The sequence below is a fragment of the Bradyrhizobium sp. genome, assembly GCF_016213215.1.
In the GTDB taxonomy this organism is placed as follows: Bacteria; Pseudomonadota; Alphaproteobacteria; order Rhizobiales; family Xanthobacteraceae; genus Bradyrhizobium.
Genome location: NZ_JACRAW010000107.1, coordinates 1 through 56,806 on the forward strand (window position 1 = coordinate 1; position 56,806 = coordinate 56,806).

Annotated in this window: 53 protein-coding genes and 1 pseudogene (1 of these 54 cut by a window edge); 26 read left to right on the forward strand and 28 right to left on the reverse strand. The window is 63.8% G+C overall.

Annotated elements, in window-relative coordinates:
- Positions 1 to 805, forward strand: a pseudogene (locus HY852_RS17985) (acetyl-CoA acetyltransferase); the annotation flags it as partial.
- Between the two features lie 34 nt (positions 806 to 839).
- On the opposite strand, the gene HY852_RS17990 reads toward HY852_RS17985, so the two are convergent.
- The 4 genes from HY852_RS17990 to ltnD all read right to left on the reverse strand — a co-directional run bounded on the left by HY852_RS17990 (position 840) and on the right by ltnD (position 5,887).
- Positions 840 to 2,531 (reverse strand): methyl-accepting chemotaxis protein, encoded by a 1,692-nt coding sequence (locus HY852_RS17990; protein WP_291606133.1) that lies wholly within the window; start codon positions 2,529 to 2,531, stop codon positions 840 to 842.
- A 144-nt stretch (positions 2,532 to 2,675) separates the two neighbouring features.
- Entirely contained in the window at positions 2,676 to 3,950 is a 1,275-nt protein-coding gene (gene otnK, locus HY852_RS17995) for a 3-oxo-tetronate kinase (RefSeq protein ID WP_291606134.1), read from the reverse strand.
- Positions 3,947 to 4,729 carry a 2-oxo-tetronate isomerase gene (gene otnI / locus HY852_RS18000; protein WP_291606135.1) on the reverse strand — a complete coding sequence of 261 codons (783 nt, stop codon included), beginning with the start codon at positions 4,727 to 4,729 and terminating at the stop codon, positions 3,947 to 3,949. The genes otnK and otnI overlap by 4 nt, the downstream gene beginning before the upstream one ends.
- Before the next feature lie 120 nt (positions 4,730 to 4,849).
- The gene (gene ltnD / locus HY852_RS18005; RefSeq protein ID WP_291606136.1) at positions 4,850 to 5,887 is read right to left on the reverse strand and encodes an L-threonate dehydrogenase; all 1,038 of its coding nucleotides are present in this window, start codon (positions 5,885 to 5,887) and stop codon (positions 4,850 to 4,852) included.
- 6 nt (positions 5,888 to 5,893) lie between these two features.
- On the opposite strand from ltnD, the gene HY852_RS18010 reads away from it, so the two are divergent.
- Positions 5,894 to 6,559 (forward strand): aldolase, encoded by a 666-nt coding sequence (locus HY852_RS18010; RefSeq protein WP_291606137.1) that lies wholly within the window; start codon positions 5,894 to 5,896, stop codon positions 6,557 to 6,559.
- 1,171 nt (positions 6,560 to 7,730) lie between these two features.
- On the opposite strand, the gene HY852_RS18015 is transcribed toward HY852_RS18010, so the two are convergent.
- The 6 genes from HY852_RS18015 to HY852_RS18040 form a co-directional block, all read right to left on the reverse strand.
- On the reverse strand, positions 7,731 to 8,435 hold the full coding sequence (locus HY852_RS18015; RefSeq protein ID WP_291606138.1) for an ABC transporter ATP-binding protein: 705 nt from the start codon (positions 8,433 to 8,435) through the stop codon (positions 7,731 to 7,733).
- Positions 8,419 to 9,150 carry an ABC transporter ATP-binding protein gene (locus HY852_RS18020; protein WP_291606139.1) on the reverse strand — a complete coding sequence of 244 codons (732 nt, stop codon included), beginning with the start codon at positions 9,148 to 9,150 and terminating at the stop codon, positions 8,419 to 8,421. The genes HY852_RS18015 and HY852_RS18020 overlap by 17 nt, the downstream gene beginning before the upstream one ends.
- On the reverse strand, positions 9,147 to 10,124 hold the full coding sequence (locus HY852_RS18025; protein WP_291606140.1) for a branched-chain amino acid ABC transporter permease: 978 nt from the start codon (positions 10,122 to 10,124) through the stop codon (positions 9,147 to 9,149). The genes HY852_RS18020 and HY852_RS18025 overlap by 4 nt, the downstream gene beginning before the upstream one ends.
- On the reverse strand, positions 10,124 to 11,002 hold the full coding sequence (locus HY852_RS18030) for a branched-chain amino acid ABC transporter permease (protein ID WP_291606141.1): 879 nt from the start codon (positions 11,000 to 11,002) through the stop codon (positions 10,124 to 10,126). The genes HY852_RS18025 and HY852_RS18030 overlap by 1 nt, the downstream gene beginning before the upstream one ends.
- A gap of 150 nt (positions 11,003 to 11,152) precedes the next feature.
- The gene (locus HY852_RS18035; protein ID WP_291606142.1) at positions 11,153 to 12,397 is read right to left on the reverse strand and encodes an ABC transporter substrate-binding protein; all 1,245 of its coding nucleotides are present in this window, start codon (positions 12,395 to 12,397) and stop codon (positions 11,153 to 11,155) included.
- 82 nt (positions 12,398 to 12,479) lie between these two features.
- A complete protein-coding gene (locus HY852_RS18040) occupies positions 12,480 to 13,295 on the reverse strand; it encodes a putative hydro-lyase (protein WP_291606143.1) in 816 nt (271 codons plus the stop codon).
- A 119-nt stretch (positions 13,296 to 13,414) separates the two neighbouring features.
- Between HY852_RS18040 and HY852_RS18045 the strand changes: the two genes are divergently transcribed.
- From HY852_RS18045 to HY852_RS18075, 7 genes are all read left to right on the forward strand, one after another.
- Complete coding sequence (locus HY852_RS18045) at positions 13,415 to 14,332, forward strand: LysR family transcriptional regulator (RefSeq protein ID WP_291606144.1); 918 nt, start codon at positions 13,415 to 13,417, stop codon at positions 14,330 to 14,332.
- A 128-nt stretch (positions 14,333 to 14,460) separates the two neighbouring features.
- Entirely contained in the window at positions 14,461 to 15,711 is a 1,251-nt protein-coding gene (locus HY852_RS18050; RefSeq protein WP_291606145.1) for a Zn-dependent hydrolase, read from the forward strand.
- A gap of 17 nt (positions 15,712 to 15,728) precedes the next feature.
- A complete protein-coding gene (locus HY852_RS18055) occupies positions 15,729 to 16,640 on the forward strand; it encodes an NAD(P)-dependent oxidoreductase (protein ID WP_291606146.1) in 912 nt (303 codons plus the stop codon).
- Between the two features lie 185 nt (positions 16,641 to 16,825).
- Positions 16,826 to 17,269 carry a hypothetical protein gene (locus HY852_RS18060; RefSeq protein ID WP_291606147.1) on the forward strand — a complete coding sequence of 148 codons (444 nt, stop codon included), beginning with the start codon at positions 16,826 to 16,828 and terminating at the stop codon, positions 17,267 to 17,269.
- 159 nt (positions 17,270 to 17,428) lie between these two features.
- Positions 17,429 to 17,686, forward strand: a complete 258-nt coding sequence (locus tag HY852_RS18065) for a hypothetical protein (RefSeq protein ID WP_291606148.1) — start codon at positions 17,429 to 17,431, stop codon at positions 17,684 to 17,686.
- A 245-nt stretch (positions 17,687 to 17,931) separates the two neighbouring features.
- Positions 17,932 to 18,213, forward strand: coding sequence for a PilZ domain-containing protein (locus HY852_RS18070; protein ID WP_291606149.1), 282 nt, complete (start codon positions 17,932 to 17,934; stop codon positions 18,211 to 18,213).
- 449 nt (positions 18,214 to 18,662) lie between these two features.
- The gene (locus HY852_RS18075) at positions 18,663 to 19,622 is read left to right on the forward strand and encodes an endonuclease/exonuclease/phosphatase family protein (protein ID WP_291606150.1); all 960 of its coding nucleotides are present in this window, start codon (positions 18,663 to 18,665) and stop codon (positions 19,620 to 19,622) included.
- A 235-nt stretch (positions 19,623 to 19,857) separates the two neighbouring features.
- On the opposite strand, the gene HY852_RS18080 is transcribed toward HY852_RS18075, so the two are convergent.
- Positions 19,858 to 20,937 (reverse strand): tartrate dehydrogenase, encoded by a 1,080-nt coding sequence (locus HY852_RS18080; RefSeq protein WP_291606151.1) that lies wholly within the window; start codon positions 20,935 to 20,937, stop codon positions 19,858 to 19,860.
- Between the two features lie 171 nt (positions 20,938 to 21,108).
- On the opposite strand from HY852_RS18080, the gene HY852_RS18085 reads away from it, so the two are divergent.
- From HY852_RS18085 to HY852_RS18095, 3 genes are all read left to right on the forward strand, one after another.
- Positions 21,109 to 21,885, forward strand: coding sequence for an SDR family oxidoreductase (locus HY852_RS18085; RefSeq protein WP_291606152.1), 777 nt, complete (start codon positions 21,109 to 21,111; stop codon positions 21,883 to 21,885).
- Between the two features lie 133 nt (positions 21,886 to 22,018).
- Positions 22,019 to 23,455, forward strand: a complete 1,437-nt coding sequence (locus HY852_RS18090; RefSeq protein ID WP_291606153.1) for an amidase — start codon at positions 22,019 to 22,021, stop codon at positions 23,453 to 23,455.
- A gap of 199 nt (positions 23,456 to 23,654) precedes the next feature.
- Positions 23,655 to 25,358, forward strand: coding sequence for an IlvD/Edd family dehydratase (locus tag HY852_RS18095; RefSeq protein WP_291606154.1), 1,704 nt, complete (start codon positions 23,655 to 23,657; stop codon positions 25,356 to 25,358).
- A gap of 12 nt (positions 25,359 to 25,370) precedes the next feature.
- On the opposite strand, the gene HY852_RS18100 is transcribed toward HY852_RS18095, so the two are convergent.
- On the reverse strand, positions 25,371 to 26,015 hold the full coding sequence (locus tag HY852_RS18100) for a TetR/AcrR family transcriptional regulator (RefSeq protein ID WP_291606255.1): 645 nt from the start codon (positions 26,013 to 26,015) through the stop codon (positions 25,371 to 25,373).
- A gap of 162 nt (positions 26,016 to 26,177) precedes the next feature.
- Between HY852_RS18100 and HY852_RS18105 the strand changes: the two genes are divergently transcribed.
- From HY852_RS18105 to HY852_RS18130, 6 genes are all read left to right on the forward strand, one after another.
- Positions 26,178 to 26,387: a ferredoxin gene (locus HY852_RS18105; RefSeq protein WP_291606155.1), complete on the forward strand. Its 210-nt coding sequence runs from the start codon at positions 26,178 to 26,180 to the stop codon at positions 26,385 to 26,387.
- Between the two features lie 85 nt (positions 26,388 to 26,472).
- A complete protein-coding gene (locus HY852_RS18110; RefSeq protein ID WP_291606156.1) occupies positions 26,473 to 27,684 on the forward strand; it encodes a cytochrome P450 in 1,212 nt (403 codons plus the stop codon).
- A 194-nt stretch (positions 27,685 to 27,878) separates the two neighbouring features.
- Positions 27,879 to 29,099: a bifunctional alpha/beta hydrolase/OsmC family protein gene (locus HY852_RS18115; protein WP_291606157.1), complete on the forward strand. Its 1,221-nt coding sequence runs from the start codon at positions 27,879 to 27,881 to the stop codon at positions 29,097 to 29,099.
- A 244-nt stretch (positions 29,100 to 29,343) separates the two neighbouring features.
- Positions 29,344 to 29,808, forward strand: a complete 465-nt coding sequence (paaI, locus tag HY852_RS18120) for a hydroxyphenylacetyl-CoA thioesterase PaaI (protein WP_291606256.1) — start codon at positions 29,344 to 29,346, stop codon at positions 29,806 to 29,808.
- Between the two features lie 19 nt (positions 29,809 to 29,827).
- Positions 29,828 to 31,159, forward strand: coding sequence for a phenylacetate--CoA ligase PaaK (gene paaK / locus HY852_RS18125; RefSeq protein ID WP_291606158.1), 1,332 nt, complete (start codon positions 29,828 to 29,830; stop codon positions 31,157 to 31,159).
- 1 nt (position 31,160) lies between these two features.
- Complete coding sequence (locus HY852_RS18130; protein ID WP_367116371.1) at positions 31,161 to 31,628, forward strand: GIY-YIG nuclease family protein; 468 nt, start codon at positions 31,161 to 31,163, stop codon at positions 31,626 to 31,628.
- 7 nt (positions 31,629 to 31,635) lie between these two features.
- Here the strand turns inward: HY852_RS18130 and paaE are convergent, their stop codons facing one another.
- From paaE to HY852_RS18170, 8 genes are all read right to left on the reverse strand, one after another.
- Positions 31,636 to 32,715, reverse strand: coding sequence for a 1,2-phenylacetyl-CoA epoxidase subunit PaaE (gene paaE / locus HY852_RS18135; RefSeq protein WP_291606159.1), 1,080 nt, complete (start codon positions 32,713 to 32,715; stop codon positions 31,636 to 31,638).
- A 112-nt stretch (positions 32,716 to 32,827) separates the two neighbouring features.
- On the reverse strand, positions 32,828 to 33,331 hold the full coding sequence (gene paaD / locus HY852_RS18140; protein WP_291606160.1) for a 1,2-phenylacetyl-CoA epoxidase subunit PaaD: 504 nt from the start codon (positions 33,329 to 33,331) through the stop codon (positions 32,828 to 32,830).
- Positions 33,325 to 34,101 carry a 1,2-phenylacetyl-CoA epoxidase subunit PaaC gene (paaC, locus tag HY852_RS18145; RefSeq protein ID WP_291606161.1) on the reverse strand — a complete coding sequence of 259 codons (777 nt, stop codon included), beginning with the start codon at positions 34,099 to 34,101 and terminating at the stop codon, positions 33,325 to 33,327. The genes paaD and paaC overlap by 7 nt, the downstream gene beginning before the upstream one ends.
- Before the next feature lie 133 nt (positions 34,102 to 34,234).
- Positions 34,235 to 34,522, reverse strand: coding sequence for a 1,2-phenylacetyl-CoA epoxidase subunit PaaB (paaB, locus tag HY852_RS18150; protein WP_291606162.1), 288 nt, complete (start codon positions 34,520 to 34,522; stop codon positions 34,235 to 34,237).
- 9 nt (positions 34,523 to 34,531) lie between these two features.
- Positions 34,532 to 35,524 carry a 1,2-phenylacetyl-CoA epoxidase subunit PaaA gene (gene paaA / locus HY852_RS18155; protein WP_291606163.1) on the reverse strand — a complete coding sequence of 331 codons (993 nt, stop codon included), beginning with the start codon at positions 35,522 to 35,524 and terminating at the stop codon, positions 34,532 to 34,534.
- 78 nt (positions 35,525 to 35,602) lie between these two features.
- A complete protein-coding gene (gene paaX / locus HY852_RS18160; RefSeq protein ID WP_291606164.1) occupies positions 35,603 to 36,469 on the reverse strand; it encodes a phenylacetic acid degradation operon negative regulatory protein PaaX in 867 nt (288 codons plus the stop codon).
- Positions 36,470 to 36,536: 67 nt separating this feature from the next.
- Entirely contained in the window at positions 36,537 to 37,820 is a 1,284-nt protein-coding gene (locus HY852_RS18165; protein ID WP_291606165.1) for a DUF445 domain-containing protein, read from the reverse strand.
- 172 nt (positions 37,821 to 37,992) lie between these two features.
- A complete protein-coding gene (locus HY852_RS18170) occupies positions 37,993 to 38,469 on the reverse strand; it encodes a phasin (RefSeq protein WP_291606166.1) in 477 nt (158 codons plus the stop codon).
- Between the two features lie 265 nt (positions 38,470 to 38,734).
- On the opposite strand from HY852_RS18170, the gene HY852_RS18175 reads away from it, so the two are divergent.
- Positions 38,735 to 39,652: an alpha/beta hydrolase gene (locus HY852_RS18175; RefSeq protein WP_291606167.1), complete on the forward strand. Its 918-nt coding sequence runs from the start codon at positions 38,735 to 38,737 to the stop codon at positions 39,650 to 39,652.
- Positions 39,653 to 39,694: 42 nt separating this feature from the next.
- Here HY852_RS18175 and HY852_RS18180 read toward each other — a convergent pair whose 3' ends face one another.
- The 3 genes from HY852_RS18180 to HY852_RS18190 all read right to left on the reverse strand — a co-directional run bounded on the left by HY852_RS18180 (position 39,695) and on the right by HY852_RS18190 (position 41,804).
- On the reverse strand, positions 39,695 to 40,690 hold the full coding sequence (locus HY852_RS18180; protein WP_291606168.1) for an alpha/beta fold hydrolase: 996 nt from the start codon (positions 40,688 to 40,690) through the stop codon (positions 39,695 to 39,697).
- A 68-nt stretch (positions 40,691 to 40,758) separates the two neighbouring features.
- Positions 40,759 to 41,559 carry an alpha/beta hydrolase gene (locus HY852_RS18185; RefSeq protein WP_291606169.1) on the reverse strand — a complete coding sequence of 267 codons (801 nt, stop codon included), beginning with the start codon at positions 41,557 to 41,559 and terminating at the stop codon, positions 40,759 to 40,761.
- Entirely contained in the window at positions 41,559 to 41,804 is a 246-nt protein-coding gene (locus HY852_RS18190) for a DUF6489 family protein (protein WP_291606170.1), read from the reverse strand. The genes HY852_RS18185 and HY852_RS18190 overlap by 1 nt, the downstream gene beginning before the upstream one ends.
- A gap of 360 nt (positions 41,805 to 42,164) precedes the next feature.
- Between HY852_RS18190 and HY852_RS18195 the strand changes: the two genes are divergently transcribed.
- The 7 genes from HY852_RS18195 to HY852_RS18225 all read left to right on the forward strand — a co-directional run bounded on the left by HY852_RS18195 (position 42,165) and on the right by HY852_RS18225 (position 50,434).
- A complete protein-coding gene (locus tag HY852_RS18195) occupies positions 42,165 to 43,763 on the forward strand; it encodes an ABC transporter substrate-binding protein (RefSeq protein ID WP_291606171.1) in 1,599 nt (532 codons plus the stop codon).
- Positions 43,764 to 43,862: 99 nt separating this feature from the next.
- A complete protein-coding gene (locus HY852_RS18200) occupies positions 43,863 to 44,843 on the forward strand; it encodes an ABC transporter permease (protein WP_291606172.1) in 981 nt (326 codons plus the stop codon).
- Positions 44,844 to 44,845: 2 nt separating this feature from the next.
- Positions 44,846 to 45,817, forward strand: a complete 972-nt coding sequence (locus HY852_RS18205; protein WP_291606173.1) for an ABC transporter permease — start codon at positions 44,846 to 44,848, stop codon at positions 45,815 to 45,817.
- A gap of 22 nt (positions 45,818 to 45,839) precedes the next feature.
- Positions 45,840 to 46,826, forward strand: a complete 987-nt coding sequence (locus HY852_RS18210; RefSeq protein ID WP_291606174.1) for an ABC transporter ATP-binding protein — start codon at positions 45,840 to 45,842, stop codon at positions 46,824 to 46,826.
- Complete coding sequence (locus HY852_RS18215; RefSeq protein ID WP_291606175.1) at positions 46,823 to 47,815, forward strand: ABC transporter ATP-binding protein; 993 nt, start codon at positions 46,823 to 46,825, stop codon at positions 47,813 to 47,815. The genes HY852_RS18210 and HY852_RS18215 overlap by 4 nt, the downstream gene beginning before the upstream one ends.
- 78 nt (positions 47,816 to 47,893) lie before the next feature.
- A complete protein-coding gene (locus HY852_RS18220; protein ID WP_291606176.1) occupies positions 47,894 to 49,696 on the forward strand; it encodes a gamma-glutamyltransferase family protein in 1,803 nt (600 codons plus the stop codon).
- Positions 49,697 to 49,723: 27 nt separating this feature from the next.
- Positions 49,724 to 50,434 (forward strand): DUF1028 domain-containing protein, encoded by a 711-nt coding sequence (locus HY852_RS18225; protein ID WP_291606177.1) that lies wholly within the window; start codon positions 49,724 to 49,726, stop codon positions 50,432 to 50,434.
- A 55-nt stretch (positions 50,435 to 50,489) separates the two neighbouring features.
- On the opposite strand, the gene HY852_RS18230 is transcribed toward HY852_RS18225, so the two are convergent.
- The 5 genes from HY852_RS18230 to HY852_RS18250 form a co-directional block, all read right to left on the reverse strand.
- Positions 50,490 to 51,233, reverse strand: a complete 744-nt coding sequence (locus HY852_RS18230; RefSeq protein WP_291606178.1) for a hypothetical protein — start codon at positions 51,231 to 51,233, stop codon at positions 50,490 to 50,492.
- A gap of 179 nt (positions 51,234 to 51,412) precedes the next feature.
- Positions 51,413 to 54,508 (reverse strand): multidrug efflux RND transporter permease subunit, encoded by a 3,096-nt coding sequence (locus HY852_RS18235; protein ID WP_291606179.1) that lies wholly within the window; start codon positions 54,506 to 54,508, stop codon positions 51,413 to 51,415.
- Between the two features lie 72 nt (positions 54,509 to 54,580).
- Positions 54,581 to 55,771 carry an efflux RND transporter periplasmic adaptor subunit gene (locus HY852_RS18240; protein WP_291606258.1) on the reverse strand — a complete coding sequence of 397 codons (1,191 nt, stop codon included), beginning with the start codon at positions 55,769 to 55,771 and terminating at the stop codon, positions 54,581 to 54,583.
- A 2-nt stretch (positions 55,772 to 55,773) separates the two neighbouring features.
- Entirely contained in the window at positions 55,774 to 56,460 is a 687-nt protein-coding gene (locus HY852_RS18245) for a TetR/AcrR family transcriptional regulator (RefSeq protein ID WP_291606180.1), read from the reverse strand.
- Between the two features lie 298 nt (positions 56,461 to 56,758).
- Positions 56,759 to 56,806, reverse strand: the 3' end of a protein-coding gene (locus HY852_RS18250) for a thiamine pyrophosphate-dependent enzyme (protein WP_291606181.1). The gene runs 543 nt beyond the window's last position; the window shows 48 of its 591 coding nt (coding positions 544-591); its start codon lies beyond the right edge, outside the window; it ends in the stop codon at positions 56,759 to 56,761.

Genomic DNA, 56,806 nt, shown 5'->3' on the forward strand with positions numbered 1-56,806 from the left:
CAAGCTGATGGTCGCCAACCCCACCGTCAACATGGGTGGCGCGGTTCTGCTCACCAGTCTCGCCAAGGCGCGCGCCGCCGGCATCGCCGAGGACCGCCTGATCTATCCGCTGGGCGGCGCCTCGGCGGAGGAGCCGCGCGATTACCTCCTGCGCGATCAGTTCTACGAGAGCCATCCGCAGAACGCGGTGATGAACGCGGTGATGGATCTGGTCGGCGGCGACGGCAGGAAATTCGACGCGATCGAGCTCTACAGCTGCTTTCCCTGCGTGCCCAAGATGGCGCGGCGCACGCTCGGCCTCGGTCCCGACGTGCAACCGACCGTGACCGGCGGGCTCACGTTCTTTGGCGCCCCGCTCAACACCTATATGACGCATGCGACCTGCGCGATGGTGCGCAAGCTGCGGAGCGGCGCCAGTCTCGGCCTGCTGTATGGCCAGGGCGGGTTCGTCACCAAGCACCACGCGCTGGTGGTGTCGAAGACGCCGCCGCGTCAGCTGCTTGCACAGGACAGCAGCGTCCAGGCCGTGGCCGACGCCAACAAGCGCACCGTGCCCGAATTCGTGACGGAGGCCGCGGGCAAGGGCAAGGTTGAGAGCTTCACCGTGATCTACGGTCGCAATGGCGAAGTCGAGCACGGCGTTGTCATGTTGCGCACGGCGCAAGATACCCGCGCGTTGGCGCGCGTGCCCGCGTCGGACGAGGCAACGCTGTCGCACGTTTTGAACATGGACCGCACGCCGGTGGGATCGCTGGGCGACATCACGGTTGCCAGCGATGGCGTGCTGGAGTGGCAGGTAGCTTAGCCAGGCGGCATGGCCGGGCACACACCATCTGACTTCACGCAGCCCGGACCGAGCTCAAGAATTTTGCAACCTCGAGCTTGAGTCGGCCGCTGTCACTCGACAGTACCTTCGCGGCCGACAGCACCTGCGCAGAAGCCGTTCCGGTTTCGGCGGCGCCGCGCTGCACGTCGCTGATGTTCGATGACACCTGCCCCGTGCCCTGCGCGGCCCGCTGCACGTTTCGGGCGATCTCCTGGGTCGCAGCGCCCTGCTCTTCCACCGCGGCGGCGATCGTGGACGAGATCTCCGACAGCCGCTCGATGGTGCTGCTGATCTCCTTGATCGCGCCGACCGAATCCTGGGTCGCCGCCTGGATTCCGCTGATCTGCTGGCTGATCTCTCCGGTTGCCTTCGCGGTTTGTTCGGCAAGCGCCTTGACCTCAGAGGCGACGACCGCGAAACCGCGCCCCGCTTCGCCCGCACGCGCCGCTTCGATCGTTGCATTGAGCGCCAGCAGATTGGTTTGACCGGCAATGGTGTTGATGAGTTCGACGACATCGCCGATACGCGTCGCAGATTTGGAAAGCTCGCTGACGCGTTCTGAGGTGGAGTGCGCCTGACCGACGGCATCGGCGGCCATCCGCGCCGACTGCTCCACCTGCCGGCTGATCTCGCCGACGGAAGACGACAGTTCCTCGGTAGCTGACGCTACCGACTGCACGTTGGTGGAAGCCTCTTCCGCGGCGGACGCAACGGCGTTCGCCAACTTCCCCGAGCGGTCCGCGCTGGCCGTCAACGATCCCGCCGAGGCTTCCAGCTGGGAGGAAGCCGAAGTCACGGTCTGGACGACTTCGCCGATCATCGATTCGAACTCGCGGGTGATGTTGTCGACGCGACGCCCGCGCTCGATCTTGGCTTCGGCCTCGCGCGCTGCGGCTTCGTGCTCGGCCTTCTGGGCGATGAGCGCCTCCTTGAACAACTGCACGGCATCGGCCATCGAACCGATTTCGGTCTTCTCGCCGCGATGAGCGACTTCGACCGTCAGGTTGCCGCGACCCAGCGCCTGCATCGGCGCGATGATCGAGGCGATGCCACGGGAGACGTCACGGACCATATAGATGCTGGCACCGATGCCGATCAGGACTGCCGCGGCAAGAATCGCCGCCATCAGCGAGACGGCAAGGCCATATTGGTCGGCTGCATCCTTTGCAGCCTTCCCGGCGCTCTCATTGTTGAACTCGATATCCTTGGCAAGCAATTGTTCGGCTACGGCCGCCTCCTTGCTGACCCGCCTCGACAGGAGTTCGTTCGCTTGATGCGCGAAGGTGCCGCCGCTCTTGCGCGAAAGCGTCAGCACTTCGTCGATTCCCTTGAGGTACGGCTCCCATACCCGCAACCAGTCCTCATAGAGGCGGCGCTCTTCCGGCGAGGAGATCAGTCGCTGGTACTCCTCGCGCATCTTGTTGATCTTGACCATGGAGCCGGCGATGCGCTTGTCGTAGGCTTCCTTGTCCTCCGCCGTCTCCGCGCCAACATGGGCGCGGACCGCCGACCGGAACGAGTTGATCTCGGCACGCATCGCACCGAGCACGCTCACGCTGGGCAGCCAGCCATTGGCGATGTCCATGGTGCGCGCTTCCAACGCGCGCATGTTCCAGAACGCCAGCAAGCCGATGCCCGCGACGATTAAGAGCAGCAGGCCAACGACGGAAATGATCTTGGCCCGGATTGAGAATTTGGAGGACACGCTAATCCCTCGTTGTGTTTGATGCTTGATGCATGTCAGAGAGCGATTTCAACCAGCGAACTGATTCGTTTCGCAATCCAACCAGATCTTGGTTGATCCGTACTTAATCGGCGACGCAGGTGCGATTCACTTGCTAATGCAAGCTCACCGCATGAGTGCGAGTGCATCTGAGAAAAATTCAGGTCCGCCGAAATTGCCTGACTTGAGCGCGAGCAGCATGTCGTCTGCGGCGCCCACCGCGCGCAGGACCGGCACACCGGCAGCGATTTCAGGGCCGACCAGGAACCCTGGAATCTTCAGGCGATCGACGACGGCACCGGAGGTCTCTCCGCCAGCCACGACCAGACGCCGCACACCGAAGTGCACGAGGGCTTCGGCAATATCGGCCATCGTCTGCTCGATCGCATGGCCCGCCGCCTCCCGACCGTGGCGCGCCTGCAAGGCTGCGACCTCATCCGGCCGCGAACTGCTGGCGATCAGGATCGGACCATTCGCAAGGTGCTGCCGCGCCCAGGCCAGCGCACGCTGCGCTTCATCCTTGCCCATCACCACGCGCTCCGGATGAAGGTGCAGTACCGGCATGGCGCGTTCGGAATTCCTGATCTGCTGCAAGGTGGCCTGCGAACAGCTTCCGGCCAGGCACGCGGCCGGCCCGCCTACGGGCGTACCGACGTCCGCGGTGGAGGCGTTCGGCGCGAACTTGCCGGAGGCAACCAGCGCGCGGGCCAATCCAAGGCCCATGCCGGAAGCGCCGACCGAAAGCCGATGCCCGGCCGCCACCACGCCGATCGTCTCGAGATCGCGGTCGAACACCGCATCGACGATCGCGGCGCCGAAGCCGCCTCCCGCGAGATCGGCAAGGCGCACGCGAACCGCGTCCGCTCCTTTCGACACGGTGGCGAGGTCAACCAGGCCGACCTTCGTCGTGCTCTGGCGCGACAGCACCCGCACGAGGTTGGAATCGTGCATCGGGTTGAGCGGATGATCCTTCAGCGGACTTTCGTTGAGCGGCACCGAGCTAACGAACAGGTTGCCCTGATAGACGGTGCGCCCGGTCTCGGGAAAAGCCGGCGTGACCAGCACGATCGTCTCGCCGCAATCCTCGCGCAACGCATCCATCACCGGGCCGATATTGCCGGTGTCGGTGGAATCGAAGGTCGAGCAGATCTTGAACAGCACATGGGCCGCCCCGCGCCCACGCAGCCATTTGTCGGCCTCGCGCGAACGCGTCACCGCAAGGCCGGCCTCGATCGAGCGGCTCTTGAGCGAGACCACGACAGCATCGACCTCGGGCAGCGCCAGATCGTCAGCCGGCACACCGATGGTCTGCACGGTTCGCAGGCCGGCGCGCGTCAGTGTGTTGGCGAGATCGGAAGCGCCGGTATAGTCGTCAGCAATGCAGCCCAGCGCCGGCGTCACGGCTTCACCCCCGCGTAAGGCCTGAACCAGCCAAGACCCTCAGTGGTCTTGCCGCGCGGATTGTATTCGCAGCCGGCGAAGCCCGAATAGCCGAGCCGGTCGAGCTCGGCGAAGATGAAGGGATAGTTCAGCTCCTCGCCATCGGGCTCGTTGCGCGAGGGAATGCTCGCGATCTGGATGTGGCCGATGATCGGCATCATCTCGCGCAGCCGCATGGTGACGTCGCCATGAATGATCTGGCAGTGATAGATGTCGAACTGCAGCTTCAGGTTCGGCAAGTCGAGCTCGCGGATCAGATCGTGCGCAAAGCCGAAATCGTTGAGGAAATAGCCGGGGATATTGCGCGAATTGATCGGCTCGATGACGACGTCGAGGCCGTGTGGCGCGAAGAACTCGGCTGCCGCCGCCACCGACTTGCGATAGGCCGCCACCACTTTCGGATCGGAGCGGCTCGCCATACCCGCCATGAGATGCACGCGCTTGACCCCGGTCGCCTGCACATAAGGCAACGCCGTCCGAAAACTTTTCTCGAGATCGGCGAAGCGGTCCGGCAGCGCGGCAAAGCCCTTCTCGCCGGCGTTCCAGTCGCCCGGCGGCAGGTTGAACAGCGCCTGCGTCAATCCGTTGCGCCTGAGCCGCTCTCCTATTTGTTCGACCGGATGGTCGTAGGGAAACAGGAACTCGACGGCGGTGAAGCCGGCCGTTGCAGCGGCTTCGAAGCGATCGAGGAAGGGAACCTCGGTGAACATCATGGTGAGGTTGGCGGCAAAACGAGGCATCGCACGTCCTTTTCAACGCATGATCAGATTAGATTCGAACGCCATTGTGCTCCGTCCCCGCAAGCGGGGCGAGGTAGACCGAGGCCACCTGCAAACTGATTCAACCCGGACCATTGCGCCTTACTTCGCCTCGCCGGGAAGGTTCGTGCCGGTGACGCGGGCATACATGCGCGCCACCGAGGCATCGTCATCGCGGCCCATGCCGGCACCGGCCGTCATCAGGAACATCTGCAGGGCGGCGGCGGCGACCGGTACCGGAAACTTGGCGCTGCGCGCCATGTCCTGGATGATGCCGAGATCCTTGACGAAAATTTCCACCGCGCTGCGCGGCGTGTAATCGCCGTCGAGGACGTGCGGCATGCGGTTCTCGAACATCCAGGAATTCCCGGCGGAGGCCGTGATCACCTCATAGACCTTGCGGAGATCGAGGCCCTGCCTGGCGGCAAAGGCCATGGCCTCCGAAGCCGCAGCGATGTGGACGCCCGCGAGCAACTGGTTGATCATCTTGAATGCGGCACCCTGCCCCGCCTGATCGCCGAGCTCGTAGAGTTTTGCTGCCATGGCATCGAGCGCCGGACGTGCCTTGGCAAAGGCGGCGTGACTGCCGGACGCAAGGATGGTCAATTCGCCCTGCGCCGCCCGCTGCGCGCCCCCGGAGATCGGCGCGTCGAGATAATGCCGACCGGTTGCCTCGAGCTGCTTGGCAAGACGCCGCGCTACGTCCGGGTCCATGGTGGCGGAAGAAACGAAAACGCTGTCCTTGGGCATCGTTGTCGCGGCACCGACGGCACCAAACAGGACGGTTTCGGTCTGCGCGGCGTTGACCACCACGCTGACGATGATGTCGGCTCCCTTGGCGGCCTCGGCCGGGCTTTTCGCTCCCGCACCGCCCTCTTTGACGAAACGCTCGACCGCGTTCGCCGAGACATCACACCCGGTCACCTGAAAGCCGGCGCGCAGAAGCGATGTAGCCATTCCGAACCCCATCGAGCCGAGCCCGATGACGGCGATACGCTGGTTTTGCGGGGCGGAAGCGGACATGGGAGGATCCTTTGGGAACGTTTCCGGGCGGCCGCTCTTTGGCCAACGGCCTTGCCGTTCGATATCACGGCTTGGCCGCGCTGCCAAAGCATGAGACAAGCAAAGCAGGACGGGCATGCGGTCATGAGCACCGAAAGCACACTTCGCGAGGACATCTGCCGCTTCGGACGCTCGCTGTTCGAGCGAGGTCTGACGCCGGGCTCTTCCGGCAACATCAGTGTGAAACTCGATGATGGCACTTTTCTCGTGACGCCGACCAATGCCTCGCTCGGCTTTCTCGATCCGGCGAAGCTGTCGCGACTTGACGCGGAGGGACGTCTGGTTTCCGGCGAGGCCCCGACCAAGGAAGTGCCGCTCCATTCTGCGCTCTACCAGACCCGCGGCTCCGCGCGCGCCATCGTGCACCTGCACTCGACCCATTCGGTGGCGCTGTCGATGCTGCCGGAGATCGACCCGCGCGCCGCATTGCCGCCGCTGACCGCCTACTATTTGATGAAGTGCGGGTACACCGCGCTCGTGCCCTACTATCGCCCGGGCGATCCGGCCGTGGCGGATGCGATCCGGGGCCTCGCCGGCAAGTATTCTTCCGTCCTGCTCGCCAATCACGGACCGGTGGTCGCCGGCGACACGCTGGAAGCCGCCGTGTTTGCGACCGAGGAGCTGGAGGAGACGGCCAAGTTGTACTTGCTGCTGCGCGGATTGAACCCGCGCCATCTGTCGCGGGCGCAGGTCGCGGACCTGGTCAAGGTGTTCCGACTGACGCTGCCCGAGCGTGGGGACGAACATTAGCCTCTCGTCATGGCCGGGCTTGTCCCGGTCATCCATGGGCCACCGCTAGTGAAGACCGACGTGGATGCCCGGGACAAGCCCGGGTATGACGACCGAAGTATGTGGCGCGCGTCTGCTTCAACAGCGTCAATTGCGACCCGTCATCCTGAGGTGCGAGCCCTGCGCTGCGATCGCAGCGCTGGGCGAGCCTCGAAGGATGAACGGCCCCACCGGTGCCCGTCGCCCTTCGAGGCCTCCGCTTCGCTCAGGCGCCTCACAGGGTGAGGTGATGGAGTTTTCGGTGGCATCGACGCGATTGTCGGATCATAGACAAGCGTTCACATTCTCGCGGCATGTTCTGCCCGAGGTTTGCTGTACTTCCTCGCCCTCTTCGGATCGTCGAGGGCGCAGGGAAGACCGGGTGCCCGCTGCACCCGCGGTCTCGTGTGCAAATTGCGCAAAGAAGCCGCACACGAGCATACAGGTACAGCCGACGACACCCGGCCTTCCCTGCGCAGTGGCTTTACGGCTTATGCCGCGCTCTCCCCGGCGACGAATTCCTTTTTGTCACCGTCGCGCCGCAGATTGGCGGCGCCTCACGCCCGGTTGGGCTGGAAGCGCCTCCGCGGAGCTTGGCTGCAGCAACGGCAGCCAGGACCACACGGTTTTGCCGTACGCGTTGCGTCGTTCGTCCTGCGCGCTGGTCGATCGCTCACGAGAAAACTCGCCCTGCGACCACCATGCGCGCCGACGCTGCCGCGTCCACCGCATCCCAACCCGCGTTTCGTGACGATCGCGATACGCCCCTCGTACCGGGCCGGACGGGCAACCTATACGCCAAATCCGAATTCCGGAAAAGCGAAATATTTTTGCTTGAGCGTATTGACAGGTTTTGAGGTTGATTTGCCCGCCGGGCCCGATTGACGCGCCATCGCCTGTTATTCCGGGGCACGCAAAGCCCGAGCCCGGAATCCATTCATCAGCGCGAGATGCGGCCCGATGGATTCCGGGCCTGCGCCTCCGGCGCATCCCGGAATGACGATCGAGAGTGTGGGGCGCGTCTACTTCATCATCATCATTGCGAGCGAAGCGAAGCTATCCAGAAATGCATCCTCCGGAAAGATTTTGGATCGCTTAGTCGCCTACGCTCCTCGCAATGACGCGGGTTGCGCTGTTCGCGGTGCCGGCGTGACTACAGCCCCAGATACGCCTTCCGCACGTCGGGATTGACCTTGATCTCTTCCGCCGTGCCCTGCATCAGCACGCGGCCGGTCTGGAGGATATAGGCGCGGTCGGCGATCTCCAGGCATTCGGCCATGCGCTGCTCGACGATGAGCACCGTCATGCCGGCGTCGCGGATGCGTTTGACGGCCTGGAAGATCTCGTCGACCAGCTTGGGCATGATGCCCTGCGACGGCTCGTCCAGCATCAAAAGGCGCGGACGCGTCATCAATGCCCTTCCGATCGCCAGCATCTGCTGCTCGCCGCCGGAGAGGGTCTCGGCGCGCTGCTCCAGGCGCTCGGAGAGGCGCGGAAACAGCTTGAACACGAGGTCCAGCGCCTCGTCGCGGTTGGCCTCGCCCCGGAACAGATAGCTGCCGAGCCGCAAATTGTCGCGCACCGAAAGGCGCGGAAACAGGCGGCGGTTCTCCGGCACGTAGGCGATGCCGCAGGCCGTGATCAGGTGCTGCGCCATGCCGTCGAGCCGCCTGCCGTCGAAGGTTACGTTTCCCGAGCGCGGGCGCTCGGCGCCTGCGATCGACTTCAGCAGGGTCGACTTGCCGGCGCCGTTGGCACCGGCCACGCAGACGATCTCGCCCTTGGCGACCTCAATGCTGACGGAAGAGATCGCGACCAGGCCCTGGTAGGCGGTCGTGATTTCACGTACCGACAGCATGACGATCTCCCAGATAGGCGGTGATCACTTTCGGATCGCGAACGACGTCGGACGGCTTGCCCTCGGCCAGAACCTTGCCGAGATCGAGCACGATGGCGCGGTCGACCAGCGGCATGACGATCTCCATCACGTGCTCGACCATGAGCACGGTGACGCCGGTCTGGCGCACCTTGCGCACCAGCTCGACGCCCTTCTGCGCCTCGCTCGGCGTGAGGCCCGTGAGCACCTCGTCGAGCAGCAGCAGCTTCGGCTCGGTGGCGAGCGCGCGCGCCACTTCGAGGCGGCGCTTCTCCGCGGGCACGAGTTCGCCCGCGAGCACATCGGCGCGCCCGGCCAGACCCGTAAACTCCAGCACCTCATGCGCCTTGCGGCGCGCCTCGCGCATCACCGTGGTCCGCACCAGCGCGCCGACGATGACGTTGTCGATCACCGACATGGTCTCAAAGCTCTTGACCACCTGGAAGGTGCGGCCGATGCCGCGGCGGCAGCGCTCCGCCGCCGGCAATCCCGTGACGTCCTCGCCGTCGAACCAGATCGATCCCTGCGTCGGCCGCGCCACGCCGGCGATCAGGTTGAACAGCGTCGACTTGCCGGCGCCATTGGGGCCGATCAGCCCGACGATCTCACCCCGCTCGACCGAGATCGAAACGTCGCTGTTGGCGACGAGGCCGCCGAAACGCTGCCAAACACTGCGGGTTTCCAGCAAGGCGGTCATTTCGCGGCCCTCTTGCGGCGCGAGAACAGGCTGACCAGCCCTTGCGGCCGCGCCAGCGAGATCAGGACGATCAGCGAGCCGTAGACGATGAGGTCGACGCCGCGGCCGGAGCCGCCGATGTAGGACCGCGTCAATTCAGTGAGCGGGATCAGGATGACCGCGCCGAGGATCGGGCCCCACAGCGTGCCGATGCCTCCCAGCACCGCCGGCAGCGCCATCAGCAGCGAGAACTGGAAGCCCATGACGCTTTCGGGATCGATGTAGGAGACGAACTGGGCGTAGAAGCTGCCGCCAACCGCGACCAGGAAGGCGGAGACGGCCGCCGCGCCCATCTTGGAGTTGAACACGACGACGCCAAGGCTCTCGGCGGCCTCGGGGTTGTCCTTCACCGCGCGCCACCAATAGCCCCATTTCGAATCTTCCAGCCACCAGGTGACGAACCAGGCGATGCAGGCGAGCACCAGGGCGAAGTAGAAGTAAGGCAGCTTGGAGCGGGTGAACTGGAATTTCAGCCAGCTGTCCCCGCGCACGGGAATGTCGATGCCGAGCGCAGCTCCAGCCCAGTCCCAGTTGTGGAACAACAGCAGCCCGATCTCGGCGATCACGATGGTGGCGATCACGAAGTAGTGGCCGCGCAGGCGGAAGCAGGGATAGCCGAGCGCCATGGCGATCAGCGCCGAGATCACCCCGCCCGCCAGCATGCCGAACCAGGGCAGCACGCCGAACTTCATGAACAGCAGGGCGGTGGTATAGGCGCCGAGCCCGAAGTAGAGGGCGTGTCCCAGCGAGATCTGGCCGCAATAGCCGGACAGGATGTTCCAGCTCTGCGACAAAGCCGCATACATCAGGGTCAGAACCATCATGTTCTGGACGTAGACGTCCTTGACGAACAGCGGAACCAGCGCCGCGAGGACGGCAAGGCAGGCTGCGGTGATCAGTTCGCGGCGCCGCCGCTGTGCAAACTGCGTGTCCATCACATCGACCCGAACAGGCCGCGAGGCCGGATGAAGACGACCAGGAGATAGACCGCGTAGATGCCTACCGATTTCAGCGACGGCGGCAGCACCAGCGCGGTTACCGCTTCGACAAGGCCGACGATGATGCCGCCGGCAAAGGCGCCGAATACGCTGCCGAAGCCGCCGAGCGCCACGGTGACGTAGGCGATCAACGCGAAGGAGGCTCCGACGTCTGGATAGACGTAGAAGAAAATGGCCATGATGGCGCCGGAAAGGCCCACCAGCGCCGCGCCAAGCCCCCAGCCGACCGCGAACACCCGGTTCTTGTCGATCCCGACGAGGGCCACGGCGCCGGCGTCCTCGCGCGTCGCCTCCAGCGCGCGGCCGAAATCGGTGCGGTTGATGAAGAAGTACAGCGCGACAAAGGCCGCGATCGAGACCAGCGCGCCGACGAGCTGCGGCTCGGGCAGGAAGATGCCGCCGACCGAGACGGTCTTGCCGCCGAGCCAGGAGTTGGTGACACTGCGGTAATCAGGCGTGAAGAAGAACTGCGCCAGTCCCCGCATCACGATGGCAAGGCCGAAGGTCGAGAAGATCTGCACCATCCCGGCGTTGGCCTTGGCGCGGACCGCAAAGCGCACGATCAACAGGTACACCACCGCCCCGAACACGAACAGGGCGGCGGCGACCAGCGGCGCCGACAGCAGGGGGTCGATGGCGAAGAACGCGAACAGGAAGAAGGTCGCGTACATAGAAATCATCAGGAATTCGCCGTGGGCGAAGTTCACGACGTCCATCAGGCCGAAGATCAGCGCCAGCCCGACGGCAATCAGTCCGTAGAGCAGCCCCATCAAAAGGCCGCTCGCCAGACTCTGGATGATGGTCTCTGCGGTCAACACCCTAGCTCCCCTCTTGAGCCGTCATTGCGAGCGAAGCGAAGCAATCCAGAGATGCGTCCGTAGAAAAAAGTCTGGATTGCTTCGTCGCTTCGCTCCTCGCAATGACGAAGCGGCCATCGCTGGCCGCCCTCGCCTCGTCTCTGCCGCTTACTTCATCGGCCAGATCGCCTGAGCGACGGCCGCCTGCGGCGGGTAGATGGTGACGAACTTGCCGCCGACATATTGCAGCAGCACCGGATCGGCGTCGTTGTTCTGGCCCATCTCGTCGAACTTGACGCGCTTCCACGGCATGATGGTGACCTCGCCCGGCATGTCGGTCGCGACCAGCGCCTGCCGGATCTTGTCGCCGTCTGTCGACTTGGCGCGGTTGATGGCGTCCGCCATCACGATCAGGCCCATGAACTGGCGCGAGGAATAGTCGTTGAGGTCCTTGCCCGACTTTGCCTTGTACATGTCGTTGATCTTGCCGACCATGGGCCGCTTGGCGGCAAGGTCGAGCGAGAAGCTGCCGCGCGAGATCACGCCCTCTAACTTGTCGCCCACGGCGTCGTAGAGCGCCTTCTCCGAGAAGCCGGCGTCCTGGGCGACGATCGCGTTCGGCTTGTAGCCGAGCTCGGCCATGGTCTTGACCAGGAGGATGCCGTCGGTGGTGTAGCTCGAGGGCATCAAGACGTTGGCATTGGCGGCCTTGAGCTGCTGCACCTCGGCGGACAGCGACGGCGAGTTGGCGCGATACTTGATATCGGTAAGGATCTTGTAGCCGCGCTCGGCAGCGAGCTTGGACTGCGCATTGCCGGAATCGGTGCCGAAGATGGTGTCCTCGTGGAACAGCGACAGCGTCTCGATCTTGGTGCCCTTCTTCTTCATGTCGTCGAAGAAGTCGAACATCGCCTTGGAGAACATCTCGTCATGGGGCGAGGCGCGGAAATAGAACTTGAGCCCTCGACGATGCAGGCTCGGCGAGGAGTTGTCGGCGGACAGGAACGGGATCTGATAGCGCTCGCAGATCTGGCTGACGGTGACGGCGACCGCGCTCTGGTAGGTGCCGACGATGGCGCAGACCTTCTCCTGCGTGATCAGGCGCTCGGCTTCGGCGCGGCCCTTCTGCGGATCGGCCTGGTGATCGGCAAACACGAGGCGGACCTTGGCGCCGCCGAGCCCCGGCAGGCCCTCGCCCCGCGCCAGCGGCAGGTCGAAATCGTGTTTCTTGTTGATGATCTCGGCCGCGGTCTCGAACGCCTTCTGCGCGTCGACGCCGATCTGGGCGCTGGCGCCGGAAAGCGGATAGATGACGCCGATCACGACCTCGCTGGTTTGCGCGCGAGCTGCGATCGGCAGCAAGGCGGCGGTCGCGGTGGCTCCCAACAATACTTCGCGGCGAGAGATAGTCATTGCCAAGTCCTCTGCTGATTGAACCTATCGATGAAACGGTCGGTGCCCGCGGTAAGCCCGAAGAAATGGCAGGCGCTGCGCATCAGAGCACGGCCAGTTGCTTGTTCTTCAGGTCGGTCACCAGCATCAAGCCGGGCGCGTGGGTGATCGCGAACGGTATCTTCGCGGCTGCGATCACCGCCTGCGGTGTGACGCCGCAGGCCCAGAACACCGGGATTTCGTCGGCTTCGATCGGCACCGGATCGCCGTAATCGGGCCTGGCGATGTCCTCGATGCCGATCAGGTGCGGCAATGCGAGATGAACCGGCGCGCCATGCACGGCCGGAAAGCGCGAGGTGATCTGCACCGCGCGGATCGCATCCTTCGGCGTGAACGGCCGCATCGAAACCACCATGGGCCCTGCGAACGGGCCCGACGGACTGCACGCAATGTTCGTTCGGTACATCGGCACGCGCACCTTGCGCTCAATGTGACGGATCGGCAATCCCTCCTCCAGCAAGGCTTCCTCGAAGGAGAAGGAGCAGCCGAGCACGAAGGCGACGAGATCGTCGCGCCAATGCTTGATAACGTCGGTCGGCTCTTCCACCACCTCGCCGTCGACCCAGACGCGGTAGCGCGGCACGTCGGTGCGGATGTCGAGATCGGCGCCCAGCGCCGGGATATGGGGATTGCCGACGTCGGACATGCCGATGATCGGGCACGGTTTCGGGTTGAGCTGGCAGAAGCGGTGAAAGGCGCCGGCGAATTTCTCCGGCAGGATGGCGAGATTTCCCTGAACGTAACCGCTGGCGACGCCGGCCGTGGTCGTCGCCATGCCGGCCCGGCACGCGAGGCGCGCCTGAAGGCTCGGGAGGGCCCTGTCGGTTTGGTCGTGCTGCGCTGCCACCAAAACAGTCATTTGATCGACCTGCCCATTAACTCAACAACTACATCCAAGCTCAAGCGTGCTATAAAGTCTAATCGTCCTTTCTAATGGCGATCGATAATTCTGACTTATCAGGCGGAAATCGCTTTTCAATGTTGGACTTCAGGTCAATCGAAACCTTCCTCTGGGTGGTGAAGCTGGGCAGCTTCCGCGGCGCCGCCCATCGTCTCAATACCACCCAGCCCGCCATCTCCCAGCGCATCGCCCAGCTCGAGCGCGAGCTCGGGGTCAAGCTGCTCAACCGCGATCACCGCGTTGCGTCGCCGACGCCGAGCGGCCGGCAGATGATGGTCTATGCGGAGAAGCTGATGGGTCTGCGCGCGGCGATGATGGCCGAGATCGGCGATCGCTCCGCGATGCGCGGCGTGCTGCGCCTGGGCGTCGCCGAAACCATCGTGCACACCTGGCTGCCGCGGCTCGTCAAGAGCGTCAACGAGGTCTATCCCAACCTGTCGCTCGAGATCGAGGTCGACATCACGCCGAACCTGACCTCGCGCCTGCTCGCGCAGGAAATCGAGCTCGCCTTCGTGGTCGGGCCGCTGTCGGCCTCGGGCGTGCACAACCGCGTGCTGCGCGATTATGCCATCAGCTTTCTCGCCAGTCCCGCGCTCGGCCTCGGCGAGGGCCGCCTCACCCGCCAGGATCTGGCGCGATTTCCGATCATCACCTTCCCGCGCAAGACCAAGCCTTATGACGCGGTGCGCGCCTTGTTCGACCGGCCGGACCTGCCGCCGATCCGGCTCCATGCCAGCGCCTCGCTGGCGACCGTCATCCACATGGCGATCGAGGGCCTGGGAGTTGCGGTGATCCCCTCGGTGATCGTGGAGAACGAGCTCGCCGACGGGCGCCTGCAGCTTCTCGACACCGACCTGAAGCTGGCACCGCTGACGTTCACCGCAAGCTGGCTCGCCTCCCCCGACATGGTCGCGGTCGAGTGCGTGGCCGAGCTCGCGCGGCATATCGCGCAGGAAAGCATCCCGGTTGACGGGGCGCCGTCGCCGCGCCATTGAACGCGCTGCCAGACAATTGACCCCCGTCATTCCGGGGCGATGCGTCAGCATCGAACCCGGAATCTCGAGATTACGGGCCTGGTGCTTACGCACCATCCCGGAATGACGGAAGAAGATGGAATAACCGCATGAGCCGCCCCGCATCCAACCTGCAGATCGATTCAGCCCGCCTCTGGGGCACCATCCACGAGACCGCGAAATTCGGCGCTACGCCCAAGGGCGGCGTGCGACGCCTGACGCTGAGCCAGGAAGATAAAGAGGTGCGCGACTGGTTCCGCAAGGCGTGCGAAGAAGCGGGCCTCGAGGTGCATGTCGACGCGCTCGGCTCGATCTTCGGCCTGCGCAGGGGGCGCGACATGGGAAGGCCCGCGGTGGGCTTCGGCTCCCATCTCGACACCCAGCCGACCGGCGGCAAGTTCGACGGCATCCTCGGCACGCTCGGCGCGCTGGAGGTGATGCGCACGCTCAACAACGCGGGCATCGAGACCGAAGCTCCGCTGTGCATCGTCAACTGGACCAACGAAGAGGGGTCGCGCTTCGCGCCGGCGATGATGGCCTCGGCCGCCTATGTCGGCGACTTCACCACCGACGACATCCTCTCGCGCAGGGACGCCGAGGGCGTCACGGTCAAACAGGCGCTGGATGGCATCGGTTATCGTGGCGACAAGCCGGTCGGCTTCCAGAAGCTCGGCTGCTTTGTCGAACTGCACATCGAGCAGGGCCCGATCCTGGAGGCCGAGGACAAGACCATCGGCGTCGTCGACTCCGGTCAGGGCGTGTTGTGGTACGACGGCAAGATCACCGGCTTTGAAAGCCATGCCGGCTCGACGCCGATGGGCCTGCGCCGCGATGCACTGGCGACGCTGTCGGAGATCGTGCTGGCGATGGAGAGCATCGCCTCGAAACGCGCGCCCAACGCGGTCGGCACCGTCGGCGAAGCGGTGATCGCGAAGCCCTCGCGCAACGTCATTCCCGGCGAAGTCGCCTTCACCATCGACACCCGCAGCGCCGACGGCGCCATCATGGACGCGCTGGATCGCGACCTCCGCGCCGCGGTGGCCGAGATCGCGGCCCGCCGCAAGGTCGAGGTCAAGCTCGACCTCGTCTGGCGCAAGCCGCCGACGCATTTCGATCCCAGGCTGATCGCCGCGGTCGAGAACGCGGCCGAGAGCCTCGGCTATTCGCACCGCCGCATCACTTCCGGCGCCGGCCATGACGCCTGCAACCTCAACACCGTCATCCCGGCGGCGATGGTCTTCGTGCCCTGCAAGGACGGCATCAGCCACAACGAGCTGGAAGATGCCACGCAGGCGGACTGCGCCGCGGGCACCAACGTCCTGCTGCATACCGTGCTGGCACTCGCCGGCGTCGCGTCCTGAACCGATTGGAGGTCGCCGTGCGCGGAGTTTTCGTCGACGCCAACGAATCGCTCGCGGTGATCTTCGAGCGGCTGGAACGAAAAGGCGATCCCAAGGTGCGGATCAACCGCGATCCCGACATCACGCCGGCGGATTGGCCCGCCATCCTGGACGGCGCCGAAATCGCGATCGTCGACCACACCGCGCTGCCGACCGACATCGCCCGCCAATGCACCGGCCTCAAGCACGTGGTGTTCCTGGGCACCGGCGCGCGCAGCTACATGAATCCGGAGGAACTCGCCGAGCTCGGCATCGCCGTGCACCTGATCAAGGGCTATGGCGACACCGCGGTGGCGGAAGCCGCGATCGCGTTGATGTGGGCTTCAGCCCGCGTGATCGCGCAGATGGACCGCGAAATGCGCGCCGGCAACTGGCTGCGCGAGGACGGCATGCAGCTCACCGGAAAGACGCTCGGGCTCATCGGCTTCGGCGGCATCGCCGCGGAAGTCGCCCGCATCGCGCTCGGCAGCGGCATGCGCGTGATTGCGTGGAACCGGTCACCGAGACAATATTCGGGAGTCGAGTTCCACGAGCTCGACGCGCTGCTCGCCTCGAGCCATGTGGTGTCGCTGCATCTGCTCTTGAATGACGAGACGCGCGGGTTCCTGTCGCGCCACCGCATCGCCGCGATGAAGCCCGGTTCCATCCTCATCAACACCGCGCGCGCCGCGCTGGTCGATGAATCCGCGATGATCGATGCGCTTAAGTCCGGCCACATTCGCCATGCCGGGCTCGACGTCTTCATGACGGAACCCCTGCCCGTCGACCATCCGCTGACCAGATTGCCGAACGTCACCCTTTCAGCGCATTCGGCCTTCCGCACGCCGGAAGCGAGCGAAAACCTGATCCAGGCTGCGTGGGAACATTGCCGCAGGATCGCGAGGAACTAGCCCATCGCTCCCTCGATCGGCCGGTGCAGGTTCGTCATCAACGGGAACCTGAAGGTAAACAAAATACTGTAGTCCCAATTGCGAAAGCTTGTCAAAAACATAGTGAGATTGATTGGTCGTACTAATTAGGTAGCATTTCCATTGCTGGGGGGTCGTTCCATTCCGCGTTAGAAGGATTTGACCCAATGACTAGCATCGTCGGAAAGCTCCGTCGCACGGGGCCGGTAGATCTGGATAGGCTTGAACAAGACGTCGCGACCACTGTTCCGTTGCCGACGATGCGGGCACCATCGGTACAGTCGGAGCCGATGCCCGACTACGTCGAGCATCAGGACGGCGTTCCGCGTGTCGGCGCGCTCAGTGCGGAGGCCGTAGTGCGCGACTTTGAAGCCGCCGCCAAGGAAATCGAAGCGATGGGAGCCGAGTTGATCGAGGCGGCGAAGAAGTGCGAGGCGATGACCGCCGAAGTGCACACTGCAATTGGTTTCATGCGCGATACGGCGGCCTCCTACCGGGAGGAAGCCAAGAAGATTTTCAAGCGCATTGAGGATTGTGCGATGTTTACCGAGGACGTTCGCAAGACCTGCGAAAGCGTCAAAATCAGGATGACCGAAGCCAAGAACCCATGAAGGCATGCCGCAGGGAACGTCCCCAGTTCCGCGGGGCTGGGGCGTTGCCTCGGCAGCACCCATGCTTTCCGGTCACTATTCGTCCGGCCATCCTGTAATGGCGGACTGCACATCCATCCTTCCAATTCCGTCGGAGTTGGCACCGAAAGGCGACAAGCGATGGCGCCTCTGGAATTTCACCGCGCCGTGGAGGAACTCGACGTATGGAGCGCAAGCAGTCACGGCTTTTCGTTCGTGATCAGCTATGCGAGCACAACCGGTCCCGGATTTCACGGTCAACCCGGCTATTTGGCGTCATGGCGTCCGCTCCGTCTGGGCAGTCTTGCGATCAAGATCACCGGCTCGCCGTTCGAGACTTTCGCGAGCGCCGAGAAAGCCTGCAACGCGATACTCGAGGATCTGAAAGAGCTTCATTGAACCGGCACGCGCCAAGCGGCGTCGCGCTTCCAGCGTACTTGGCCGTATGGGTTGTCACGAGACATCTGTTCTGCCGCAGGTGGGTGTGACCAGCAGGGGAACGCTGTTGCCAACCTTGGGGCTGGGTACCCTCTTCCCGACCGGGTGATGGCAAACAGATCGTTTACGCGCCTTCCGGAATGCGGCCCCAGTTTCGAAAATGCGCTTTATCTATTGCTTAGATTTCGGGGCTAGTAGTTGCGCTCATGGAAAAGCGGGTTGCTGAGCGAACGCGGGTATTGAAGGCCGGAATCATTGAATTTCCGGGAGGCGCCTTCAGCTGCATGGTCCGGAACCTCTCGGATACCGGCGCAGCACTGCATTTGCCGAGCGCGATCGGCATCCCTGATCATTTCACATTGGTGATGCTGGACGGCGCGCGTCATTTTTGTCGCAGCGTATGGCGCAAGGATCGGCGGATTGGCGTTGCCTTCCATTACGCCGAGGCCGCGTCGTTCTGCCAGTGGGAACGCGCGGCGAACTATTGAAAGCTTGCCAGCCGGAAACGGCAGCCTCTCCTGGCGCCATGGCCAATGGAACCTGGGCGCCGCTAATCGCTTCCCTCACGGCCAGGTAAAGTGACCCTCTCGCACCGTGCGCACGGGGAGAGCGTAACAGCTGAAGCAGAGCGTGCACTCAGCGCTTGATCTGCGCTTTTCGAGGTAGACCGGACGTGCGACAGCGAGACGCTGAAATCCGGTTCTGACGTTGCGCTGCGGTGTGACGGACTACACCCTTCCCTGATCAGCCTCCCGCACAAGCTTGTTGTGGGTTTCCCCGGCCGTCCCTTTCAAATCACCAAAATCAATGGTTGTATTACCGAGTTCTCGCGACCGGAAGAACGTTTCCCAACAGGGAGAGCGCCGTGAACTATACAGGTCTGCGGTGGATCAAGGATGCAAAACAGCGGCACCGCATCGTAGCCGGACTGGGGAAATTGCGCGCCGGACTCAAACGTAAGGTGCCCGCCAAAAGCGACGGCTCGCTGCTGCTGGCGACCTGGAACATTCGCGAGTTCGGAGGCACCAAGTACGGCGGGCGCACGACCGACGCCATGTATTACATCGCGGAATGCATGAACCGCTTCGATCTAATTGCGGTTCAGGAAGTCCGAGCCGATCTTAAGGCGCTCAAGGAAGTCATGCGCCTGCTCGGCCGGCAATGGGACGTCATCTTCACGGACGTCAGCTATGCCGACGGCGGCAATTTTGAACGGCTTGCGTTCGTCTACAATACGGCCAAGGTCAGCTTTACCGGCCTTGCCGGTGAACTGGTCCTGCCTAGCAAGAGCGCGACGGAGACAATGAGCCAGATCGCCCGCACGCCGTTCGTCTGTGGCTTTCAGGTCGGCTGGGCCAAGTTCAATCTCTGCACAATTCATATTTACTACGGTACGAGCAAAGCAGAGGATCCCCGGCGCATCGATGAGATCAACACGCTCGCTCGGCTGCTTGCCGCCAAGGCGAAGGATTACATCAACACCAAGGCGCCAGTTGATTACTCGCCCGAACACCTTGTGCTGCTTGGCGACTTCAACATCTTCTCCCGCACCGACAAGACGTATGAGGCGCTCACGAAGAACAAGTTCGAGGTGCCGGTCGAGCTGCAAAAGCTGCCCACCGGAAGCAACGTACCCCAGGACAAGTTCTATGATCAGATCGCGCTTTTCAAACAGAAGGTGGGGGTGAAGAATACGAATGCAGGGATCTTCAATTTCTTAGATTACGTCTTTAACGATCCGAAGCAATTCAAAGGCGGCAAGGCCGCGCCGACCGCCAAGACATTCAAGGAATGGCGCACATACCAAATGTCGGACCACCTGATCATGTGGACCGAGTTCAGCGTCGACCAAACGGATACGTACCTCAAAGCGCTGGCGGCTTGGGATGGCAAGTGATTCGCTGATAGGTGTTTAGCTGTCCTCTCCTGAGCAAAATCCGAGCACCTTCAAATCCGATAGACGGTAAACCTATGTTTCGTCCTCCGCACCCGCGCGCTCGGCGGCCGGCCGCGATGTCGGCTCCTGGCCCCTTCTCGGACATGCCAGTGTGCGCATCCAATGTCCGCGGTCGCGGGTGGAGCTGGCACCCGTTATCACTCAAGCTGCAAAGACGGATTTACGAGTTGAGGACCTAATCCACCATCTCCGCGACCGCTTTGCCGCAGGCGGCGGTATCGGCGTTGCCGCCGAGATCGCGGGTGCGCAGGGTGCGTTCGGCAAGGGTACGCTCGATCGCCTCGACGATCGATTGGCCCGTTTCCTTCTCGCCGAGATGCTCGAGCATCATCGCGCCCGACCAGATCATGCCGATCGGATTGGCGATCCCCTGCCCCGCAATGTCGGGCGCCGAGCCGTGCACCGGCTCGAACACCGAGGGGAAATTCCGCTCAGGGTTGATGTTGCCCGACGGCGCGATGCCGATCGTGCCGGTGCAGGCCGGACCAAGATCGGACAGGATGTCCCCGAACAGGTTGGAGCCGACCACGACGTCGAACCAGTCCGGATGCAGCACGAAGTTCGCCGTGAGAATGTCGATGTGATACTTGTCCCACTTCACGTCGGAATAGCTCTTCGCCATCGCCTCCACGCGTTCGTCCCAATAGGGCATGGTGATCGAAATGCCGTTGGACTTGGTCGCCGACGTCAGGTGCTTCTTCGGCCGCGAGCGGGCGAGCTCGAAGGCGAATTTGAGGATGCGGTCGACGCCGGTCCGCGTCATCACCGTCTCCTGGACGACGAATTCGCGCTCGGTGTCCGGGAACATCCGTCCGCCGATGGAGGAATATTCGCCCTCGGTGTTCTCGCGCACCACCCAGAAATCGATGTCGCCCGGCTTGCGATTGGCCAGTGGCGACGGCACCCCCGGCATCAGCCGCACCGGGCGCAGGTTGACGTACTGGTCGAACTCGCGGCGGAACTTGATCAGTGATCCCCACAGGGAAATATGATCGGGGATTTTCGCCGGCCAGCCGACCGCGCCGAAATAGATCGCATCGTGCTTGCCTATTTTGTCCTTCCAGTCGTCCGGCATCATCTGACCGTGCTTCTCGTAGTAGTCCCACGAGGCGAAGTCGAAATGATCGAAATGCACGGCGACGCCGTGCTTCTTGGCCGCCGCCTCCAGCACGCGCAGGCCTTCGGGCATCACTTCCTTGCCGATGCCGTCCCCGGGGATGACCGCGATCCGGTATTGCTTCTTTCCGTTGCTCATTGCGAGTTTCCTTGTGCCGCCAGGAGCGGCCGGCAGTGGTGCTGGTTGGATGCCCTGCAATGGACCAAAGCGGGCGAGGTTGCAACGCTGCACTGCATCCTTGACCGCAGTGTGCCCGCCGCCTAACTGGCCTGACCCGTCCTTGTCTTTCCGACAGAAGCGAGTAATCCCATGGACCTGCATCTCGCCGGCAAGCGCGTCCTGATCACCGGCGCCTCGAAGGGCATCGGCGCGGCCGCCGCCGAAGCCTTTGCCGAAGAAGGCTGTCATCTGCTCCTCGCCGCCCGCAGCGGCGATCTGCTCGAGAGCCTCACCGAACGTCTGCGCTCGGCGCATCAGATCGATGCGACCTCCCATGTGGTCGACCTGCGCAAGAGCGAGGACATGGCAAGACTCGCCAAAGAGGCCGCCGACATCGACATTCTCGTCAACAATGCCGGTGACATCCCCGGCGGGTCGATCGACAGGATCGACGAGGCAACCTGGCGCCACGCCTGGGATCTCAAGGTATTTGGCTATGTCAATCTCACCCGCGCCGTCTATGCGCAGATGAAGGCGCGCGGTGGCGGCGTCATCGTCAACGACATCGGAGCGGCCGGGGAAAAGTTCGACGCCAACTACATCTGCGGCAGCGCCGGCAACTCCGCGCTGATGGCGTTCACGCGCGCGCTCGGCAGCAAGAGTCTCGCCGACAACATCCGGGTGGTCGGCATCAATCCGGGCCCGGTCGGCACCGATCGTCACGTCACGCTGCTGAAAACGCGGGCAAAGCACCAGTTCGGCGACGAGAACCGTTATAAGGAATTCCAGAAAGCTCTGCCACTCGGGCGTCCGGCGCATGCGCGCGAGATCGGCGATCTCATGGCCTTCCTCGCCTCCGACCGCTCGGGCTATACGTCGGGTGTCATCTTCACGGTGGATGGCGGTATCAGCGCAGGATGGGGTTGAAAATCGTCGTTGCGAGCATACCAACACGCCGTCATTCCGGGGCGCCCGAAGGGCGAACCCGGAATCTCGAGATTCCGGGTTCGATGCTTCGCATCGCCCCGGAATGACAACGAAGATAATCAGGAGTACATACTTGTCTGGTCAGGAAATCATCCGACAAACGGCTTGCGCCGTCGTCGACAAGCTCAAATCCGGCGAGGTCACGCCGCTGGATCTCCTCGATGTGCTGGAAAAGCGCATCGGCGAGGTCGATGGCAAGGTCAATGCCCTGCCCATTCTCTGCTTCGATCGCGCGCGCAGCAACGCCAGGGCCCTGATGGAGAAGCCGGTCGGCGAGCGCGGCCTGCTGGCCGGCCTGCCGGTGCCGATCAAGGACCTGACGGATGTTGCCGGGGTCAGGACCACCCAAGGCTCGCCGATCTTCAAGGACGTGATCGCCGAGCGCTCCGACCTCATGGTCGAGCATCTCGAACGCAATGGCGCCGTCGTCTACGCGAAATCGAACACGCCTGAATTCGGAGCCGGCGCCAACACGTTCAACGAAGTGTTCGGTGCCACGCTCAATCCGTGGGACACCTCGCGCTCGGCCGCCGGCTCCTCCGGCGGTGCGGCGGTGGCGCTTGCGACCGGCATGGCCTGGCTCGCACATGGCTCGGACATGGGCGGCTCGCTGCGCAATCCGGCGAGCTTCTGCGGCATCGTGGGCTTGCGGCCGAGCTTCGGCCGAGTGGCGCATAGCCCGGACGTTGCGATCGACCGCAATCTCGGCGTCCAGGGCCCGATGGCGCGCAACGTGGAAGATCTCGCGCTGCTGCTCGATGCAATGAGCGGCGAACATGCCGCCGATCCGCTGTCGCTCCCCTGCCCGCCGACTTCCTTCCTCTCGGCGGCGCGCCTCGGCAGGAGCCCGAAGCGCATCGCCTACTCGCCCGATCTCGGGATTACGCCTGTCGATCCCGAGGTCGTCGCCGTGACCCGCAGGGCGGCGTTGCGTTTGGCGGAAGCCGGTGCGATCGTGGAGGAGGCCCATCCGGACTTGCGCGAGGCGCACGAATGCTTCCATGTTCTGCGCGCCCTCGATTTCGCGATGAGCAAGGCGGAGCTGCTCCGCACCAAGCGCGATCTCTTGAAGCCCGAGGTGATCTGGAATATAGAGGCAGGCCTCAAGCTGACCGTCGACCAGATCGCCCGCGCCGAAGCGCAGCGGGTCGCCATGACCGCGCGCACGGTTGAGTTCTTCAAGACCTATGACCTGCTGCTCGCGCCGACGACCATCGTCGCGCCGTTTCCGGTCGAGAACCGCTACGTCGCCGAATGCGCCGGCAAGAAGTTCGAAAACTACGTGCAGTGGCTCGGCATCGTCTATGCGATCACGCTCACCTGCTGCCCGGCCCTGTCGTTGCCGTGCGGCTTCACGGCCTCCGGCCTTCCGGTCGGCTTGCAGATGGTGGCGCCGCCGCGCGGCGAAGCAAAGCTGCTGGCGGGCGCGCGGTTGCTGGAAGATATTCTCGGCGTGCGCGGCACGACCCCGATCGATCCGCGACCGCCGCGAGTGGCGAGTGGCGAGTAGCGAATGGCGAATGGAAAAGAAGGTCGCTCGACGCAGTCATTGCGAGGAGCGACAGCGACGAAGCAATCCAGGCTGTTGCCGCGGAAAAGTCTGGATTGCTTCGCTGCGCTCGCAATGACGGCATAAGGATAGCGAGGTTGGTAACGGGTGCTCGGGACTATTCGCTATTCGCTACTCCCCACGGTTCAGGAGTTGACCGATGAATGATCGCGTCCATGGCCTTGACAACGGCCTGACCAACTACGGTGACCGCGACTTCGCCCGCTTTCTGCGCCGCTCCTTTGCGCGGTCGATGGGCATCTCGCGCGAACTGCTCGACAAGCCGGTGGTCGGCATCGCAATGACGCCGTCGGGCTTCAACAACTGCCACCGCTACATGCCGGACCTGGTCGAAGCCGTTTCACGCGGCGTGCTTGCCGCGGGCGCGCTGCCTCGGCCCTTTCCGACCGTCTCGCTGGGAGAAGTCTTCCTCAACCCGACCAGCATGATGTACCGGAACCTGATGGCGATGGACACCGAGGAGATGATCGGTGCGCAGCCGATGGACTCCGTCGTGCTGATCGGCGGCTGCGACAAGACCGTTCCGGCGCAACTGATGGGCGCAGCCTCCGCCGGCCTGCCTGCGATCCAGCTCGTCACCGGTCCGATGTCGACGGGACGGCACAAGGGGCAACGGTTAGGGGCCTGCACCGACTGCCGCGGCTTCTGGGCGAAGTATCGCGCCGGAAGCGTCGATTCCGACGAGATCAAGGCGGTGGAAGGCCGGCTGTCGGTCACCGCCGGAACGTGCGCGGTGATGGGAACGGCTTCCACCATGGCCTGTCTTGCGGAGGCGCTCGGCATGTCCCTGCCCGGAACGGCCGCAATCCCCGCCGTGCACTCGGACCGGCTGGTTGCGGCGGAAGAAACCGGAAAGGCCGCCGTCCGGCTGATCGAGAGCCGGTTGACTCCGCGGGACATCATCACGCGCAAGTCGGTCGAGAACGCGATGCGCGTTCTGCTGGCCGTGGGCGGATCGACCAACGCCGTCGTGCACCTCGCCGCCATCGCAGGACGGCTCGGGATCAAGGTCCCGCTTTCGCGCTTCAACGAACTGTCGGACGAAACGCCGGTCCTGGTCGATCTGAAACCGGTCGGCGAAGGCTACATGGAAGATTTTCATGTCGCCGGCGGCATGGGAGCGCTCCTGCGCGAGCTGCGTCCGCTGCTTCATCTCGATACGGTCGATGTCGAAGGACGGACTCTTGGCGAGCGCCTCGCCGATCCGATCGACTGGGTCGATCGCGCGATTGTCCGGCCGTTCGATGAACCGATCTCCGAGGTCGGGGGGTTGGTCGCGCTGACCGGAAACCTTGCGCCGGATGGCGCGATCTTCAAGCGCGCTGCGGCAACGCCGACGCTGTTCGAGTCGGAAGGGCGGGCCGTCGTGTTCACCGGGCTCGAAGACCTCGCCGCCCGGGTTGACGATCCCAATCTCGACGTGCGGCCGGACGACATCCTTGTGCTCCAGAACGCGGGCCCGCATGCGGCCGGCATGCCGGAGGCGGGCTATCTGCCGATCCCGAAGAAGCTGGCCCAGGCCGGCGTCAAGGACATGGTGCGCATTTCCGACGCGCGCATGTCCGGCACGGCGTTCGGATCGATCGTGCTGCATATCGCGCCCGAGGCCGCGATCGGAGGACCGCTGGCGGCGGTGCGCAACGGCGACCGGATCAGGCTGTCGATCGCGAACAAGCGCATCGATCTCCTTGTTGAAGAGAATGAAATCAAGCGGCGCCTCGCCGACCATCGCCCGCCGCCGGCGCCCGTCCGCGGATACAAGGCGCTCTACCGTCGCTCGGTGTTGCAGGCGCCGGACGGTTGCGACTTCGACTTTCTGTCACACCAGGCCGACGCGCGATAAGGGTTTCGATCTTCAGCGCGCGACCTCCCCGCGCCGCACCTTCCTGATCGCAGCGGCCAGAGCGAGCTTGGTTTCGGCCACGAAATCCTCGACCAGTTCCTCTCGCGTGGTGTGGGCCACCTGCCCGGTGAGCAGCCCCTGCTCGGCCAGCATGACGACGCCGTGGAGCGCCGCCCAGATCTTGAGCGCGTGGCGCTCGCGCAAAAAGCCGACGGCGGGCGCTTCCAGCGCTTCCAGCACCAGCCCGAAAGTCTCCATCGCTGCCTTGTGCAACTCGCTGGCCTTCGGCGCGCACGCCATGGTACGCGAGGCGAACATCAGCCGGTAGACGCCGTTGCGGCGAAGGCCGAACTCCAGCGTGGCCCGGGCAAGACGGGACAGCTTCGAGTGCCTGGAGGGTTTTGCCATCGCCTCGCGCAGCATCGCGCTGAATTGCCGCAGGGCCTCAGTGGTAACGGCCTCAAGCAACGCCTCGCGGTCGGCAAAATGCCGATAGGGCGCGGGCTGCGACACACCGAGCTCCTTCGCCAGCGCCTTGATGCTGATCGCTTCGGGCCCTCCCCGCTCGACTTCGCGGAGCGCGGCCTGGATCAGGGCGTCGCGAAGATCGCCATGATGGTAGGTATTGATCGGCTTGCGGGCGAGTTGCGACGGCATATTGCAGAGCACTCTATAAGTTTCCCCTTGACAGCAAAAGCGTGGCCCGAATGTAATAGGCTATAACTTGATCGCAGGGCTTACCACCCGCGACAGGACAAAAACACGAGGAAACGCGACCGGCGCCGCCCTGCGCGCGCACGACCGAGGGAAACTCCGAGAATGGCAGGAAGACTGAAGATCCACGTCGATCCCGGCAAGTGCCAGGGGCATGCCCGGTGCAAGGCGCTCGCGAGCGAACTGTTCGAACTCGACGAATTCGGAAACGCGCACGAGGCCGGTGACGGCTCCGTTCCCGCGGGACTTGAGGACAAGGCCTGGCTCGCCGAGGCCAATTGTCCCGAATTCGCGATTGAAGTGACAGAGGAATAGGCGCGTTCACGACACGTCCCCATTTGCACGCGAATATTTGCGCCGACTACCCGCTTTCAGTGAAACAAGCCTGAAGGATCGCCAGATGTCCGACGCCAGCATTATGCCTGCCCATCCGCCCGTCACCGACTGGGTCAACGATTTCGACCATACCGATCCGCGCTGGACCGAAAATCCCTATCCGATCTGGGACCAGATGCGCGCGGTGACCCCGGTCGCCCACACCAATCGATTCCAGGGCTGCTACATGCCGACCACCTATGAGGCGGTCAGGCAGATCTCCCACGACACCGAGCACTTCTCCTCGCGCCGCGTCATCGTCCGCGACGAACGGCCCGAGGTGGCGAGAAATGCCGCACCGCCGATCACCTCCGATCCGCCGGAGCACAAGCCGGCCAAGCAGTTGCTGCTGCCGCCGTTCACGCCCGACGCGGTGAAGAAGCTGGAGCCGCGGGTCCGCGCCATCTGCAGCGAGCTGATCGACGGGTTCCTCGCCGATGGCAAATGCGACGCGGCGCAGGCATACACCAAGTACATTCCGGTGCGAACGATGGCCTATCTGCTCGGCATTCCCGAGAGCGACAGCGATTTGTTCGTAAAATGGATCCACCAGATCCTCGAGCTCAGCATCAAGAACGAGAGCATGCTGGTGCAGGCGGTCCAGGAGATGACCGCGTATTTCACCCCCTATGTCGAGGCCCGCAGGAACAGCCCGGGCGACGACCTGATCTCCTATCTGCTCAAGGCCAGGGACAAGAACGGCCAGCCGCTGGAAGACAGCCACGTGATGGGCACGGTGCGCCTCGCCCTGATCGCCGGCATCGACACCACCTGGAGCGCGATCGGCGCATCGATGTGGCATCTCGCCAGGACGCCGTCCGACCGCAAGCGCCTGCTCGCCGAGCCCGAACTGATGCCGACGGCGGTCGAGGAATTCCTGCGCGCCTACGCCCCGGTGACGATGGCGCGCGAGGTGATGAAGGAGACCACCGTCCAGGGCTGTCCGATGAAGCCGGGCAACACGGTGCTGCTGTCGTTCCCCTCCGCCAACCGCGATCCCAAGGCCTTCCCGGATGCCGACAAGGTCTTGATCGACCGCAAGCAAAACCCCCACAGCGCCTTCGGGCTCGGGGTCCACCGCTGCGTCGGTTCCAACCTGGCGCGGATGGAAATCACTGTCGCGCTCGAGGAATGGCTCAAGCGCATTCCCGAGTTCCGGCTCGATCCGGCCGACAAGGTGACCTGGTCCCAGGGCACCGTGCGCGGCCCGCGGCGTATGCAGATCCTGTTCGGATAGCTCGCGGCCGACGCGTTCGTTCGTGCTCTCCCTTCGTGCTACCATGGCGGCGCCGGGTCATCCCGGCGTCGCCCGATAGCGTTGCCGGGGACACCGGGCTATTGGGAAGTGCGCGGCTACCACGACCGCGGCGCCCTCTGGGCAGAGTAGAGCTATTCCGGGGATTGACTTATACTTCATCGGGAGAGCCATCCATGCCGACGGAACGCTTTCAATTCATCGGCGAAGGCGGCCATCGGCTGGCGGCCGCGCTGGAACTGCCGCAAGGAGAACCTTCGGCCTACGCTCTTTTTGCGCATTGCTTCACCTGCGGCAAGGATGCGTTGGCGGCCAAGCGCATCGCCGTCGCGCTCGCGGCACGGGGCGTTGCGACGCTGCGTTTCGATTTCACAGGCCTCGGCTCCAGCGAAGGCGATTTCGCCAACTCAACCTTCTCCTCGAACGTCGCCGACCTCGTCCGCGCCGCCGATCATCTGCGTCAAACCCGCAATGCGCCCGCCATCCTGATCGGCCACAGCCTCGGCGGCGCCGCGATCCTCGCGGCAGCCGAGCGCATTGCGGAAGCGAAAGCCGTCGTGACTATCGCTGCCCCATCCGATCCCTCCCACGTCACCGGGCTTTTCAGCGAGCATGTCGATGACATCCGCAAGCACGGCGAGCTCCAAGTCTCGCTCGCCGGCCGCACCTTCAGCATCAAGCGAGAATTCCTTGACGACATCGTCGAGCAGAATTTGATGGCGCGTGTTGGTCAGCTGGGCAAGGCGCTCCTGATCATGCATGCGCCGACCGACGATACGGTCGGAATCGACAACGCGACCCGGATCTTCGTCGCTGCGAAACACCCAAAGAGCTTCGTCTCATTGGCGGACGCTGACCATCTGCTCAGCAAGATCGGCGACTCCAACTATGCCGCAGAGGTCATAGCAGCCTGGGCAAGCCGCTATGTCGGCCCGGCCGCGCCGAAGGCCGTCGACCGCGGCGAGGCTCCGCGCCAGGTCGTGGTCCGTGAAACCCGCAACGGCAAATTCCAGCAGGCGATTTCCGTCGGACCGCATCGCCTGGCCGCGGACGAGCCGACCGCGGCCGGCGGCGAAGATACGGGCCTTTCGCCCTACGATTTCCTGCTTGCCGGGTTGGGCGCCTGCACCTCCATGACCATGCGCCTCTATGCCGATCGCAAGTCATTGCCGCTCAAGCGCGTCACCGTGACACTGAAGCACGGCAAGATCCATGCGAAGGACTGCGCCGAGTGCGAAACGCGCGAGGGCAAGATCGACCAGATCGAGCGGGTGATATCGATGGAAGGTGCGCTCGACGCCGAGCAACGCAACAAGCTGATGGAAATCGCCGACAAGTGCCCGGTGCACCGCACACTGACGTCGGAGATCCGTATCGTGACGTCGGCGGCGGATTGATCCGCTTTCGCCGGGCTGGTTACGGCCGCAGGATCACGCGGTCGCGCGAGGAGCCCGCGACCGGCGCGGGCCGCTCATCCGAGCTGTGGGCAAGCGCCATCAGGGCGTTCCGGTCTTGGCCGGCGATTTGACGCCAGCGGGGATCATTGCCATCATGATTGACCGGGTGATCGCGTACAGCAACAAGCGCGGCTACCTTGCGGGAGGACATCTTGAATTCATTTTCGCGTCACCGGAGCCGCCGGTGACCCTTAAAGCCAGCATTTCCCAGGACGAACTCGCACGCGCCTGCACGGACGCGGCGTGGAAGGAAGACGACGCCAGCAAGCGCCTCGGCATGGAGATCGTCGACGTCGGCGCGGGCCGCGCCACGCTGGCCATGACCGTTCGCGCCGACATGGTGAACGGCCATCGCATCGCGCACGGCGGCTTCATCTTCACGCTGGCCGATTCCGCCTTCGCCTATGCCTGCAACTCCCACAACGAGCGCGTGGTCGCCGCGCAAGGCCAGATCACCTTCTTGAGGCCCGGCAAGCTGGGCGACCGGCTGGTGGCGACGGCGCGGGAGGTTTCGCGCACCGGCCGCTCCGGCATCTACGATGTGCGCGTCACCGCCGGCGATACCGTGATCGCGGAATTTCGCGGCCATTCGCGCGTCGTTGCCGGCTCCTGGGTGCCGGGCGCAGAAGAAAAGGCCAAATCGCCATAGATCGTTGAGGAGACGCACGATGGCCCACGCCAACCTGCAGACCAAAGCGAGCAGTTACATTCCCGAGATGGACAAGATCGAAGCCGCCCCGCGCGACGAAATCATGGCGCTGCAGACCAAGCGCCTCGCCTGGTCGTTGTCCCACGCGTATGAGAATGTCACCCACTACAAAAAGGCTTTCGACAAAGCCGGCGTCCATCCCTCCGACTTCAAGGAGCTGTCGGACCTTTCCAGGTTTCCCTTCACCACCAAGACCGACCTGCGCGACAACTATCCCTTCAACATGTTCGCCGTGCCGCGGGAAAAGCTGGTGCGCGTGCACGCCTCGTCCGGCACCACCGGCAAGCCCATCGTGGTCGGCTACACTGAGGCCGACATCAACACCTGGTCGGAGGTGATGGCGCGCTCGATCCGCGCCGCCGGGGGCCGCACCGGCATGATCATCCACAACGCCTATGGCTACGGCCTGTTCACCGGGGGCCTTGGGGTGCATTACGGCGCGGAAAAGCTCGGCTGCACCGTGGTGCCGATCTCCGGCGGCATGACCGAGCGGCAGGTTCAGCTCATCAACGACTTTCGTCCCGACATCATCACGGTGACGCCGAGCTACATGCTCGCGATCCTCGACGAGTTCAAGCGGCAGAAGCTCGATCCGCGGCAGTGTTCTCTCAAGATCGGCATCTTCGGCGCCGAGCCCTGGACCAATGCGATGCGTCGCGAGATCGAGGAAGCCTTCGACATGGACGCGACCGACATCTACGGCCTGTCGGAGGTGATCGGTCCGGGCGTCGCCCAGGAATGCATCGAAAGCAAGGACGGCCTGCACATCTGGGAAGATCATTTCTATCCCGAGGTGATCGATCCGGACACCGGCGCGGTGCTGCCCGACGGCGAGAAAGGCGAACTGGTCTTCACCTCTCTCACCAAGGAAGGCTTCCCCGTGATCCGCTATCGCACGCGCGACCTGACGCAGCTGTTGCCGGGGACGGCGCGGCCGGGCATGCGGCGCATGGAGAAGGTCACCGGCCGGTCCGACGACATGATCATCCTGCGCGGGGTCAACCTGTTCCCCACCCAGATCGAGGAGGTGCTGCTCGCGACCGACTGGTGCGGCGGGCATTTCATCCTCGAACTTACGCGCGACGGGCGCATGGACGAGCTCACCATCGTTGCCGAGGCGCGGCCCGAAGCGTGGGACGGTCACGGGCTGATCGACCATGCCGACCGGATCGCGACCCACATCAAGAACACGATCGGCGTCACCTGCAAGGTCCGCGCGGTCGCACCCGACACGCTCGAGCGCTCCCTCGGCAAGGCCAGGCGCGTCCACGACAAGCGCCCGAAGGATTGATATGCTGACCCTCATGGTGAGGAGGCGCGCCAGCGCCGTCTCGAACGATGAGGCCCGGCCTCTTGCAGCTCGGCCTTCATCCTTCGAGACGCTTGCTTCGCAAGCTCCTCAGGATGAGGGGCAGCAGCGGCGCAAGGAGGTGAGCATGAATGAAGGCGCGTTCCTGTACATCCTCCGCTGCGCCGATGGCAGCTATTACATCGGTGTCACGCGCACATCACTTGAGGCGCGGATAGCGCAGCACAATGCAGGAACGTTCGGCGGCTACACTTTGACGCGACGTTCCGTGAAACTCGTCTTCTCGCAATGGTTCGAGCACGTGACCGACGCGATCGAGAATGAGCGCAAGCTGAAGAAGTGGAGCCGAGCGAAAAAGGAAGCCCTTATTCTAGGCGATCTTACTGCATTAAGGGAGCTTTCAAAGCGCAAGTCGCCGCACCGGTCAGCAGAGCCACGCCCCGCGGAATGACGACGCCTCACACGTGGTCGTAATCGACCACGACCCGCTCGGAGGACGGCTTGGCCTGGCAGGTCAGGATGAAGCCGGCCTTGAGCTCCCACGGCTCCAGCGCGTAATTGGTGTCCATCGGCGCCTTGCCCTCGACGAGCTTGGCGCGGCAGGTCGAGCACATGCCGCCCTTGCAGGAGAACGGCAGGTCGATGCCGGCACGCAAGGCGGCATCCAGGATCGCCTCGTCCTCGGCGACCGGCACCTCGCGACGCTTGCCGTCGATGATCAGCGCCGCGATCGCCTTCGGCGGGGCATCGGGCGCGATCGCCTTCTTCGGCCGCGGCCTGCCGCCGAACTCGGAGACGAAGCGCTCGACGTGGATGCGGTCAGCCGGCATGCCGAGATCGCGGCAGGTGACCTCGACCTCCTCGCTCATCCCCGACGGTCCGCAGACGAAGACGTGATCGACGGTCGCGGCCGGCACCAGCGAGCGCAGCAGCACCCTCACCTTCTCGCCGTCGAGTCGTCCGTGCAGGATCGGAATGTCCTGCTCCTCGCCCGAGATCACGTGGAAGATGGAGAGGCGGTCGATGAAGCGGTCCTTCAGCTCTTCCAGCGTCTCGCGAAACAGCATGCCGGCGCTGGAGCGATTGCCGTAGAACAGGAAGAACCGGCTTTTCGACTCGCGCGCCAGCACGCCCTTGATGATCGAGATGATCGGCGTGATGCCCGAGCCCGCGGCAAAGCCGACATAGATCCGCGCGGCCTCCGGCGCGGGCGCTATGCCGAACCGCCCGGTCGGCGTCATGACGTCGAGCTCATCGCCGCACTTCAGCTGATCGGTAACCCAGCCCGAGAACGCGCCGCCATCGACCCTCTTCACCGCGATGCGGATCTCGCCGTCGTCGGGACCCGAACAGATCGAATACGACCTGCGCACTTCTTCGCCGTCGAGCATGGTGCGCAAGGTCAGGTACTGGCCCGGCGTGAAGCTGTAGTCGCTCTCGAGCTCCTTCGGGATCGCAAAGCTCATCGACACTGCGTCATCTGACTCCTGGCGCAGATCGTTGACGGCCAGGCGATGGAAACGTGGGGCGTGCGACATCAAGGATTCTCCACGAACCATTGCGTCGTCATTGCGAGCAATCCAGGCATTCTCCACGGTGACCTTCTGGATTGCTTCGCTTCGCTCGCAATGACGGGGAATAGTCATCGCATCAATGACACTTGAAGTAATCGAACGGCTCGCGGCAACTCCTGCAGCGCCACAGCGCCTTGCAGGAGGTCGAGCCGAATTCGGAAATGAGCTCGGTGTTCTCGGAACCGCATTGCGGGCACGCCACGCACTGCTCCCCGAACAGCGCCCGGCGCGAGGTCGAGGCGAGCGGCGGCGCGATGCCGTATTCCCGGAGCTTGCGGCGACCCTCCACGCTCATCCAGTCCGTGGTCCAGGCCGGCGACAGCACCGTGCGCACTTTCGGGCGCGGAAAACCTTCCTTCTCGAGCGCCAGCTCGATTTCGAGCGCGATCATGTTCATCGCCGGGCAGCCCGAATAGGTCGGCGTGATGGCAACCTCGACGCCGCCTTCGTTGACACTGACGTCCCGCAGCACGCCGAGATCGGCGATGGTAAGCACCGGGATCTCCGGATCGACCACGCTCGCCGCGGCGTTCCAGGCGCGCCGGCGCAGCTCGGCATTGCTTTCGAGAACGCTCACCATGTGAGGCCCTGATACGTGCGTTGCATGTGTTGCAGTTCGCTAAGGAGGTAGCCGAGATGCTCGCTGTGGCGACCGCTGCGGCCGCCCTGCTGCATCCAGTCGTTTGTGGGCAGCGCCAGCGTCGCCTCGATCATCACGTCGGAAATCGTCCTGCGCCATTGCGCTCGCAGTGTTTCCGGATCAACGGCGATACCTGCATCGATCAGGCCGCGCTCACCGCTCTCGACCGAAAACATCTCGCCGGTTAATGCCCAGAGATCATCGATGGCAGCCTGCGCGCGGCGATGGCTCTCCTCCGTGCCGTCGCCGAGACGGATCACCCATTCGGACGCGTGTCTTAAGTGATAGGCGCTTTCCTTCTCCGACTTCGCCGCAATCGCTGCCAGCGTGGCATCGCTCGATTTCATCATCGCGCGCCAATAGAGGTCGGCGAAGGCGGAATAGAACAGCTGACGCACCATGGTCTGCGAGAAGTCGCCGTTCGGCCGTTCGACCAGCAGCAGGTTGCGGTACTGCCGCTCCTCGCGAAGATAGGCGAGCTTGTCCTCGTCGTTGTTCTTGCCTTCGACCTTGGCGGCGTAGCTGAAGAGCTCGCGGGCCTGCCCGAGCAGGTCGAGCGCCATGTTGGACAGCGCCATGTCCTCTTCGAGGATCGGCGCATGGCCGGACCATTCGGACAGGCGATGGCCGAGGATCAGCGCATCGTCCGCGCGGCGCAGCGTGTAGAGGACCAGCGGCGTTTCGGAGACCTGGATGTTGGCGACCATCATTTCCCTATCCACTTGTTCTTCCTCATCCTGAGGAGCCTGCGCAGCAGGCGTCTCGAAGGATGGGCCGCGGGTGACTCGGGGCCTCATGGTTCGAGACGCCGCTTCGCGGCTCCTCACCATGAGGGGCGAGCGTTCACATGTGCCCCACTTCGTCCGGTATCTCGTAGAACGTCGGATGCCGGTAGATCTTGGATTCGGCCGGCTCGAACATCATCGCCTTGTCGGCGGGATCCGAGGCGGTGATCGCGCTCGACGGTACCACCCAGATCGAGAGTCCCTCGCCCCGGCGCGTGTAGATGTCACGAGCGGCCTGCAGCGCCATGGTGGCGTCACTCGCATGCAGCGAGCCGACATGCTTGTGCGCGAGCCCGTTGCGGCTGCGAATGAAGACTTCCCACAGCGGCGTGTTCGGCGTGGACATCGTCACCTCCTATTCGGCAGCCTGTGCGGTCCGGCGGAACTTGCGCTTCTCGGCATAGCGAGCTGCGGCCTCGCGCACCCAGGCGCCGTCTTCGTGCGCCTTGCGCCGCGCGGCCATGCGATCGCGGTTGCAGGGACCGTTACCGGCGAGCACCTGCTTGAACTCTTCCCAATCGATCTCGCTGTATCGCCAGTGCCCGTCCGCGTCCTGCTTCATCCCGCGATCGGGAATGGTGAGGCCGAGATACTGCGCCTGCGGCACCGTGGCATCGACGAACTTCTGGCGCAGCTCGTCATTGGAGAAGCGCTTTATCTTCCACCTGGTCGAAGTGTCGCTGTGCTGGCTGGCGTTGTCGGGCGGACCGAACATCATCAGCACCGGCCACCACCAGCGGTTCAACGCATCCTGCGCCATCGCCTTCTGCTCTTCCGAGCCGCGCGACAGCGCCAGCATGATCTCGTAGCCCTGGCGCTGGTGGAAGGATTCCTCCTTGCAGACGCGGATCATCGCCCGCGCGTAAGGACCATAGGAGCAGCGGCACAGCGGAATCTGGTTCATGATCGCCGCGCCGTCGACCAGCCAGCCAATTGCGCCGATGTCCGCCCAGGTCAGGGTCGGGTAGTTGAAAATCGAGGAGTACTTGGCCTTGCCGGCCAAGAGCGCATCGACCAGTTCCTCGCGCGAGGCGCCCAGGGTCTCGGCAGCGGCGTAAAGGTAAAGCCCGTGGCCGCACTCGTCCTGCACCTTGGCGAGAAGCCCCACCTTGCGGCGCAAGGTCGGAGCGCGCGTGATCCAGTTGCCTTCGGGCAGCATGCCGACGACTTCGGAATGGGCATGCTGCGAGATCTGGCGGACGAGAGTCTTGCGGTAGGCAGCCGGCATCCAGTCGTTCGGCTCGATGCGCTCCTCCGCATCGATACGCGCCTGGAACTTCGCGGCGTGCGCGGAATCCTCGAGGTGGCGGTCCTCGGCCTCGGACGTGTTCAGCGCCTGCGTATACACGGCCCGACCTCCCTTATTGATTGAGGTCAATATATATAACGAAATTCCCGTTATGCAATACAATTCTGTAACATGAACTCAGTTCCGGAACCGACGTTCCAGGACGTTGCGCGCCGGAGGCAGCGCTCCTCTTTCGCTGATGGCATGGCCGTCCAGCCATTGTTCAGACGGCCCGAGCAGCGCTCGGTAAATCTCGCCGGTGAGTTCGCGGGCCGCCCTGCCCGGCCAGTTCGCAGGCAACAGCGCGCCCGGCAACAATGGATCGCGCAACACGACGCGCCGGTAGTAGTGGATCAGCAGGATGCGCGCGGTAAAGGCGTCGCTGTCCGAAAGGTTCCCACCCCGGCCGATCCGCCCGCGCAACGGCTCGAACATCTTGATGAACTTCAGGTAGGCATCGGCCGTGCGATCGAGCGGCCAGCTTGCGCTGAGCAGTCGCCTGCCGGCATCGTCCTCGGCCGAGACTTCCAATCGGATCGCGCCCTCCGCTTCCTGGGGGACCGGGACGCCCGATGGCGCGACCCACACGCCCGGCAGCGGACTGCCGAATCCTGCATTCTTCAAGGCCTCGCGCGCCGCGTCGCGGTCGTCGCCGTTGCTGATCAGCAGCAGTTCGAAACGACCGGTCCAGTCCGACGGTGGCGGATCATAGATGTGCCGCGTTGCCGCCTCGAAGGTCTCGCGACCCTTGTCCGCGAGGCGATAGAAGCTGTTGCGGCCGACCTTCTCGCGCGTCAGCCAGCCGTCGGCGGCGAGGCGCGACATCGCCGTCCGCACCACGCCGCTATCAATGTCGAGCGTCTTGAAGAACTCCAGCAGCGTGCCCAGCCACACGGAGCCGCCGCGCGGCACGATGGCATCGCCGAACACCGTAATGATGATTGAGCCGGTGCGTGACGGCTCGCGCTTGAGTTGGGCGATGATGGAGGAAAGCGGGTGGGCCATGCCCAACGCATAGCGCGTTTCAGCGGCGGCGAACAATGCTGCTCGGCGACTTCCAATCCAGATCGTCTCACAGCAGCCGCAGCAGGAATTCGGCGGTATAGAGACCAAGGCCCGCGAGGCCGCCGATCATCGAGCCGTTGAAGCGGATATATTGCAGGTCCCGACCGATATTGATCTCGATGAGCGAGATCAACTGCGCCATGTTCCAGGCCTTGACCTGGTCGGAGATGAAGCTCGATACGCCGCTCTTCTGTTCGGCGATGAAGTTGCGGACCACGGCCGCCAGGCCCTGGTTGATCTCGCTGCGCAGCTCCGAATCGGAAGCGAGCGCCTCGCCGGCTTCGACCAGCATTCGCGCGAAATGATGCTGGAGCACCTGGGTCTCGCCGGCGGCGCTGCGATCGATGAAGGCGCGCACGTTCGCCCAGATGGTGCGCGCGAGATCGGCAAGCTCGGGCCGCGCCAACAGATCGCGCTTGAGCCCATCGATTCGATCCCGGTAGTTCGCGTCGGTGCCGAGCCGGTCAACGAGCGACAGCACCATGCGGTCAAACTCGTCGCGGAACGGATGTTTCGGATCGCCGCGCACTTCCTCGAAGAACGCGGTCGCCGAGGCGACGATTTTGTCGACCAGGTATTTGTCGGCACGGTAGAGGCGGAGCAGCGTCGGCAGTTCCGCGCGCACCTTCTCGCGGAACATCGCCATGGTCTCTTTCTGCGTGAGGGTACCATGCACGACGGCGAGGAAATCGTCGAACAGCGCCTGGTGCCTGCTCTCCTGCACGAAGGAGCGCAGCGTGCCGGCGATAAGCGGCGCAACGTCAATCGACTGCAATTGCGCGCCTATTCGGCGCGTGACGAAGGTCATCAGCCCCGAGCTTTCCGTGGCCGAGAAGGCCTCCGGTAGCAGGCGCAGCACAAATCCGGCGAGGTCGTTGCCATGTTTGCGATCGCGCAGCCAGTCGGCGATGAATCCGCCGAAATCGACCTCGCGCAGCTTGGCTTCGACCGGACCTGACCCGAGGAAGTGCGTCTCGATGAATTCGCCGAGCTTGTCGGCGATACGATGCTGGTTGCTCTGGATGATCGCCGTGTGCGGGATCGGCAGGCCCAATGGCCGCTTGAACAGCGCCACAACCGCGTACCAGTCCGCCAGCCCGCCGATCGCGGCGGCTTCGGCAAAGGCGGCGATGAAGCCGAACACGGGATGCACGTTGAGCAGGGTTTTTGCGACGACGAACAGCGCAAGCGTCGAGGCCAGCACAAGCGTTGCCAGCGCTTTGACGCGCCTTAAGTCCGCCGCTCGCGCCGCATCGGGGGCGTCGAATGTACCTATAGCGGGGCCGGTCATGACGACATTTTCCTCATCCTGAGGAGCCTGCGAAGCAAAGGATGAGGCCTCATGGTTCGAGACGGCGCAAGAGCGCCTCCTCGCCATGAGGAGCACCGGCGAATGGAGGACAGAAAAAAACAAGGCCCGCCGAAGCGGGCCCGAAACGCAGTTTCTTGCCTCAAGAACGCGATCAGGCGCTCTTGTTGTAGCCCTTGGCGAAATTGTCCTGAGCGGCCTTGGCACCGTTGGCGGCGAGCTTGCCCAGATAGTCGGTGGTAGCCTTCGCCCGCGAGACGAACACCTCGCCGCGCGCGCGGAGCATGTCCGACTGGACCTGCACCGCCTCGTTGATCGACTTGGCGGACGCCAGCTTGTCGATGCCGGCAAAGAACGCCTCGGTGTCCTCGTAGATCGCCTGCTGAATGTTGCGGCTGATCTTGCCGGCCTCGGTGACGGATTCCGCCACGGCATTCTCGATCGCGGAAGTCACCCGCTCCGAGCCAGCAAACACTTCGGCGGCACGCTCCTTGGCGGTGCTGGTAGTCTTCTTGACGAACTCCCGGGCCGCCTCGGGAACTTCCAGGTTCTGGAGGTTCTTGAACGCCTCGGTGACCGGCGCGAAGGCTTCCTTGAAGCTGTCGAAAGCCGGATTCGTTTCAGTGGTCATGGGGTCTCTCCATCCTCAGGGTTTGAGCTATGGGCTCACCCCGTCCGGATCTGGCCCGGGGCATCCTCCATATGGCATCGTTAATGCTGCACTGCAACATTGATGCTGCACTGCGGTATCACGAACGCGTGATCGATTCAGAATCGGGTACAAAAATACCTGAAATCGCTCGGCAGGACGGGCGCGCGGCCAGGCCACCATTCCGACTTTGCCAAGCCTCCATGCGATAGAACAATGAGCGACCGCCATCCAGGGGAACGCGCCCGTGAACCGACCCAGCCATCAGCCGCCGCGGATCGCCCGCGCCAACGGTATCGACATCTGCTACGAAATTTTCGGCGATGCGGTTGCCGAGCCGCTGCTGCTGATCATGGGTCTGGGCGGCCAGATGATCCAGTGGGACGACGCCTTCTGCGAACAACTCGCCGCGCGCGGATTCCGTGTGATCCGCTTCGACAACCGCGACATCGGCCAGTCCAGCAAGATGACCGGCGGCAAGCGCCTGACGGCGCTCGAACTGCTCAGGCTGCGCCTGTTCAGGATTCCGGTATCGGCGCCCTACAGGCTCATCGACATGGCAAGGGACACGGTCGGGCTGATGGACGCGCTCGACATCAGGTCGGCGCATCTCGTCGGCATGTCGATGGGCGGCATGATCGCGCAGGAGATCGCGATTTCCTTTCCGCAGCGGGTGCGCTCGCTGACCTCGATCATGTCGAGCACGGGCAACCCGCGGATTCCGCCTCCGAGCCGCGAGGCATCGGCGATGTTGATGGCGCCCCCGCCAACCACCAAGGCGGAATATCTCGTGCGCTACGCCAATACCTGGAAAATGCTGCGCGCGGGCAGCTTTCCCGATGACGAAGCGCGCGACGCCGAACGGGCCGAGCGGACTTATGAGCGCGGGCTCAACCCGGTCGGCGTCGGCCGGCAGCTTCGCGCCGTGCTCGCCTCCGGCAGCCGCAAGGCGCGGCTACACTCGGTCACGGCGCCGACGCTGGTCATTCATGGCACGGCCGACCCGCTGGTGCACCCGTTGGCCGGCAAGGACACCGCAGCCTCGATACCCGGCGCGAAACTCCTGATGATCGAGGGCATGGGGCACGCGCTGCCGATCCGCTTCTGGCCGCAGATCATCGACGCCATCGAAAAGCACGCTCATCGCGCGGCGCGGGAGGTGTAAGCGCGTCCGACCAACCGAGAATGGGCACAAAGCCGTCTTGCGCTATCCGAACCGCCTTCTGCGCCATTCGATCAGCTTGGCGCTGACCTCCTCCGGCTTTTCCTGCTGCGTCCAGTGACCGCTGCCCTGCACGAGATATTTCTCGAGGTCGGGAATGAGCTTCTCCATCCCGTCCGCCGCTGATGGCGGCAGCACCGCGTCGTTCTCCGCCATGATCATCAGGGACGGCACGCGCACGGTATGGTCGAGACCTGCCGAGCGTTGCCAATTGCGCGACATGTTGCGGTACCAGTTGATGCCGCCGGTGAAGCCGGTTCTGCCGAACGCCTCGACGAATACCTGCTTCTCCTCCGGAGACAGGATCGGCGTGCGCGCATCGAGCCTGGCGTCATAGGCCGCAATCATCTGCGGAAAGGCCAGATTGGTCTTCGACGAAGCGCCTATCCCGGCCGTCGGCGACTCCGGTTTCGCCATCTCTCTGCGCGGCAGCGGCTTGCGCATGAAGGCGTCGAAGGTCTGCTCCACGCGGCTGTTGAAGATGTTGTCGGCTTCGTGCGTCGGATCTTGGAACTGCACGATGTACATCGTCTCGCCGAAACGCTTGCGCATCAGCTCGATCGGATCGACGGGCGCGCGATCGGTGTGCGGGGTGTTGATGCCGACCACCCCGGCCACTCGATTCGGATGGCGGAGCGGCATCTGCCAGACGACGAAGCCGCCCCAGTCATGGCCTACGAAGATCGCCATGTCGATCTCGAGGTGATCGAGCAGGCCGACGAGATCGGCGGTCAAATGCTCGATATCATAGGCCTCGACCGGCTCGGGCCGGTCGGTGGTGCCATAGCCGCGCTGGTCCGGCGCGATCACTCGAACGCCGGCTTCGCTGAGCGCCTTGATCTGATGGCGCCAGGAGAACGCAAGCTCCGGCCAGCCGTGGCACAGCACCATCGGCGGCCTGTCGCCCGCCGGACCCGCTTCATAGTAGCCCATGCGAATCCCGTTCGTCGGTGCGAACTTGAGCGGCGGCATTTCGATCATGGGGTCAGATCCGCGGCAATTTGCAGAATATGGCGCGGCGGCCGCCTCATGCGGTCGCGCTTTACCTATCAGAACGATAGTGCCTGCTTCTGGAGGGCGTAGGCAATGGCAAACGGACCCGAGCGGTCGAACGGCGTGAACCGTCCTTCCGCCTGCGACAGCCGGTCCGCGACGGCCCACAGCGCCGCAGGATTGACGCTGAGCCCGATGTGGCTGGCGCCAAGCACTTCGATATTCTCGGCCTGCTCCGAGGCGCGCAACCTGCACGTGTTCCAGTTCACGATGCCGTCTGTACGCGAATAGATCGAAGTGGTCGGCACCGGCAGGTCGCCGGCAATCGCCTCGCGAAGCTCGGCATGGTCTTCGACCTTCTCTCCCGACAGCGCCTCGTAAAGCCGCGTCGCATTGGTGGCACGCACGTCGTTGGCGAACGGACTGCCTAGGCTGATGACGTAACGCACCTCTTCGGGCGCCTGTAGTGCGAGATCGCGGGCATAGACGCCGCCGAGACTCCAGCCGACGAGACTGACCTTGCGCCCGGTGACGGAGAAGATTTGGCCAAGACGATCGCGCAGGGCCGATCGTATCCGCGCCACCCCTCCGATATTGCGGCCCATCTGCCAGCCGTGGGTATCGTATCCCAGCGCGCGCAGATAGCGGCGCATCGGCAGCATGGAGAGGTCGCTGGCGAGGAAACCGGGCAGGACCAGCACCGGATGGCCATCGCCGCGCGGCGCCCGCATCAACAGCGGCGAGAGCAGAACGCTTGCGTTGAGCTCGAGCACACCTCTTGCTTCGGCAAGCAACAGGCCAAAGCTCGGCGGATGAAGCCGTCCCCCCGTGTCGGCTTCGTTTCGCCCGGGCAGCATTATTTCTTCTTGCCGCCTCCCCCACCGAGTCCGGCCATGGCGACAAACATGTCCTGGAAGCGTTCAGCAACCTTTGGATCGAACCAGTTCTGCATCATCGATTCCGGCGAGATCTTCTCGATGTTGGCCGTCATCTGCTGCTGCAGTTTGTCCATCACGGCCATTTGCATCGGCGATACGTCCGGCAGTCCGAAGAACTGTCGGGCCTCGAGGGGCGTGCAATCGATTTCGATGTTAACCTTCATTATCCCCTCCTCCTCGGATTTCGAGCGGTGGTTGCGCAGTATCACCGCGAGTTGCAGCACGACGCAAGCGGTCTTGAGGCCAGGATCCGCCAGCCTGTGCCGTGACCGGCAGAGAGGGTCAATAATCGCTCAATTCGAAAGATGGTTTCAACGGGGCTAACTGGCGCCCGTTCCAGCCGCAGCCCGGCAGAGGAATGGAAATGCCATGGTGCAGCACGGCACGACGGCTCGAATAGCTTGCATGCGCCGGCGACGCCTTGATCGCGCCGAGGGGAATTGCCGCTTGCAGGGGCGACAACCTCTCTGGCAACATGGCTCGATCATCGCGTCAGGCGACCATTACAGCGGAGAACATTGAGCATGTCGGCACGCCAAATCCTGCTTGCGGCGACCCTGGCCTCGATCGTCGCCTTCCCGCTGTCGCCCGCTGCAAGCCAGACCTTGCGCTACGCCAACCAGGGCGACCTCAAGTCGCTTGACCCCTACACGCTGAAAGAGACGACGACGATCGCTCATCACGGGCATGTCTACGACGGTCTCGTTGCCCGCGACAAGGACCTGAAGATCGTTCCGGCACTGGCGGAGAGCTGGGAGACGCTGAATCCGACCCAATGGCGCTTTCACCTCCGCAAAGGAGTGAAATTCCACAATGGAGACCCGTTCACCGCGGAAGATGTGATCTTTTCCGCGGAGCGCGTGCGGGCCAAGGGTTCCAACTTTCTGAGCAACGTTCCCGCCGACGCCAAGTTCGTCAAGGTCGACGACTACACGGTCGACGTGATGCTCGACTCGCCCAATCCCATCCTGATTTCGCAATGGGATAGTTGGTACATCATGGACAAGAAGTGGTGCGAGCAGAACAACGCGGTCGCGCCGACCCCGGCTTCCGCGACCACCCCGAGCTACGCCGCGCTCCACGAAAACGGCACAGGCCGCTTCATCATCGATAGTCACCAGCCCGGCGTGAAGACCGTCTACAAGGCCAATCCGAACTGGTGGGGCAAGTCCGAACACAATCTCAAGGAGATCATTTTCACGCCGATCGCGTCGGACGCGACTCGTGTGGCGGCGCTGCTGTCGGGCGAGGTCGACGTGATCGAGCCGGTTCCGATCCAGGACATCCAGCGTGTCAACAGCAGCGGAACCGCCGCCGTCCAGACCGGTCCGGAACTTCGCACCATCTTCCTCGGCATGGATCAGGTGCGCGACGAATTGCTGTATTCGAACGTGAAGGGAAAGAATCCCTTCAAGGACATCCGGGTTCGCGAGGCCTTCTATAAGGCGATCGACATCGAGTTGATCAAGGGCCGGGTCATGCGCGGACTTTCGACCCCCTCGGCACTGATGATCGCGCCCCCGCTGTTCCCGTTAGCCAAGGACTTTACCCGCCAGAAGTTCGATCCAGACGCCGCCAAGAAGCTGCTGACCGAAGCGGGTTACCCCGACGGCTTCGAGGTCACGATGGATTGCCCGAACGACCGCTACGTCAACGACGCGGCGATCTGCCAGGCGGTGGTCGGCATGCTGGCGCGCATCGGCGTCAAGGTGGACCTGTTGGCACAACCCAAGGCGCAGTATTTCGCCAAGGTGCTCAAACCGGGCGGCTATCAGACCTCGTTCTACCTCCTGGGCTGGACGCCGGCCTCGTCCGATTCCCACAACGTGCTGCACGACATCCTGGGCTGCCGGGACGACGCCAAGGATCCGACGCGCGGCGAAGGCAATCTCGGTGGCTATTGCAACAAGAAGGTGGATGTGCTGACCGACAAGATCCTGGTCGAGAGCGACACTGCCAAGCGCGACCAGATGATCAAGGAAGCGTTCCAGATCATCATCGACGACTACGGCTACATCCCGCTGCATCAGCAGGCACTGGCGTGGGGCGTCTCGAAAAAGGTGAAGCTGTCCCAGCGCGCCGACAACCAGGTGCTGCTCTACTGGGCGACGAAACAGGAATAGGACTGTCAGCGAAAGTTCCCGGCAGCGTTGCGCTTCCCGGATTTTTCGTTAAGACAAGCCATGATACGCGCCGCTGCCAACAAGAAGTGAAAGGATCAGATGCTCGCTTTCACTCTTCGCCGCGCAATCCAGGCACTCGGGGTGATGATCGCGGTCGGGATCATCGCCTTCGCCATGTTCCGTTTCGCGGGAGATCCGGTCAACCAGATCGTCTCGATCGACACTGCGGCAGCCGAACGCGCGGCGATCCGCAAATCGCTCGGCCTCGACGATCCGGTCATCGTGCAGTTCGGCCGATATTTCGCCGATGCTGCCCAGTTCAAATTCGGCGTCTCCTATCAGTTCCGCCAGCCGGTTACGAACCTCCTGATGGAACGGATGCCGGCAACGCTGGAGCTGGCGATCTGCGCCACCATCTTCGCAATGGTCTTCGGAATCCTGATGGGCGTGTACTCGGCGCTGCACCGCGACGGCCTGCTCGCCAAGGCGTTCCAGACGATATCCCTGATCGGCATCTCGTTGCCGACGTTCCTGATCGGCATTCTCCTCATCTACCTGTTTTCGGTCACGCTCGGCTGGCTGCCCTCGTTCGGACGCGGCGAGGTGGTTCGGATCGGCTGGTGGACCACCGGGCTCCTCACCCTGTCCGGGCTGAAGGCACTGATCCTGCCCTCCATCACGCTGGGGCTGTTTCAGATGACGCTGATCATGAGGCTGGTGCGGGCCGAAATGCTGGAGGTGCTGCGCACCGACTACATCCGTTTTGCCCGCGCCCGCGGCCTGACCACCCGCGCGATCCATTTCGGCCACGCGCTGCGAAACACGCTGGTTCCCGTCATCACGGTGGCCGGCCTGCAATTCGGCTCGGTCATCGCATTTGCGATCATCACCGAGACGGTATTTCAGTGGCCGGGAATGGGCCTGCTGTTCGTCCAGGCGGTGCACAATGTCGACATCCCCATCATGGCGGCCTACCTCATGATGGTGTCCCTGATCTTCGTCGCCATCAACTTCGTGGTCGATATCCTCTATACTGTCGTCGATCCGCGCCTGCGGTCGACCGTCAGCCGGCCGGCCTAAAGATGAGCGAAACTGTCGCAGAGCCCAACGCGGAAGAGCGCCCCTCGCACGGCACGACTCACCCGGGCTTGTTTGCGCGCCTCATCGACAGCGACCTGGTCCATTCGTTCCGCCGCTCCAGGCTCACCATGCTGGCGGCCCTGGTGACGCTGCTGTTCTTCCTGCTGGCGATCTTCGCGCCGCTTCTCGCCGTGCAGAACCCGTTCGATCCCGCCCAGCTCCAGTTGATGAATTCGCGCATCGCGCCGTTGTGGACGGCCGACGGCCAGAGCCCGTTCCTGCTCGGCACAGACGAGCAGGGCCGCGATGTCTTCTCCGCGATCCTCTACGGCCTGAGGATATCGCTCGCGGTCGGTGTGCTCGGCGTCATCTTCTCCGGCGTGCTCGGCATTCTCCTCGGCCTCATTGCCGGCTATTTCGGCGGCGCCGTCGACAGCCTGATCATGCGCATTGCCGACGTGCAGCTCTCCTTCCCTGCGATCCTGATCGCGCTACTTATCAACGGCGTGGTCAAGTCGGTGCTCGGCAACAAGCTGGACGCGGCGAGCATGCTCGGCGTGCTGGTGCTCGCGATTGGGCTCAGCTTCTGGGTGCAGTATGCTCGCACCGTGCGCGGCTCGGTGATGGTCGAGAAGAACAAGGATTACGTCGCTGCGGCACAACTGATCGGATTGCCGGCGGCCGTGATCATGCTTCGCCACGTGCTGCCGAACACGACGGGCCCGATCTTCGTGATCGCGACCATCAACCTTGCGCTGGCGGTCATCACCGAGGCCACGCTGTCCTTCCTCGGCTCCGGGATGCCAGAAACCATGCCTTCGCTCGGAACCCTGATCCGGATCGGCAACAATTATCTGTTCGCCGGCGAATGGTGGATCGTCACATTCCCCGGCGTGGCGCTCGCGGTGCTGATCCTTTCCATCAACCTGCTCGGCGACTGGCTGCGCGACGCGCTCAACCCGAAGCTCCGATGAACAGCCCTGACCGACTTCGTCCATGACCGAACCCGTTCTTTCCGTGCGCAACCTCCAGGTGGAGTTCATGACCCGCCGTGGAGCGCTGCGCGCGATCGACGACGTCTCCTTCGACATTGCCAAGGGTGAAGTGCTGGGCGTGGTCGGTGAATCCGGCGCCGGCAAATCCGTCACCGGCATGGCCGTGATCGGGCTCATCGATCCCCCAGGGGGTCTCGCGGGAGGGGAAATCCACCTGTCCGGCACGCGCATCGACAACCTGCCGCCGGAGGAAATGCGCCGCATCCGGGGCAAGCGGATCGGCATGATCTTCCAGGACCCGCTGACCAGCCTCAACCCGCTGTACCGGATCGGCGACCAGATCGTGGAGACGATCCGCACCCACACCAGCCTTTCCGAACGGGCGGCGCGCCGGCGCGCCATCGATCTGTTGGCCGAGGTCGGCATTCCCGCGCCGGAGAAGCGCATCGACGGCTATCCGCACGAATTCTCCGGCGGCATGCGCCAGCGCGTGGTGATTGCGCTCGCCATCTGCGCCGAGCCGGAACTGATCATTGCCGACGAACCCACCACCGCGCTCGACGTCTCCGTGCAGGCGCAGATCATCGCGCTGATCAAGCGCCTCGGGCGCGATCACGGCACCGCGGTGATGCTGGTCACCCACGACATGGGCGTGATCGCCGAGACCTCCGACCGCGTCGCGGTGATGTATGCCGGTCGGATCGCGGAGATCGGCCCGGTGCAGGAGGTCGTCAGGAATCCACTGCACCCCTACGCCAAGGGCCTGATGGGCGCGATCCCCACCCTGTCCGGCGAAGAAACGCGTTTGGTGCAGATCCCGGGCACGATGCCGCGGCTGTCGGCTATTCCACCGGGCTGCTCGTTCAACCCGCGCTGCGCCTTTGCTTTCGAGCGCTGCCGCATCGAACGGCCGGAGCCGATCCGCCAGGGCACGCAGGCCGTGGCCTGCCATCTCTGTGATGCCGCCGCAAAGGACAGTGCAGCATGAGTCCGGCTCCGTTCGTCCAGGCAAGAGATCTGCGCCAGGTCTTCGACGTTTCGAAACCGTGGCTCAACCGCATGCTCGAAGGCAGGCATCTCGAATTCCTCAAGGCGGTCGACGGCGTCAGTTTCGATATTGCCAAGGGCGAGACCTTTGCCATCGTCGGCGAGTCCGGATCGGGAAAGACCACGGTGGCGCGCATGGTGGTCGGACTGCTGCCGCCGAGTTCGGGCGAGGTTTTGATCGACGGCGTTTCGATGTCGGATCCTAAGCAGGCCTCGGCACGGCGGCGCCTGCGCCGGCGTATCCAGATGATCTTCCAGGATCCCTATGCCAGCCTCAATCCGCGCTTTCGCGTCGACGCCATCATCGCCGAGCCGATCCGCGCCTTCGATCTGATCGAGGGCGAACGCGACATACGGGCGCGCGTCGGCGAACTCCTGGGGCTGGTCGGGCTGCATCCCGACGACCGGCTGAAATTTCCCCACGAATTCTCCGGCGGGCAGCGCCAGCGCATAGCCATTGCGCGGGCACTCGCCTCCAACGCCGAATTCATCGTCTGCGACGAGCCGACCTCGGCGCTCGATGTTTCCGTGCAGGCGCAGATTTTGAACCTCATGCGCGACCTGCAGGACAAGCTTGGCCTCACCTACCTCTTCATCAGCCACAACCTCGCTGTGGTCCGCCACATGGCGAGCCGTGTCGGGGTCATGTATCTCGGACGCATCGTCGAAATTGCCGAAAGCCGCGAGTTGTTCGCCCAGCCGCGCATGCCCTACACCACGATGCTGCTGGGCGCGGTGCCGGATCTTGCCATGACCGGGCGGCAGCGCATTCCCGTCAAGGGCGAGATTCCGAATCCGATCGATCCGCCGCCCGGCTGCGCGTTCAATCCGCGCTGCCCGCTTGCGTTCGACCTGTGCCGCAAGGAAGCGCCCCGGCTGATCGACGGCGTTGCCTGTCACGCGGTCAACACCGCGCCGGCGCCGGCCTGATCTGCGCGGCACGAACAACGGTTGGCAGCCTGCTCCCGCTGTGCTCAAGTGCACACCGCCGCCAGCCAGTGGATCTCGATGAGCAACATCAATCCCGATCCGTTCACCACCCGGCCTGAGATCGAAGGCACGTTCGGGGTCGTCGCCTCGACCCACTGGATCGCAACAGCGGTGGGCATGGCGACGCTCGAGAAAGGCGGCAACGCCTTCGACGCAGGTGCCGCCACCGCCTTCACGCTGCAGGTGGTGGAGCCGCATCTCAACGGACCCGGCGGCGACGTGCCGATCATCGTCCACGATGTGCGGCGCGGCCGCGTCGAGGTGATCTGCGGCCAGGGACCGGCGCCCGCGCGCGCGACGATCGCTCATTACAGGAACGAGGGCCTCGACATGGTGCCCGGCACCGGGCTGTTGGCTGCCTGCGTGCCCGGCACCTTCGAGTCCTGGATGCTGCTCTTGCGCGATTACGGCACCCTGCGGCTGCGCGAAGTACTGGAGCCCGCAGTCGTCTACGCCCGCGACGGCTACCCGCTGGTCGAACGCGCCTCGGCCACCATTAGGACAGTCGAGCAGTTGTTCCGGCAGCACTGGCCGACATCGGCGGCGGTCTACCTGCCGAACAACGAGGTGCCGGCACCTGGCATCATCTTCACCAACAAGAAGCTCGCCGAAACCTACACGAGGATCCTGAACGAGGCCGAGAGCGCCGGCGGCAATCGCGAAGCGCAGATCGAGCGCGCGCGCAAGGCCTGGTCGCAGGGTTTTGTCGCGGAGGCTATCGACAGGTTCTGCCGCACCCAGGAGGTCATGGATGTCAGCGGCTCGCCGCATCGCGGCGTGCTCAGCGCCGACGACATGGCACGCTGGCAGCCGACGATCGAGGCGCCGCTGACCTATGACTATGGCCGCTACACCGTCTGCAAGGCCGGCGTCTGGAGCCAGGGGCCCGTTACGCTGCAGCAGCTCGCATTACTCAAGGGCTTTGCGATCGACGGGCTCGATCCGGCCGGGCCTGATTTCATCCATCTGCAGGTCGAATGCGCCAAGCTCGCCTTCGCCGATCGCGAGAAGTTCTACGGCGATCCGAACTTCACCGAAGTGCCGATCGCGACCCTGTTGTCCGACGCCTACAACGACGAACGCCGCAAGCTGATCTCCGACAAGGCCTCGCTCGAACTTCGTCCGGGGTCGATCGAGGGATTTGGCGGGACGGTGAAGCTCCGCCGGGCGGAAGTGCAGCGCGAGGCGGTCGGCGCGTTCGGCGCAGGCGAGCCGACTGTCGGCCGCTTTGGCGAGGTGCGCGGTGACACCGTGCATTTCGACATCATCGACAAGGCCGGCAACATGATCTCGTCGACGCCGTCGGGCGGCTGGCTGCAATCCTCACCGGTCATTCCCGAGCTCGGCTTCTGCCTTGGCAGCCGGGCCCAGATGTTCTGGCTCGAGGAAGCGCACCCGGCCGCGCTTGCGCCGGGAAAACGGCCGCGGACCACGCTTTCGCCCACCATGGCGCTGCGCGACGGCGAGCCGTATCTTGCCTGGGGAACGCCGGGCGGCGACCAGCAGGACCAGTGGGTCACGCAGTTCTTTCTGCGGCACGTTCATTGCGGGCTGAATTTGCAGGAAGCAATCGATGCGCCGGCCTGGCACTCCGAGCATTTCCCGATCTCGTTCTGGCCGCGCACCGCGCGGCCCGGCGTGCTCGTGGTCGAGAACCGCGTGCCCAAGGCGACCGTCAATGCGCTTAAGGCTCGCGGGCACATCGTCGAGGTCGGACCTGACTGGTCAGAGGGCCGTCTCACCGCGGCCTCCCGGGTGGGTGTGAGGCGGCGCGCGGCCGCCAATCCGCGCGGCATGCAGGGCTACGCGGCCGGACGCTGACGGACAGAGACGGACGGATAACACGACATGACCTGGTCGATCATCGCGCGAGACAAAGATACCGGCGAGTTTGGCATTGCGGTTGCGACACGGTTCTTCGCCGTCGGCGCGCGCGTGCCCTTCATCGCCTCCGGCCTTGGCGCCATCGCGACGCAAGCGCTGGTCAATCCCTATTACGGCATCGACGGCATAAAGCTTCTGCGCGAGGGCAGAAACGCTCACGACGTCCTCACCGCCCTGCTCGCAACCGACAGCGGCCGCGAGAGTCGCCAGCTTCACATCATGGATGCCAAGAGCGAGATTGCCGCCCACACCGGCAGCGACTGCGTCGACTGGAGCGGGCACATCGCGGGCAGCGGCTTTTCCATCGCCGGCAACATGCTCGCGGGCGCAGCCGTGCTCGATGAGACCGCTCACGCCTGGCTTTCCAATGAGAAGCTGCCCTTCCCAAGCCGGCTGATCGCGGCGCTGCGCGCCGGCCAAGCCGCCGGCGGCGACAAGCGCGGCAGGCAGTTCGCGGCCCTCCTGATTCATGGCGAAGAAGCGTGGTCCGCGCTCGATCTGCGCGTCGACGACCATCCCGATCCTCTCGCCGAGCTGGAGCGGCTCGAACAGAAAAGCCGCGAGCTGTGGGTGCATTTCCGGGAATTGCTGCCGACCCGCAAGGATCCCGCCGGTACCACCGACCGCGCGGTGATCGACGCCCGCATCGAAGCAGCCAAGACCACCAAGCAATGACTACGCTGATCTGCGCGACGCGCTCGGTCCGCGCCGGCGCTAACGGTGACCTGCTTCAGATCACGGTCTCGCGCATCACGCGCCGGCAATCCATCTCGTATTCGAGATCAACCACCGGCGGCCGCGCAAAGTGCCAGGTCAGGCCGGAGCGCATCGCGCCACGGCGGACCAGTTCGTCGGCAACGGCGGGATGAAAATCGTGCACCGAATAGGCCTGCACGCCCGTGGTCTCCTTCCAGCCGAAGCCGAATGCCGAGAGGCGCTCTTCCATTTCGCCGACGGTAAAGCCGACCTTTTCCCGTAATCCGTCCGGGCTGAGGTCGCGGTACCGCACGATCCGCTCGGAATAGGTGCCGGGGCCGCCGCGCGCCTCGGCTCCGCCGGCGATCACGAAGGTGGATGTCGAAGCGCCGGTCGGCCGCGTGAAGGAAAAGGCATAAAAGGACGGCTCAGCCGGTGGATCGATCTCCGGGCAGACATTGCTGCGCGCCACCGGATTGGTGGTGCCATCGAAAATGCCCCACTCCGCCAGTGTCTTGACGTAGTGCAGGTTGAAGGCGCGAAAGCCTTCTTCGGTGAACGCCGCAGGCGAGCGCAGTTCGCAGGCACAGAATGCGGTCAGCGGCCGTCCCGCTGCCTGGATGTACTTTGCGGCTTGAGCAAACCCATCCGCCAACGGCACGAGCTGATCGAAGCGAACGCGCTCGATTTCGTAGCCGGGATCGGCCGCGGCACCACTCGAATACTGGAACACGGCCGGGATGAAGCGGTAATTGCCGGAAGGAAAATCACGCGTCATCTCGATGCTCCCGTTTGCGTTGCTGCAGATGCCTGGTGTCCAAGACTGCCTTGGTGAACTGACGTCGACGCCTGCAAACCGACCAGCGTGCGGCGCGGCCGGGCCAGCATCGCGCAAAAAACAAAGCGCGGCAACGACGATGGCCGGTGCCGCGCTTCAGCTCTCATCAAGCGAGCTCGTCAGGTCGACCTCAGAGCCTTGGGCCCGAGATCATAGGCCTTGATCTGCCTGGCCCGCTCGGAGCTCGCCGCCTTGCTGTGGTCGGTCGCCAGAACGACGTACACCGCCGGCAGCACGAACAGGGTGAACAGCGTTCCGATCGACATGCCCGCGACGACCACGAGCCCGATCGAGAACCGGCTGGCGGCGCCGGCGCCGGTCGCGGTCAGAAGCGGGATCAGGCCGGTGACCATGGCCGCGGTGGTCATCAGGATCGGCCGCAACCGGATACGCGCAGCCATCTCGATGGCCGAACGCCGGTCCAGCCCCTCGTTGAGCTGCAGCTCCCTGGCGAACTCCACCATCAGGATGCCGTGCTTGGTGATCAGGCCGACCAGCGTCAGCAGCCCGACCTGGGTGTAGATGTTGATGGTCGCTACTCCGAAGAACAGCGGGATCAGGGCGCCGACAATCGCCATGGGCACGCTGATCATGATGACCAGCGGATCGCGCAGGCTTTCGAACTGCGCGGCGAGCACCAGGAAGATGATGATGATTGCAAAACCGAGGGTGATCAGCAGCTGATTACCCTCCTGCACGTACTGCCGGGAGTCGGCGAGGTAGTCGTGGCTGAACCCGGCGGGCAGCTTCTTGGCTTCGCCCTCGAGGAACTCGACCGCCTGCCCGACCGTCACGCCCGGGATCGGCACGGCCATGAAGGTTGCCGAGTTGAGCTGGTTGTAGTGGGTGAGCGCGTTCGGGTCGGTACCGGTCTCGATCGAGACCACCGTGGATAGCGGCAACTGCTGACCCGTCCTCGTCGTCACGTAAAAACCGGACAGCGACTCCGGCGTCAGGCGCTGGTCGCGCGGCACCTGCGGAATCACCTGGTAGGAGCGTCCTTCAAGGTTGAAGCGGTTCACATAATTGCCGCCGAGCAGCGTCGCCAGCGACGCGCCGATGTTCTGCATGGTCACCCCAAGGTCGTTCGCCTTGGTACGATCGATCTTCAGCCTCACCACAGGCTGGTTGAAGTTCAGATCGCTGTCGGAGACGATGAACAGTCCGCTCTTGCGCGCAGCGTCCTTCAGCTTCTCCATCTGCTCATAGACGGTCTGGAAGCCGGTGGTCGAATTGATCACCATCTGGATCGGCAGACCGCCGGGGCCGCCGGGCAAGGGCGGAAGGTTGAATGCAAAGGCGTTGACGCCTTCGATCTTGCTGAGTTCCGCCTGCACCAGAGGCTTGAGCTTGATCGAGGAGCGCTTGCGCTCGTCCCACGGGGTCAGCAGCATGCCGGCGATGCCGCTTTGCGCGCCATTGATCCCATTCAGCACGAAGCGCAGATCGGTTTCCGGAAACTTCTGGAACGCCTGGTCGAGCTTGTCGCCGTAGAAATTGTAGTAGTCGATATTGGCGTATTTCGGCGCCTTGGTGAGCGCGAAGACGATGCCCTGATCTTCCTCCGGCGCGAGCTCCTTTGCGGTGTGCATGTAGAGGAAGCCGACCAGCCCCAGTATCGTCACCGCGAACAGGCCGGTGACCGCCTTGTAGTCGAGCGAGCGGTCGAGCTTTCTGCCGTACCAGCGCGTCACCGCGCCGAACACCCGGTTCACCAGCCTGGAAAAGCGTCCTTCGTCGGCGTTCTTCAACAGCACCGAGCACATCATCGGTGACAGCGTCAGCGCGATCACGCCCGAGACGATAACCGACCCCGCCAGCGTGAAGGCGAATTCGCGGAACAGCGCGCCGGTGAGGCCGCCGAGGAAGCCGATCGGCGCATAGACGGCGGCCAGCGTGATAGTCATGGAGATGACGGGGCCGACGATCTCACGCGCGCCCTGCAGTGCGGCCTGAACCGGCGGACTGCCCTCCTCCAGATGCCGGTGAATGTTCTCCACCACCACGATCGCGTCATCGACCACGAGCCCGATCGCCAGCACCATCGCGAGCAGCGTCAGCAGGTTGAAGCTGAAGCCCATGATCAGCATCATGGTGCAGACGCCGATCAGCGACAAAGGAATCGTGACGACCGGAATGATCACCGACCGCAGCGAGGCCAGGAACAGGAAGATCACCACGACGACGATCAGCACGGCTTCGCCCAGCGTCATCTCGACCTCGTTGATCGAGGACTGGATGAACTTGGTCGAGTCGTAGGCGACCTTCATCTTCATCGACGGCGGCAAATTGCGCTCGATCTCCGGGAACAGCGCGCGGACGCCCCTCACCAGCGTCAGCGGATTGCCTTGCGGCGTCGCCTGCACGCCGATGAAGATCGCACGCTCCCCGTTGAAGGCGACGCTCGCGTCGGTGCTTTGCGCGGCAAGCTCGACGGTGGCGATGTCCTCCATCCGCACGAAGCCGCCGTCCTTGGCCTTCACGATCATTCGCTTGAACTGCTGGACGTCGGTCAGCCCGGTATTGGTCGAGATGTTGGAGACGATGAAGTAGCCCTTGGTCTGGCCCGCGGCCGACTGGAAGTTGTTGGCGGAGATCGCGGCCGCGACGTCGGTCGGCGACACGCCGCGGCCCGCCATCTTGACCGGATCGAGCCACAACCGCATCGCAAAGGTCTGGCCGCCCAGGATATCCGCCGAGGCGACGCCGTCGACGGTCGAGAGCACCGGCTGCACCACGCGCGTCAGGTAGTCGGAAATCGCCGATCCCGACAGCTCATCGCTGGAGAAGCCGATATACATCACCGCGGTGGCCTGCCCCGTCGTCTTGGTGACGATCGGGTCGTTCGATTCCTTCGGGATCAGGTATTTGACCGAGTTCACCTTGGCGAGGACCTCGGTGAGCGCCTGGTTCGGGTCGAAGTTCAGCTTGATGTAGACCTGGATCGTCGAGGTGCCGAGCACCGAGGAGGAGGTTATGTAGTCGACGCCCTCGGCGGAAGCCACCGCCTGCTCGAGCGGAGTGGTGATGAAGCCCTGGATCAGATCGGCTGACGCGCCGGGATAGACGGTCGTGACGTTCACCACCGTGTTGGAGAGCTTCGGATATTGCCGGATCGGCAGCACTGTCGCAGCGCGCAGGCCGATCAACAGGATCAGCAGGCTGACGACGACCGACAGAACCGGACGCTTGATGAAGATATCGGTAAAAACCATCGCGACGATCTCGATTGGAGGCTTGCCGCGCGCATGATCCGGCCATGCCGGATCCTGTCGCGACAGCGCGTTTCAGTAGCGCGGCGCTTGTGCCGGTTTCGATGGCAGCGGGTCGGTCGAAATCGCCACCGCTGCACCCGATTGCAGCTTGAGTTGGCCGACTGCGACGATCCGGTCACCGGGCTTCAGGCCCTTGAGGATCTCGGCACGTCCATCAGACCTGTTGCCGGTCTGCACATAGGTGCGCACCGCGGTCAGGCTGGTCTTGCCGTCGTCCTCCTTCTTCTCGGTGATCAGGAACACCGAGTCGCCGTAAAGCGTGTAGTCGACCGCGGTCTCGGACACGGTGATGACCGGCGGCTTTTCCGGCAGCACCACCGTCGTGGTCGCGAACATGCCGGGCTTGAGGATGTGATCCGGATTGGCGATCGTCGCCTGCACGTGGATGTTGCGCGTGTCGGTCGAGATCTGCGGCTCGATCGTCGTGATCTTGCCCTCGAAGGTGCGGCTCGGATAGGCGTCGACCTTCAGGCGAACGATCTGACCGACCTGCAAATGGCCACTGTCCTTTTCCGTCACCGTGAAGTTGGCGTACAGCGCCGAAAGGTCGGTCAGCGACACGATCGCAGTGCCGGCGGTCAGATACTGGCCGACCTCCACCTTCCGCACGCCGAGCTCGCCGTCGAACGGTGCCCGCACCAGCTTCTGCGAGATCAGCGCTTCGGTCTTGGCGATACCGGCATTAGCCTGGTCGTAGGCGGCCTGGGCCTGATCGACGGTCGCCTGCGGACCGAACTGCCGCGCCGCCAATTGCTTGGCGCGCTCGAGCGACAGCTGCGCGAGCGTGGCCTGGGCCTTGAAGTTGGCGAGATCACCCTGCTCCGGCGCGTCGTACAGTTGCACGAGCGGAGTGCCGGTGGTCACATGGGTGCCAGGAGTGAACTTGATCTCGGTGACGCGCCCGCCGACATCCGAAGTCACGTTGACCTGGTGCACGGCGGCGAGATCGCCGACCGCGGTCAAAAGGTTCGGAAGGACTTCCGACTTCGCCTCGACCACGCTCACCGTCACCGGCGGCGGCTTGTTGTTGGCGAAAATGCCCTTGATGAGATTGGATCGCCAGTGTTCGAAATAGAGGATTCCACCTACGACCGCCGCGAGCGTAGATCCGACGATAATAAACCAGAGCACCGGCCGAACTGGACGCTTCGGCGCTTTGTCAATCGGTTCACCCGATATCTTGTGTTCGGTCACGATGTTCATGTTCATGCACCTTCTGCAATCACCTTCTCGCCCGCATCGGCCGACGATTCCTGGTCCAGATGCGAAGCGATTGCGGCGTCGTGAAGCCCGAGGCCACGCAGGAGAAACTCACAAAGTTCACGTTCGAGATTGTTGGTATTGCCGTAGGACAAGCACGGGATAGCCGGAAGGCGTGTCATCGCCATGGTGAGTACGGTGTGATGGGCAAACCAGAACAGGTTGAGCGGATCACTTCCGATCCGCGCGGCGTCTCCCACCGCGATGGCCCGCTCCAGCGAGGCGATAAACAGCGGCGCGAAGAGAGTTTTGATCTTGGCATAAATCAACTGGGCAAATTCGCCGTCATCGAGATGGCTTGTGACCATCAGCCGCAGCCGCTGCGCCTCTTCCTCGTTCGGGATGCTCGCGATCTGGACGAAGTGCTGGACCATGCGGCGGGTCAGTTCCACCAGCGTCGCAGTCGACGGTTCGCGCTCGCGCAGATCGGCCAGACCCGGATCGGCTTCGCACTCCTCGGTGAGGATATCAGCGAAAAGCGCAGCCTTGGACGGAAAATGCTTGAAAAGCAGGGCTTCCGAAATGGCCGCCGCAGCCGCCACGCTTTTGGTCGTGGTGCCGGCATAGCCATGTCGGGCAAAGCAACGTTTGGCTGCTCCCAAGATCAGTTGCCGCCTGAGGTCGCTCGTCATCCGTAGAGTGCTCATAGTTGTGAGTAAGCACTCACCCACGCAGAAGTCAAGGCGTGCCGGTACAATACAACCAGGGACAGACCTCAAATGGGCGGCATGATCCGCTTCGGCGGTGAGCAGGGAGAAGTCTTAGAAATCAACTTTCCGGAGCCCCCGGTCCGGTCTTGTCGGCACCCACGCGACTGCCCGTTGCTGGGTTCTCGGGTCGCGCCTGAGAGCCGTCGCCCCATTCGCGACGCACGTCAAGAGCTTCCGCCACGAGCGCGTCACGCCCGGCCTGGGAGCGCGCAGATCATGGCTAGATCGGCGGAAACCCGAGATCACCACGTATCCGGTTCATGATGTA

What these genes read in the sequence shown, in the direction of transcription:
- HY852_RS18205 (WP_291606173.1), top strand. Translation starts at nt 44,846, where the DNA reads ATGAGCGAAACTGTCGCAGAGCCCAACGCGGAAGAGCGCCCCTCGCAC.
- paaC (WP_291606161.1), bottom strand. Translation starts at nt 34,101, where the DNA reads ATGATGGTCGCCAACATCCAGGTCTCCGAAACGCCGCTGGTCCTCTAC.
- HY852_RS18170 (WP_291606166.1), bottom strand. Translation starts at nt 38,469, where the DNA reads ATGACCACTGAAACGAATCCGGCTTTCGACAGCTTCAAGGAAGCCTTC.
- HY852_RS18105 (WP_291606155.1), top strand. Translation starts at nt 26,178, where the DNA reads ATGGCAGGAAGACTGAAGATCCACGTCGATCCCGGCAAGTGCCAGGGG.
- HY852_RS18010 (WP_291606137.1), top strand. Translation starts at nt 5,894, where the DNA reads ATGAGCACCGAAAGCACACTTCGCGAGGACATCTGCCGCTTCGGACGC.
- HY852_RS18190 (WP_291606170.1), bottom strand. Translation starts at nt 41,804, where the DNA reads ATGAAGGTTAACATCGAAATCGATTGCACGCCCCTCGAGGCCCGACAG.
- HY852_RS18050 (WP_291606145.1), top strand. Translation starts at nt 14,461, where the DNA reads ATGAGCCGCCCCGCATCCAACCTGCAGATCGATTCAGCCCGCCTCTGG.
- paaD (WP_291606160.1), bottom strand. Translation starts at nt 33,331, where the DNA reads ATGGTGAGCGTTCTCGAAAGCAATGCCGAGCTGCGCCGGCGCGCCTGG.
- HY852_RS18235 (WP_291606179.1), bottom strand. Translation starts at nt 54,508, where the DNA reads ATGGTTTTTACCGATATCTTCATCAAGCGTCCGGTTCTGTCGGTCGTC.
- HY852_RS18020 (WP_291606139.1), bottom strand. Translation starts at nt 9,150, where the DNA reads ATGACCGCCTTGCTGGAAACCCGCAGTGTTTGGCAGCGTTTCGGCGGC.
- paaK (WP_291606158.1), top strand. Translation starts at nt 29,828, where the DNA reads ATGGCCCACGCCAACCTGCAGACCAAAGCGAGCAGTTACATTCCCGAG.
- HY852_RS18185 (WP_291606169.1), bottom strand. Translation starts at nt 41,559, where the DNA reads ATGCTGCCCGGGCGAAACGAAGCCGACACGGGGGGACGGCTTCATCCG.
- HY852_RS18040 (WP_291606143.1), bottom strand. Translation starts at nt 13,295, where the DNA reads ATGACTGTTTTGGTGGCAGCGCAGCACGACCAAACCGACAGGGCCCTC.
- otnI (WP_291606135.1), bottom strand. Translation starts at nt 4,729, where the DNA reads ATGCCTCGTTTTGCCGCCAACCTCACCATGATGTTCACCGAGGTTCCC.
- HY852_RS18220 (WP_291606176.1), top strand. Translation starts at nt 47,894, where the DNA reads ATGAGCAACATCAATCCCGATCCGTTCACCACCCGGCCTGAGATCGAA.
- HY852_RS18230 (WP_291606178.1), bottom strand. Translation starts at nt 51,233, where the DNA reads ATGACGCGTGATTTTCCTTCCGGCAATTACCGCTTCATCCCGGCCGTG.
- HY852_RS18045 (WP_291606144.1), top strand. Translation starts at nt 13,415, where the DNA reads ATGTTGGACTTCAGGTCAATCGAAACCTTCCTCTGGGTGGTGAAGCTG.
- HY852_RS18085 (WP_291606152.1), top strand. Translation starts at nt 21,109, where the DNA reads ATGGACCTGCATCTCGCCGGCAAGCGCGTCCTGATCACCGGCGCCTCG.
- HY852_RS18095 (WP_291606154.1), top strand. Translation starts at nt 23,655, where the DNA reads ATGAATGATCGCGTCCATGGCCTTGACAACGGCCTGACCAACTACGGT.
- HY852_RS18130 (WP_367116371.1), top strand. Translation starts at nt 31,161, where the DNA reads ATGCTGACCCTCATGGTGAGGAGGCGCGCCAGCGCCGTCTCGAACGAT.
- HY852_RS18240 (WP_291606258.1), bottom strand. Translation starts at nt 55,771, where the DNA reads ATGAACATCGTGACCGAACACAAGATATCGGGTGAACCGATTGACAAA.
- HY852_RS18065 (WP_291606148.1), top strand. Translation starts at nt 17,429, where the DNA reads ATGGCGCCTCTGGAATTTCACCGCGCCGTGGAGGAACTCGACGTATGG.
- paaX (WP_291606164.1), bottom strand. Translation starts at nt 36,469, where the DNA reads ATGGCCCACCCGCTTTCCTCCATCATCGCCCAACTCAAGCGCGAGCCG.
- paaB (WP_291606162.1), bottom strand. Translation starts at nt 34,522, where the DNA reads ATGTCCACGCCGAACACGCCGCTGTGGGAAGTCTTCATTCGCAGCCGC.
- HY852_RS18195 (WP_291606171.1), top strand. Translation starts at nt 42,165, where the DNA reads ATGTCGGCACGCCAAATCCTGCTTGCGGCGACCCTGGCCTCGATCGTC.
- paaE (WP_291606159.1), bottom strand. Translation starts at nt 32,715, where the DNA reads ATGTCGCACGCCCCACGTTTCCATCGCCTGGCCGTCAACGATCTGCGC.
- HY852_RS18215 (WP_291606175.1), top strand. Translation starts at nt 46,823, where the DNA reads ATGAGTCCGGCTCCGTTCGTCCAGGCAAGAGATCTGCGCCAGGTCTTC.
- HY852_RS18115 (WP_291606157.1), top strand. Translation starts at nt 27,879, where the DNA reads ATGCCGACGGAACGCTTTCAATTCATCGGCGAAGGCGGCCATCGGCTG.
- HY852_RS18070 (WP_291606149.1), top strand. Translation starts at nt 17,932, where the DNA reads ATGGAAAAGCGGGTTGCTGAGCGAACGCGGGTATTGAAGGCCGGAATC.
- HY852_RS18080 (WP_291606151.1), bottom strand. Translation starts at nt 20,937, where the DNA reads ATGAGCAACGGAAAGAAGCAATACCGGATCGCGGTCATCCCCGGGGAC.
- HY852_RS18180 (WP_291606168.1), bottom strand. Translation starts at nt 40,690, where the DNA reads ATGATCGAAATGCCGCCGCTCAAGTTCGCACCGACGAACGGGATTCGC.
- HY852_RS18165 (WP_291606165.1), bottom strand. Translation starts at nt 37,820, where the DNA reads ATGACCGGCCCCGCTATAGGTACATTCGACGCCCCCGATGCGGCGCGA.
- HY852_RS18200 (WP_291606172.1), top strand. Translation starts at nt 43,863, where the DNA reads ATGCTCGCTTTCACTCTTCGCCGCGCAATCCAGGCACTCGGGGTGATG.
- HY852_RS18245 (WP_291606180.1), bottom strand. Translation starts at nt 56,460, where the DNA reads ATGACGAGCGACCTCAGGCGGCAACTGATCTTGGGAGCAGCCAAACGT.
- HY852_RS18025 (WP_291606140.1), bottom strand. Translation starts at nt 10,124, where the DNA reads ATGGACACGCAGTTTGCACAGCGGCGGCGCCGCGAACTGATCACCGCA.
- HY852_RS18225 (WP_291606177.1), top strand. Translation starts at nt 49,724, where the DNA reads ATGACCTGGTCGATCATCGCGCGAGACAAAGATACCGGCGAGTTTGGC.
- HY852_RS18110 (WP_291606156.1), top strand. Translation starts at nt 26,473, where the DNA reads ATGTCCGACGCCAGCATTATGCCTGCCCATCCGCCCGTCACCGACTGG.
- HY852_RS18100 (WP_291606255.1), bottom strand. Translation starts at nt 26,015, where the DNA reads ATGCCGTCGCAACTCGCCCGCAAGCCGATCAATACCTACCATCATGGC.
- HY852_RS18060 (WP_291606147.1), top strand. Translation starts at nt 16,826, where the DNA reads ATGACTAGCATCGTCGGAAAGCTCCGTCGCACGGGGCCGGTAGATCTG.
- HY852_RS18210 (WP_291606174.1), top strand. Translation starts at nt 45,840, where the DNA reads ATGACCGAACCCGTTCTTTCCGTGCGCAACCTCCAGGTGGAGTTCATG.
- ltnD (WP_291606136.1), bottom strand. Translation starts at nt 5,887, where the DNA reads ATGCCCGTCCTGCTTTGCTTGTCTCATGCTTTGGCAGCGCGGCCAAGC.
- HY852_RS18035 (WP_291606142.1), bottom strand. Translation starts at nt 12,397, where the DNA reads ATGACTATCTCTCGCCGCGAAGTATTGTTGGGAGCCACCGCGACCGCC.
- HY852_RS18015 (WP_291606138.1), bottom strand. Translation starts at nt 8,435, where the DNA reads ATGCTGTCGGTACGTGAAATCACGACCGCCTACCAGGGCCTGGTCGCG.